48 protein-coding genes, 1 other RNA gene and 1 pseudogene (2 of these 50 only partly in view) are annotated in these 57,671 nt (G+C 48.9%); 38 read left to right on the plus strand and 12 right to left on the minus strand.

Going from position 1 to position 57,671, the window contains the following annotated elements; translation table 11 throughout:
* A protein-coding gene (locus WG68_RS01625) for a DUF3301 domain-containing protein (protein WP_046555886.1) crosses the window boundary here: on the minus strand, window positions 1-121 show its beginning. 176 nt of this gene lie to the left of the window's left edge; only the first 121 of its 297 coding nucleotides appear in the window; the start codon lies at window positions 119-121; its stop codon lies beyond the left edge, outside the window.
* Between the two features lie 109 nt (window positions 122-230).
* On the opposite strand from WG68_RS01625, the gene WG68_RS01630 reads away from it, so the two are divergent.
* From WG68_RS01630 to WG68_RS01645, 4 genes are all read left to right on the plus strand, one after another.
* Window positions 231-551 carry a YqcC family protein gene (locus tag WG68_RS01630; RefSeq protein ID WP_046555982.1) on the plus strand — a complete coding sequence of 107 codons (321 nt, stop codon included), beginning with the start codon at window positions 231-233 and terminating at the stop codon, window positions 549-551.
* Window positions 548-1,360, plus strand: a complete 813-nt coding sequence (truC, locus tag WG68_RS01635; RefSeq protein WP_046555887.1) for a tRNA pseudouridine(65) synthase TruC — start codon at window positions 548-550, stop codon at window positions 1,358-1,360. The genes WG68_RS01630 and truC overlap by 4 nt, the downstream gene beginning before the upstream one ends.
* The gene (locus WG68_RS01640; RefSeq protein ID WP_046555888.1) at window positions 1,342-1,782 is read left to right on the plus strand and encodes a flavodoxin; all 441 of its coding nucleotides are present in this window, start codon (window positions 1,342-1,344) and stop codon (window positions 1,780-1,782) included. The genes truC and WG68_RS01640 overlap by 19 nt, the downstream gene beginning before the upstream one ends.
* Window positions 1,783-1,864: 82 nt before the next feature.
* Complete coding sequence (locus WG68_RS01645) at window positions 1,865-2,065, plus strand: hypothetical protein (RefSeq protein ID WP_046555889.1); 201 nt, start codon at window positions 1,865-1,867, stop codon at window positions 2,063-2,065.
* A gap of 68 nt (window positions 2,066-2,133) precedes the next feature.
* On the opposite strand, the gene dapD is transcribed toward WG68_RS01645, so the two are convergent.
* The 3 genes from dapD to map are packed head-to-tail and all read right to left on the minus strand — an operon-like array spanning window position 2,134 to window position 6,411.
* Entirely contained in the window at window positions 2,134-2,958 is an 825-nt protein-coding gene (dapD, locus tag WG68_RS01650; protein WP_046555890.1) for a 2,3,4,5-tetrahydropyridine-2,6-dicarboxylate N-succinyltransferase, read from the minus strand.
* Window positions 2,959-2,967: 9 nt separating this feature from the next.
* Window positions 2,968-5,592 carry a bifunctional uridylyltransferase/uridylyl-removing protein GlnD gene (gene glnD, locus WG68_RS01655; protein ID WP_046555891.1) on the minus strand — a complete coding sequence of 875 codons (2,625 nt, stop codon included), beginning with the start codon at window positions 5,590-5,592 and terminating at the stop codon, window positions 2,968-2,970.
* A gap of 30 nt (window positions 5,593-5,622) precedes the next feature.
* Window positions 5,623-6,411, minus strand: a complete 789-nt coding sequence (gene map / locus WG68_RS01660; RefSeq protein WP_046555983.1) for a type I methionyl aminopeptidase — start codon at window positions 6,409-6,411, stop codon at window positions 5,623-5,625.
* A 323-nt stretch (window positions 6,412-6,734) separates the two neighbouring features.
* On the opposite strand from map, the gene rpsB reads away from it, so the two are divergent.
* From rpsB to tilS, 18 genes are all read left to right on the plus strand, one after another.
* Window positions 6,735-7,463: a 30S ribosomal protein S2 gene (rpsB, locus tag WG68_RS01665; protein WP_019674885.1), complete on the plus strand. Its 729-nt coding sequence runs from the start codon at window positions 6,735-6,737 to the stop codon at window positions 7,461-7,463.
* A 103-nt stretch (window positions 7,464-7,566) separates the two neighbouring features.
* Window positions 7,567-8,439: a translation elongation factor Ts gene (gene tsf, locus WG68_RS01670; protein ID WP_046555892.1), complete on the plus strand. Its 873-nt coding sequence runs from the start codon at window positions 7,567-7,569 to the stop codon at window positions 8,437-8,439.
* Window positions 8,440-8,543: 104 nt separating this feature from the next.
* A complete protein-coding gene (pyrH, locus tag WG68_RS01675; protein WP_046555893.1) occupies window positions 8,544-9,284 on the plus strand; it encodes a UMP kinase in 741 nt (246 codons plus the stop codon).
* 49 nt (window positions 9,285-9,333) lie between these two features.
* Window positions 9,334-9,891, plus strand: a complete 558-nt coding sequence (frr, locus tag WG68_RS01680; RefSeq protein ID WP_046555894.1) for a ribosome recycling factor — start codon at window positions 9,334-9,336, stop codon at window positions 9,889-9,891.
* A 127-nt stretch (window positions 9,892-10,018) separates the two neighbouring features.
* Complete coding sequence (gene uppS, locus WG68_RS01685; RefSeq protein WP_046555895.1) at window positions 10,019-10,780, plus strand: polyprenyl diphosphate synthase; 762 nt, start codon at window positions 10,019-10,021, stop codon at window positions 10,778-10,780.
* 5 nt (window positions 10,781-10,785) lie between these two features.
* Window positions 10,786-11,643 (plus strand): phosphatidate cytidylyltransferase, encoded by an 858-nt coding sequence (locus WG68_RS01690; RefSeq protein WP_046555896.1) that lies wholly within the window; start codon window positions 10,786-10,788, stop codon window positions 11,641-11,643.
* Window positions 11,643-12,836 (plus strand): 1-deoxy-D-xylulose-5-phosphate reductoisomerase, encoded by a 1,194-nt coding sequence (gene ispC / locus WG68_RS01695; protein ID WP_046555897.1) that lies wholly within the window; start codon window positions 11,643-11,645, stop codon window positions 12,834-12,836. Before WG68_RS01690 ends, ispC begins: the two co-directional genes overlap by 1 nt.
* Window positions 12,836-14,191, plus strand: a complete 1,356-nt coding sequence (gene rseP, locus WG68_RS01700; protein ID WP_046555898.1) for a sigma E protease regulator RseP — start codon at window positions 12,836-12,838, stop codon at window positions 14,189-14,191. The genes ispC and rseP overlap by 1 nt, the downstream gene beginning before the upstream one ends.
* 26 nt (window positions 14,192-14,217) lie before the next feature.
* Window positions 14,218-16,722 (plus strand): outer membrane protein assembly factor BamA, encoded by a 2,505-nt coding sequence (gene bamA / locus WG68_RS01705; RefSeq protein WP_046555899.1) that lies wholly within the window; start codon window positions 14,218-14,220, stop codon window positions 16,720-16,722.
* Window positions 16,723-16,738: 16 nt separating this feature from the next.
* Window positions 16,739-17,260 (plus strand): OmpH family outer membrane protein, encoded by a 522-nt coding sequence (locus WG68_RS01710; protein WP_083981757.1) that lies wholly within the window; start codon window positions 16,739-16,741, stop codon window positions 17,258-17,260.
* A 4-nt stretch (window positions 17,261-17,264) separates the two neighbouring features.
* On the plus strand, window positions 17,265-18,320 hold the full coding sequence (lpxD, locus tag WG68_RS01715; protein ID WP_046555900.1) for a UDP-3-O-(3-hydroxymyristoyl)glucosamine N-acyltransferase: 1,056 nt from the start codon (window positions 17,265-17,267) through the stop codon (window positions 18,318-18,320).
* Between the two features lie 2 nt (window positions 18,321-18,322).
* Window positions 18,323-18,775 (plus strand): 3-hydroxyacyl-ACP dehydratase FabZ, encoded by a 453-nt coding sequence (gene fabZ / locus WG68_RS01720; protein WP_046555901.1) that lies wholly within the window; start codon window positions 18,323-18,325, stop codon window positions 18,773-18,775.
* A 1-nt stretch (window position 18,776) separates the two neighbouring features.
* Window positions 18,777-19,547, plus strand: coding sequence for an acyl-ACP--UDP-N-acetylglucosamine O-acyltransferase (lpxA, locus tag WG68_RS01725; protein ID WP_046555985.1), 771 nt, complete (start codon window positions 18,777-18,779; stop codon window positions 19,545-19,547).
* A gap of 192 nt (window positions 19,548-19,739) precedes the next feature.
* Complete coding sequence (lpxB, locus tag WG68_RS01730) at window positions 19,740-20,900, plus strand: lipid-A-disaccharide synthase (RefSeq protein WP_046555902.1); 1,161 nt, start codon at window positions 19,740-19,742, stop codon at window positions 20,898-20,900.
* A complete protein-coding gene (gene rnhB, locus WG68_RS01735) occupies window positions 20,887-21,480 on the plus strand; it encodes a ribonuclease HII (RefSeq protein ID WP_046555903.1) in 594 nt (197 codons plus the stop codon). The genes lpxB and rnhB overlap by 14 nt, the downstream gene beginning before the upstream one ends.
* Window positions 21,480-24,950, plus strand: coding sequence for a DNA polymerase III subunit alpha (dnaE, locus tag WG68_RS01740; protein WP_046555904.1), 3,471 nt, complete (start codon window positions 21,480-21,482; stop codon window positions 24,948-24,950). The genes rnhB and dnaE overlap by 1 nt, the downstream gene beginning before the upstream one ends.
* A gap of 17 nt (window positions 24,951-24,967) precedes the next feature.
* Entirely contained in the window at window positions 24,968-25,924 is a 957-nt protein-coding gene (gene accA, locus WG68_RS01745) for an acetyl-CoA carboxylase carboxyl transferase subunit alpha (protein WP_046555905.1), read from the plus strand.
* A gap of 77 nt (window positions 25,925-26,001) precedes the next feature.
* Window positions 26,002-27,300 carry a tRNA lysidine(34) synthetase TilS gene (gene tilS / locus WG68_RS01750; protein ID WP_046555906.1) on the plus strand — a complete coding sequence of 433 codons (1,299 nt, stop codon included), beginning with the start codon at window positions 26,002-26,004 and terminating at the stop codon, window positions 27,298-27,300.
* Here the strand turns inward: tilS and WG68_RS01755 are convergent.
* Complete coding sequence (locus WG68_RS01755; protein ID WP_052748909.1) at window positions 27,254-28,231, minus strand: GGDEF domain-containing protein; 978 nt, start codon at window positions 28,229-28,231, stop codon at window positions 27,254-27,256. The genes tilS and WG68_RS01755 overlap by 47 nt on opposite strands.
* Before the next feature lie 122 nt (window positions 28,232-28,353).
* Window positions 28,354-29,502: a patatin-like phospholipase family protein gene (locus tag WG68_RS01760; RefSeq protein WP_046555907.1), complete on the minus strand. Its 1,149-nt coding sequence runs from the start codon at window positions 29,500-29,502 to the stop codon at window positions 28,354-28,356.
* A gap of 81 nt (window positions 29,503-29,583) precedes the next feature.
* Between WG68_RS01760 and WG68_RS01765 the strand changes: the two genes are divergently transcribed.
* Window positions 29,584-30,453 carry a DUF3014 domain-containing protein gene (locus WG68_RS01765; protein WP_046555908.1) on the plus strand — a complete coding sequence of 290 codons (870 nt, stop codon included), beginning with the start codon at window positions 29,584-29,586 and terminating at the stop codon, window positions 30,451-30,453.
* Between the two features lie 123 nt (window positions 30,454-30,576).
* Window positions 30,577-30,673: signal recognition particle sRNA small type (gene ffs / locus WG68_RS19285), an RNA gene on the plus strand.
* 29 nt (window positions 30,674-30,702) lie between these two features.
* Here the strand turns inward: ffs and WG68_RS19910 are convergent.
* Window positions 30,703-30,858, minus strand: a pseudogene (locus WG68_RS19910) (DUF2496 domain-containing protein); the annotation flags it as partial.
* Window positions 30,855-31,139, minus strand: coding sequence for a late competence development ComFB family protein (locus tag WG68_RS01775; RefSeq protein WP_235357621.1), 285 nt, complete (start codon window positions 31,137-31,139; stop codon window positions 30,855-30,857). The pseudogene WG68_RS19910 and the gene WG68_RS01775, both read right to left, overlap by 4 nt.
* 102 nt (window positions 31,140-31,241) lie before the next feature.
* Between WG68_RS01775 and WG68_RS01780 the strand changes: the two genes are divergently transcribed.
* Window positions 31,242-32,339: a tryptophan 2,3-dioxygenase family protein gene (locus tag WG68_RS01780; RefSeq protein WP_046555910.1), complete on the plus strand. Its 1,098-nt coding sequence runs from the start codon at window positions 31,242-31,244 to the stop codon at window positions 32,337-32,339.
* On the opposite strand, the gene WG68_RS01785 is transcribed toward WG68_RS01780, so the two are convergent.
* From WG68_RS01785 to dinG, 4 genes are read right to left on the minus strand one after another with little or no spacing between them, the layout of a single operon-like run.
* The gene (locus tag WG68_RS01785; protein WP_235357623.1) at window positions 32,310-33,293 is read right to left on the minus strand and encodes a histone deacetylase family protein; all 984 of its coding nucleotides are present in this window, start codon (window positions 33,291-33,293) and stop codon (window positions 32,310-32,312) included. The genes WG68_RS01780 and WG68_RS01785 overlap by 30 nt on opposite strands.
* Complete coding sequence (locus WG68_RS01790) at window positions 33,274-33,828, minus strand: primosomal replication protein (RefSeq protein WP_046555911.1); 555 nt, start codon at window positions 33,826-33,828, stop codon at window positions 33,274-33,276. Before WG68_RS01790 ends, WG68_RS01785 begins: the two co-directional genes overlap by 20 nt.
* Window positions 33,825-34,610: a TSUP family transporter gene (locus tag WG68_RS01795; protein WP_083981759.1), complete on the minus strand. Its 786-nt coding sequence runs from the start codon at window positions 34,608-34,610 to the stop codon at window positions 33,825-33,827. Before WG68_RS01795 ends, WG68_RS01790 begins: the two co-directional genes overlap by 4 nt.
* A 30-nt stretch (window positions 34,611-34,640) precedes the next feature.
* Window positions 34,641-36,683 carry an ATP-dependent DNA helicase DinG gene (gene dinG, locus WG68_RS01800; RefSeq protein ID WP_046555912.1) on the minus strand — a complete coding sequence of 681 codons (2,043 nt, stop codon included), beginning with the start codon at window positions 36,681-36,683 and terminating at the stop codon, window positions 34,641-34,643.
* Window positions 36,684-37,209: 526 nt separating this feature from the next.
* On the opposite strand from dinG, the gene WG68_RS01805 reads away from it, so the two are divergent.
* The 13 genes from WG68_RS01805 to adk form a co-directional block, all read left to right on the plus strand.
* Window positions 37,210-39,873, plus strand: a complete 2,664-nt coding sequence (locus WG68_RS01805; RefSeq protein ID WP_046555913.1) for a TonB-dependent receptor plug domain-containing protein — start codon at window positions 37,210-37,212, stop codon at window positions 39,871-39,873.
* Window positions 39,874-39,933: 60 nt separating this feature from the next.
* Complete coding sequence (locus tag WG68_RS01810) at window positions 39,934-40,896, plus strand: class I SAM-dependent methyltransferase (protein WP_052748910.1); 963 nt, start codon at window positions 39,934-39,936, stop codon at window positions 40,894-40,896.
* A 74-nt stretch (window positions 40,897-40,970) separates the two neighbouring features.
* Window positions 40,971-42,908, plus strand: a complete 1,938-nt coding sequence (locus WG68_RS01815) for an alpha/beta hydrolase family protein (RefSeq protein WP_052748911.1) — start codon at window positions 40,971-40,973, stop codon at window positions 42,906-42,908.
* Window positions 42,909-43,012: 104 nt separating this feature from the next.
* Complete coding sequence (locus tag WG68_RS01820) at window positions 43,013-43,303, plus strand: hypothetical protein (protein ID WP_046555914.1); 291 nt, start codon at window positions 43,013-43,015, stop codon at window positions 43,301-43,303.
* Between the two features lie 216 nt (window positions 43,304-43,519).
* A complete protein-coding gene (locus WG68_RS01825; protein WP_152663006.1) occupies window positions 43,520-46,048 on the plus strand; it encodes a B12-binding domain-containing radical SAM protein in 2,529 nt (842 codons plus the stop codon).
* A gap of 228 nt (window positions 46,049-46,276) precedes the next feature.
* Window positions 46,277-49,249, plus strand: a complete 2,973-nt coding sequence (locus tag WG68_RS01830) for a TonB-dependent receptor domain-containing protein (protein ID WP_046555916.1) — start codon at window positions 46,277-46,279, stop codon at window positions 49,247-49,249.
* Window positions 49,250-49,552: 303 nt separating this feature from the next.
* Entirely contained in the window at window positions 49,553-50,101 is a 549-nt protein-coding gene (apt, locus tag WG68_RS01835; protein ID WP_046555917.1) for an adenine phosphoribosyltransferase, read from the plus strand.
* 45 nt (window positions 50,102-50,146) lie between these two features.
* Window positions 50,147-52,120, plus strand: coding sequence for a DNA polymerase III subunit gamma/tau (gene dnaX / locus WG68_RS01840; protein ID WP_046555918.1), 1,974 nt, complete (start codon window positions 50,147-50,149; stop codon window positions 52,118-52,120).
* Between the two features lie 85 nt (window positions 52,121-52,205).
* Entirely contained in the window at window positions 52,206-52,532 is a 327-nt protein-coding gene (locus tag WG68_RS01845; RefSeq protein WP_019674843.1) for a YbaB/EbfC family nucleoid-associated protein, read from the plus strand.
* Between the two features lie 18 nt (window positions 52,533-52,550).
* Window positions 52,551-53,153 carry a recombination mediator RecR gene (recR, locus tag WG68_RS01850; protein ID WP_046555919.1) on the plus strand — a complete coding sequence of 201 codons (603 nt, stop codon included), beginning with the start codon at window positions 52,551-52,553 and terminating at the stop codon, window positions 53,151-53,153.
* Window positions 53,154-53,276: 123 nt separating this feature from the next.
* On the plus strand, window positions 53,277-55,202 hold the full coding sequence (gene htpG, locus WG68_RS01855) for a molecular chaperone HtpG (RefSeq protein ID WP_046555920.1): 1,926 nt from the start codon (window positions 53,277-53,279) through the stop codon (window positions 55,200-55,202).
* Between the two features lie 134 nt (window positions 55,203-55,336).
* Window positions 55,337-57,268: a methyl-accepting chemotaxis protein gene (locus WG68_RS01860; protein ID WP_046555921.1), complete on the plus strand. Its 1,932-nt coding sequence runs from the start codon at window positions 55,337-55,339 to the stop codon at window positions 57,266-57,268.
* A 221-nt stretch (window positions 57,269-57,489) separates the two neighbouring features.
* Window positions 57,490-57,671, plus strand: the 5' end (the start) of a protein-coding gene (adk, locus tag WG68_RS01865) for an adenylate kinase (protein ID WP_046555922.1). 463 nt of this gene lie beyond the right edge of the window; only the first 182 of its 645 coding nucleotides appear in the window; its start codon is at window positions 57,490-57,492; its stop codon lies off the right edge, out of view.

Below are 57,671 nucleotides of genomic sequence, written 5' to 3' on the forward strand. Positions count from 1 at the left end.
GCAGTTGCTGTTGTTGGCAAAGCTGCCGCGCCAACTGCAGTGCCCGCTCATCCTGTTTACGCTGTAGCCAGAACAGATAACAAATGGTGCTGATAAACAGCAGCAATAACACTGAACCCATATTTCACTCCCGATACTATTAGCTGATAATGCTGACTAAACTGCTTTTTTACAAGGGCTGGCTGAGGCTTTTGCTTGTGGTAAACTACCCAGCTTACTTTGAGGTTGCTATGTCTGATGTGCTAAAACGGTTACTGGTTGAACTTGAAGCTGAACTAAAACAACAGCAGCTGTGGAGCGGGAAGCCGCCGGAGCATGCGGCTATGGCCAGTACGCTGCCATTTTGCTGTGACACGATGAGGCTTGAGCAGTGGCTGCAGTTTATTTTTCTGCCGCGGCTGCAGGCGATGCTGAAATGCGGCCAGGCGTTGCCGACAAATATCAGTATCTTGCCGATGGCTGAAGAAGTGTTCAAACCCCATGGCCAGCGCCTGCAGCCGCTGTTACAAAAAATTCAGCTTATTGATCTGACAATGTCGGGGGGGGAATGAGTTCTGCCGATCCCTTTGTACTAACGGCGCCGCTTAAGGTGTTGTATCAGGATCAGTACATCGTAGCAGTTGATAAGCCCAGCGGTATGCTGGTGCATCGCTCGTTTTTAGATAAGCATGAAACGGTGTTCGTGATGCAAACCTTGCGCGATATGCTGGGCCAGCATGTGTTTCCAGTGCACCGGTTGGATCGGCCTACTTCTGGGGTGTTGCTGTTTGCGCTATCCAGTGAGGTGGCCAGATTACTGGGGCAGCAGCACGAGCAGCAATTATGGCGTAAGTTCTATCTTGCCGTGGTGCGCGGCTTTTTGCCTGCAGGTGGTCAGTTAGATTACCCGTTAAAAGAACAACTTGATAAAATTGCCGACAAATTCAGCAGTACCGACAAAGCGCCACAGCAGGCGGTAACCCGCTACCAGCCATTACAACAAATTGAGCTGGCAATACCGGTCAGTAAATACCCTGCCGCGCGTTATTCACTAGTGGCGCTGCAGCCTTTAACCGGCCGCAAGCATCAGCTGCGCCGGCATTTAGCACATTTGCGCTACCCGATAGTTGGTGATACCAGTCATGGTGATGGTAAGCACAATGCGTTGTTTAAACAACATTTTAATTGTCGCCGTTTATTGTTGGTGGCGAAGCAACTGCAATTGCCGCATCCGGTAACAGGCGAAACTTTAACGATCAGCGCCGGTCTGAACGAGCTTGAACCCTTGTTCAGCCAGTTTGGCTGGCCGCTGGCAGAACACTATTATCAGCAGCAATTTGCTGCGCACTTTCTGGAGGAAAAATGGCAAAAATCGCCCTGATTGTTGGTTCGGTGTACGGTGGCGCCCAATATGTGGCTGAGCAAGCCCAACCCCTGTTAGCCAGCTTTGGTCATCAGGTACAGTTGTTTGAAGAGGCAGGGCTGGATGAGGTGCTGGCATATGATGCGAAATGCTGGCTGGTGATCACCTCTACCACCGGCCAGGGCGACATTCCCGATAATCTGCTGCCATTTTATCTCGCGCTCAAAAACCGCTTTCCGCTGTTAACCGGCAAACAGTTTGCCGTTATTGCCCTGGGTGACAGTAGCTACGATACGTTTTGTGGCGCCGGTGAGCAGTTGCACGAGTTGCTGCTGGAGATCCAGGGTACTGAGCTGGCACCCATGTTACGGATTGATGCTGGTGAGACGCTTGAACCTGAAACTATAGCGTTACCCTGGTTAACACAGCAGTTTTCCTAGCCTCTGCGTTTATATGCTAGAATAGGCGCTGTTTTTTCCGCGCTGCGGTGTATCCGTTTTTACAATAAATTAAGGGTGAAATATGGCAATGTTTAGCTCGGCACTGGTATTCGGTATAACCACGTTGTGTTTACTGGCAGGGGTAACCTGTTTATTGTCGGCGTTATTGGTGCCAGCGGCCGTGGGGCCGGAAAAACGTTTTGAAAAGCGCTTGGAGTACAGCATGTTAGGTGTGGCTGGTCTGGTAGTTTTTATGGTGTTGTTTATGTTTGGCCAGGCTTAGTTTCGTGACACCTTATGAAGAATTAAAACGGCAGCATGGCTGCCGTTTTATGTAGTTAAGCTGGCGGTTTATTCCACGCTACGCAGCAGGGCGTTAATCCCCACTTTGGCACGGGTTTGCGCATCGACTTTCTTAACAATAATAGCGGCATACAGGTTGTGGCTGCCATCTTTCGACGGCAGCGTGCCTGGCACGACGACGGCACCCGCGGGTACCCGGCCATAGCTGATTTCGCCGGTTTCCCGGTCATAAATCCGGGTGCTCTGGCTGATGTAGACGCCCATCGATAACACGGCACCTTCTTCCACAATCACGCCTTCTACCACTTCAGAGCGGGCACCGATAAAGCAGTTGTCTTCTATAATAGTCGGGTTAGCTTGCAGTGGCTCCAGCACGCCACCAATGCCAACACCGCCGGATAAATGCACGTTTTTGCCAATCTGGGCGCAGCTACCAACGGTGGCCCAGGTATCAACCATAGTGCCGTCACCAACATAAGCGCCGATATTGACGTAGCTGGGCATCAGTACCACATTTTTACCGATATAACTGCCCTGACGCGCTGCCGCAGGTGGCACTACTCTTACGCCATCGGCGCGAAACTGTGCATCGGTGTAGTTGGCATACTTCATTGGCACTTTGTCAAAAAAGCGGTTTTCAGCGCCATCCATCACTACATTGTCGTTGATCCGGAACGACAACAGTACGGCTTTTTTCAGCCATTGGTGTACCACCCATTCGCCGGCTATTTTTTCAGCAACCCGCGCCTGGCCGCTGTCGAGCAGGGCAATAGCTTGCTGCACAGCCTGTTTAACCTCTGCCGTGACAGTGGAGGGGGTAATATCGGCACGCAGCTCGAACGCATTTTCAATAATGCTTTTTAAATCAGACATGGTGATTGTTTAGCCTTCTGTTTCCTGTGAAAGTTGTGAAATCAGTACCCGTTTAAGCTGGCTTTGTTCGTCGCTGCTTAACGCCTGGTCCTGGGCATTAGATAACATAAAAAAGTCTTCGGCACGCTCGCCGATAGTGGTAATTTTAGCGGCGTGAATATTCACCCCGCAGCGCTGAAATACTTCGCCGATATCAGCCAGTAGCCCCGGGGTATCCAGCGCGGCAATTTCCACCATGGTGCGTTGTTTGGTATTGCCAGGCAAAAACACCACCTTGGGAGGCACATTAAACTGGCGCATCTGGCGCGATAGCCTGGGCTTTTGCCGGGATAAGTCGGGTTTGCCGGCAATATACAACTCCAGCGCCCGTTTAATACTGGACAGGCGCGATGGTGAGCTGACGGCTTCGCCATTTTGTTCGAGAATAACAAAGGTATCCATCGCATAACCATCTTTATTGGTCATGATCTGGGCGTCGAAGATATTCACCTTTTTACTGTCCAGCGCGGCAACTAAACGGGCAAACAGACCGGCTTGGTCCGGGGTATAAATAAATACCTGAGTACCGCCGCGGATCGGCGTTTTGCTAATCAGCACCAAAGGCTCGTTATGGTCTTTATGGCGCAGAATATGTTCGCAGTGCCAGGCAATTTGTTTCGGGCTGTAGCGGGCAAAATAGTCAGCCTTGATCCGGCTCCATAAATGCAAAATTTCGCTGTCACTAAAGGTTTGCTTCAGCAGTAGCGGCATCGCTTCGCTTTGGTTCTCACGAATTAAATCGCGCAAATCCATCGGCTTTTCCAGACCGCGGCGAAAAGCTTTCTGGGTGGCCAGAAAGAGTTCGCGTAGTAACGAGCCTTTCCAGTCATTCCACAAATTGTCGTTGGTGGCCCGGATATCGGCCAGCGTTAAACAATACAGATAGTTAAGCCGGGTTTCATCACGCACTTTTTCAGCAAATTCAGCAACCACCGCCGGGTCGTGAATATCGCGGCGCTGCGCTGTTACTGACATCAGCAGATGGCTTTCCACTAACCAGGCCACCAGCTTACTGTCAAACTCGCTTAGCTTGTGTAATTTGGCAAATTCGCGCACGTCCATTGCACCAAGCTCGGAATGATCACCACCGCGCCCTTTGGCAATATCATGAAAAATACCGGCCAGATACAGCAGTTCGGGCTTTTCCATCCGTTTAACGATATCGCTACACAGCGGAAATTCGCTCTCATGTTCTGGCTGGGTGTATTTATACAGGTTCTTCAACAGCCTGTGGGTATGCTCGTCTACCGTGTAAGCATGAAATAAATCAAACTGCATCTGGCCGACGATATTGCGCCACTGCGGCAAATAGGCCGCTAAAACGCCGTAGCGATGCATCAGGGTAATGGCTTTGTCCATACCTCGGGGGTGGCGCAGCAGCGCCAGAAACAGCTGGCGGCAGGCTTCATAATCCTGCAGATCGCCCATTAAGCGCCGCCGTACCTGGCGCAGCAAGCGCAAGGTGCTGGAATGAATGCCGGTAATGTTGGAGTTATTGGCAATGTGCCAGAACAGCCTTAGCAGGTTGTCGCGCCGGGCAAAAATAGCGTTATCGCGCGCTTTAATTAAATGGCCGCTGAGTTCAAAGTAGTCGTCCAGTTGCTGAACTTTAACCTTATTGCCCTGGTTTAAGATACTGCCTTCAAAATGCTGCAACAGCATTTCGTTTAATTCGCTTACCCGTTGCACGGTACGGAAAAACCGCTTCATCATCCGCTCAACTGAGGCTTTGCCATCAGCGCCGAAGCCTAACCGCTGGGCAGCTGCAGGCTGGTAGTCAAACAGAATGCGATTTTCATTGCGCCCGGCTTCAATATGCAGTGCAAAGCGCATTTGCCACAGGTAAGCTTCGCACTCCATCAGCTCCTGATATTCATCTTCTGTCAGATACTGATAAGCCACCAACTCGCGCATGGTACGGGTATTAAAGTGTTTTTTGGCAACCCAGCCAATGGTTTGAATATCGCGTAATCCGCCCGGGTTGGCTTTCAGATTGGGTTCTAAATTATAGGCGGTACCGTGATACTGAGCGTGGCGTTGTTGTTGCTCGTGTCGCTTTGCCTGGAAAAAGGCCTGGCTGCTCCAGAAATTATCACCGCTAATGGCTTGCTGCAGTTGTTCAAACAAGGGCTTGTTGCCGGTCAGCAGGCGCATTTCCAGCAAGTTGGTGGCGATAGTAATGTCGTCTTTACCCAGCTTAATGGTGTCTTTTAAGGTGCGGACACTGTGGCCGACCTCCAGCCGCAAGTCCCACAAGCTGGTAATAAAGCTGGCAATGGCTTGTTGCTGCTCAGCTGTTAAGCGCCGATCAGATAAAATCAGTAAGTCGATATCGGAGTAGGGGTGTAATTCACCGCGGCCATAGCCGCCCACCGCAATTAAGCTGAGGTTATGCTCTTTGGCCAGATCAAAATGCTGCCACAGATGGCTGAGTATACTGTCAATAAAACGGGCGCGTGCCTTTACCAGGCCATTGATTGGCTGGTGCTCAAAGCTGCGTACCAGCCAGTCGTGAAATTCACTGAAATGCTTTTTATAATTTTCCAGCGAAAAACTGGCGGGCAGTGACCGGGTAAATTGCAATGTTTGGGTCATGCGGCTCCCTGCTGAGCGGTTAGTAAGCGGTTATTCTGCTACCAGGTGTCGTTCCAGTGTTTCATCACCGCGCAGTGTCAGTATTTCGCAACCGTCATCAGTTACCAGCAAGGTGTGCTCGAACTGGGCCGACAAACTGCGATCTTTGGTGACTACTGTCCAGCCATCTTTCAACATTTTACTGTGGCGGCCACCGGCGTTAATCATTGGCTCAATCGTTAAGCACATCCCCGTTTTCAGCACATCGCCGGTGCCGGGCTTGCCGTAATGCAGTACTTGTGGGTCTTCGTGGAACACCGCGCCAATACCATGACCACAATATTCGCGTACCACTGAGTAGCTGTGTTTTTCAGCATGCTGTTGAATCACATAGCCAATATCACCCAGCCGTACGCCATTTTTGACCCGTTTTAATGCCAGATATAAACACTCCTGGGTTATCCGGATTAAGCGTTCGGCCATAATGCTGGGTTTGCCCACTACAAACATCTTTGAGGTGTCGCCGTGGTAGCCATCTTTAATCACGGTAATATCGATATTGATAATATCGCCGTCTTTTAACGCTTTATCGTTTGGAATGCCGTGGCAGATCACCTGATTGACCGAGGTGCAAATAGACTTTGGAAAACCATGGTAATTCAGTGGCGCCGGAATAGCCTGTTGCTCGCTAACGATATAGTCGTGGCACAAGGTATTCAGCTCATCGGTGGTGACACCTGCTTTAACATAAGGCGCTATCATTTCCAGCACGTCAGCGGCCAGGCGGCCTGCCACCCGCATTTTTTCAATCTCGGCGGCGGTTTTAATAATTGCTGTCATCAACACTCTCTCGGTTACTGCAGTTACTGCTATGATCACTGCTGCAAAAATACACATTTCATTGTGTTCGGCAGCTTACTATGGTATAAAGCGCGCCGCAAATTAGCAAATTGCATTGTACTTTTCTTTTCCGGGCACCGAAGCTTATTTTTGATAACTTCTGGTTCTTAGTTATAAAAAGTTGCTGCAATGGTTTGCGAAAACCAAACTTAAATTTTTAAATAACACACATGCATCGACACATATACCGGGGTGCCCGCGCGAAAGCAACGGTCGGGATATGGGATGCATGGAGGCCTAACCCCTAAACAGGAAATATAATCATGGCAAAAGTTTCTATGCGCGACATGCTCCAGGCGGGCGTGCACTTCGGTCACCAAACCCGTTACTGGAACCCAAAAATGAAGCCGTTCATTTTTGGTGCCCGTAATAAAGTTCATATCATTAACCTTGAGCAAACCGTACCCATGATGAATGACGCATTAGCGTTTATTCAGCAGGTATCTGCCAAGAAAGGTAAAATTTTATTCGTTGGTACCAAGCGTGCCGCGTCTGAAGCCATCAAAGAAGCGGCAGCGAAAGTTGACCAATTCTATGTTAACCACCGCTGGTTAGGTGGCATGCTGACCAACTGGAAAACGGTTCGTCAGTCAATCAAACGTTTAAAAGACCTGGAATCGCAAAGCCAGGACGGTACTTTCGACAAGCTGACCAAAAAAGAAGCTTTAGACCGTACCCGTGAAATGGATAAGCTGGAAAAAAGCTTAGGCGGTATCAAGGACATGGGCGGCTTACCAGACGTACTGTTCGTGATCGACGCTGACCATGAGCACATCGCGATCAAAGAAGCCAACAATCTGGGTATCCCGGTAGTATCTGTAGTAGATACTAACTCTGATCCTAAAGGTGTTGACTACGTGATCCCAGGTAACGACGACGCTATCCGCGCCATCCAGTTATATCTGGCAGCGGTAGGTCAGGCTATCCAGGAAGGTCGTGACAAAAACATCGAAGTTCAGGCGGAAGCTGAAAGCTTCGTTGAAGCAGAATAATTTTTCTGTAATTAAGCCTGTCCGGCTTTAGACAGAAGACCTTTGCAACAGGGGCAACATTTGCCCCTGTTTGTCCAACCGGAATTAAGATGAGGAAGCTCCCATGGCTGTAACTGCGGCTTTAGTAAAAGAACTTCGCGAGCGCACTGGCGCTGGCATGATGGATTGTAAGAAAGCATTGGAAGAAACAGCCGGCGATATCGAAGCTGCGATTGATGCGATGCGTAAAAGTGGCTTAGCCAAAGCGGCCAAAAAAGCCGGTCGTATTGCTGCTGAAGGTGTTATTTTAACCCGCGTAGCGGATGGTTACGGTTTAGCAATTGAATTTAACTGTGAAACTGACTTCGTGGCCCGTGACACTAACTTCCTGGCATTTGCTAACAGCGTTGCTGATTTAGCCCATGCCAATAAGTTATTCACAGCTGAAGCGATTTTAGCCGCTGATTTAAACGGTACTTCAGTTGAAGATACCCGCGCTACGCTGGTGGCAAAAATTGGTGAAAACATCAATGTGCGTCGCGCTGCAGTGGTTGAAGGTGCAGTGATTGGCCAATACGTTCACTCTGGCCGTATCGGTGTGTTAGCGGTGCTGGAAGGCGGTAACGAAGATGTAGCAAAAGATGTGGCTATGCACGTTGCGGCAAACAACCCAAGCTATGTTAACCCGGAAGACGTATCTGCTGAAGTGGTTGAGCGTGAGCGCCAAATCCAGATCGACATCGCCATTAACAGCGGCAAGCCAAAAGAAATCGCTGAGAAAATGGTTGCCGGTCGCATGAGCAAATTCACTGGCGAAGTGAGCTTAACTGGCCAGCCTTTTGTAAAAGACCCGTCAATCAGTACTGGCGAATTCTTAAAGCAAAACAGTGCTAAAGCAATCTCTTTTATCCGCTTAGAAGTGGGTGAAGGCATTGAAAAGAAAGAAGAAGATTTTGCAGCTGAAGTAGCCGCACAGATCGCCGCGGCGAAAAAGTAATTTGCGCTTTAGCAAATTGCCAAAACCCGCTAGAATAACCGCGACCTGAGGTCGCGGTTTTTTTATGTCGTTTATTCAGCACGTTTTCAGCACTAGGGGCACCCATGAGTATCAATCCAAAACCAACCTACCGACGCATCCTGTTAAAATTAAGCGGTGAAGCCCTGATGGGTGATGAGGGCTTTGGCATCGACCCGAAAGTACTGGATCGGATGGCGCAGGAAATTAAAGAACTGGTTGAATTAGGGGTGCAGGTTGGCATTGTCATCGGCGGTGGTAATATTTTCCGCGGTGAGGGGCTGGCAAAAGCGGGTATGAACCGGGTGGTTGGTGACCATATGGGCATGCTGGCTACGGTGATGAATGGTCTGGCAATGCGCGATGCGCTGCACAGGGCTTATGTTAACGCCAGAATGATGAGTGCTATTCCACTGAACGGTGTTTGTGATAACTACAGCTGGGCTGAGGCGATCAGTTACCTGAAATCAGGCCGGGTCGTTATTTTCTCAGCCGGTACCGGCAACCCGTTTTTTACCACTGACTCAGCTGCTTGTTTGCGCGGTATTGAAATTGAAGCCGATGCGGTGTTGAAAGCAACTAAAGTGGAAGGTGTATATTCGGCTGATCCGGTAAAGGACCCGGCCGCTACACTGTATGCCCAGTTAACCTATAACGAAGTGCTGGATAAAGAACTAAAAGTGATGGACTTAGCGGCCTTTACCCTGGCGCGGGATCACAATCTGCAAATCCGGGTATTTAATATGAATAAGCCGGGCGCATTAAAGCGGGTGATTATGGGCGAGCAGGAAGGTACCATTATCGACCACGCAGAGAATTTACAGTAAACTAGTGGCCATTCGGGCTGCGGCTACATGAAATATAAGGATAACGATCGTGATAAACGACATTATTAAAGACAGTAAAGTAAGAATGGAAAAAAGCGTAGATGCGCTGAAATCGCAACTGAATAAAGTGCGCACCGGTCGTGCTCACCCAAGCTTACTGGATGGCATTCAGGTTTCTTATTACGGCGCCGATACGCCGCTGCGTCAGGTTGCCAACGTGTCCATTGAAGATTCCCGCACTTTGAGTATCAGCGTGTTTGACAAAAGCCTGGTACAAGCGGTAGAAAAAGCCATAATGGCGTCAGACTTAGGCTTAAACCCTATGTCTGCCGGAACCAGCATTCGGGTGCCATTACCGTCATTAACGGAAGAGCGTCGTCGCGATTTAGTTAAAGTGGTCCGGGCTGAAGCTGAAGGTGGCCGCGTTGCCGTGCGTAATATTCGCCGTGATGCCAACGCAGAACTTAAAGCCTTGTTAAAAGATAAAAGTATCAGTGAAGATGACGAACGTCGGGCGGCAGATGAAGTGCAAAAAGTCACCGATATTTATGTGAAAAAAATTGATGAAGTGCTGGCCGATAAAGAAAAGGAACTGATGGAGGTATAAGTTAGTCTACCTCTATCAGAAAATAGCGCCGTATCGGCTAAGCTGTGCGGCGCTTTTTATTATGATGCCAGGGCAAAAGCCCCCAATCATAACGTGTTACAGTAATACAAAGGACAGGTCTTTTTCTATGACTGCAGAGTCGCAGATCGGGCAGCAGACGTTACCGCGCCATGTCGCCATTATTATGGATGGCAATGGGCGCTGGGCACAACGTCAAGGGAAGCCAAGAGTATGGGGACATAAAAAGGGCGCGGAAGCGGTACGCCGGGCTGTCAGCTTTTGCCGGCAACTGGGTATTCCGTCGTTAACCTTGTTTGCGTTTAGCAGCGAGAACTGGCGGCGACCGCAAACTGAAGTAGATACCCTGATGCAGCTGTTTATGCTGGTGCTAAAAAAAGAAGTTAAAAGCTTGCACAAGCATAACGTTAAGTTGCAAATAGTTGGCGATTTGTCAGCTTTCGATCAAAAGCTCAGGGCCAGTATTACGGCGGCTGAAACCTTGACAGCTGACAACACCGCTATGACATTAAATATTGCAGCAAATTACGGTGGCCGTTGGGATATGCTAAATGCAGCACGGCAGTTGGCGGTTAAAGTGCAAGCCAATGAGCTGACGCCTGAGGCTATCACCGAGCAGCTACTGGCAGAGCATATGCAATTGCACGACCAGCCGGAACTGGACTTACTTATTCGTACCGGTGGCGATTTGCGGATCAGTAATTTTTTATTATGGCAGGCTGCTTATGCAGAACTGTGGTTCACTGAAACCCTGTGGCCTGACTTTGATAAAAGTGTGTTTGCTGACGCCATAGCCGCTTTTGTGAACCGGGAACGACGTTTTGGTTGTACCGGCGAGCAAATTCAGGCGCTGTTGCACAATAAAGGATAACACTATTGTTTAAACAACGAGTACTAACAGCTTTAGTGCTGGCTCCACTGGCTTTGCTGGCGGTGTTTTATTTACCGCTTGCTGGCTTTGCGTTGTTTGTGTCACTGGCCTTTTTACTGGGCGCCTGGGAATGGAGCGGCTTTTGCGGCCTGAACCGCAGTGCCCGTGTAGCTTATACCGCGTTAACTGCAGTGCTGCTGGCCGCACTGTATGTGCTACAACCCATAGCTTTGCAAACGCTTTTTGCTGACACCTTGACCTTTACCATGGTGCTGACCGGGGTGATATGGTGGTTACTGGCTGTGGTGCTGGTGTTAACTTATCCAAGGAGTCAGGCCTGTTGGGCTGGTCGTGACTGGCTAAAGGCGTTAATGGGCTGGTTAACCCTGGTCCCGGCCTGGAGCGCTATTGTCTATGTAAGGGGGCTGGATTATCCAGTGGCTGAATTTACCGGTGCCTGGTTAATATTTGGTTTGCTTGGCCTGGTATGGGCGGCCGATATTGGTGGTTATATTGTGGGTAAACCTTTTGGTAAACACAAATTGTTACCGAAAGTCAGCCCGGGTAAAACGCTGGAAGGGATGCTTGGTGGTATGGCATTAGTCTTACTTTTGGTAAGTGCGGTTGGTTTCTGGAAAGATTGGCCAGCACAAATCGCCTATTGGTATCTGGCCGCTGTAATATTAACCGCGTTATCGGTGTTTGGTGATTTAACCGAGAGTATGTTTAAGCGTGCCGCGGGTAAGAAAGATAGCGGTGCTTTTTTACCTGGTCACGGTGGTATTCTGGATCGGATAGACAGTCTGACGGCGACGGCGCCGCTGTATGCCTTATTGCTGGCATTGTTTGGTGGTTTTAGTTGATGCGACAAGTGGTCATTCTGGGCGCAACGGGCTCTATCGGTTGCAGCACCTTGTCGGTGCTGGCGATGCATCCGGAAAAGTTTAAAGTACTGGCGTTAACGGCGGCAACGCAGACCTGCAAATTGCTGGCGCAATGTCTTGAGTTTCAACCGCGCTATGCTGCGATGTTGTGTCCCAGGGCAGCTGCCGAGTTAAAGACGGCGTTGCAAAGCCAGGGCAGTGCAACGCAAGTGCTGGCAGGGCCTGTTGCATTAAGTGAGTTAGCCTCCCATCCTGATGCGGACATTGTGATGGCAGCCATTGTTGGTGCCGCTGGCTTATTACCGACTCTGGCTGCGGTGGAGCAGGGTAAAACGGTACTGCTGGCCAATAAAGAAGCCTTGGTGATGTCGGGCGAGCTGTTTATGAATAAGGTGCAGCGCCATGGCGCCACCTTATTGCCGATAGACAGCGAACACAACGCTATTTTTCAATGTTTACCCGTGGCATTTCAACAGGCAAAACAGCGCCCGGCACTGGCCGAAATGGGTATTGCGAAGCTGTTGTTAACCGGTAGTGGCGGGCCCTTTTTAACGCGCGATATTAGCAGTCTGCATGCGGTCACTGTAGCGGAAGCCGTCGCCCATCCAAACTGGAGCATGGGGCAGAAAATTTCGGTAGACAGCGCTACCATGATGAATAAAGGCCTGGAGTTTATTGAAGCGCGCTGGTTATTTAATTGTGCTCCGGCTGACATTGAAGTGCTGATTCATCCGCAAAGTATTATTCACTCTATGGTGCAATATACTGATGGTTCGGTGCTGGCTCAGTTAGGGCAACCCGATATGCGCACACCCATTGCCCATGCATTGGCTTTTCCGCAGCGGATTGCCAGCCCGGTACCACCGCTTAATTTCAGCCAGTTAGCCGATTTTAGTTTTAGCCAGCCCGAGCCAGCACGCTATCCAAACCTGTATCTGGCGATTGCCGCCTGTGCGGCGGGACAAGGCGCGACCACAGCGTTAAATGCCGCCAATGAAGTCGCGGTAGCGGCATTTATCAGTAAGCAAATCCGCTTTACTGATATCGCCCGCTTAAATGAAAAATGTCTGGAACATTTCGTTAACTATGCTGCCTGCTCGCTGGATGATATAGTAGCGCTCGATTTGGAAGCCCGCGCCTTCGCGCAGCAGCTGGTAAGGACCTTAAATTGATGTCGGTTTTTCTGTGGAATGCCTTTACCTTTGTGATTGCCCTGGGGTTATTGGTTACCGTGCATGAGTTTGGTCATTTCTGGGTTGCCCGCAAAAACGGTGTGCTGGTAAAGCGGTTTTCCATCGGCTTTGGCAAGGCACTGTTTAGCTGGCGAGATCGCCAGGGTACTGAATTTGTTATCGCTGCTATTCCACTGGGTGGCTATGTACGGATGCTGGATGAGCGCATCGATCCGGTGCTGCCGCAGTTTGCTGATCTGGCGTTTAACCATAAAACCGTCTGGCAGCGCATGGCGATTATTGCAGCGGGTCCTGCTGCCAATTTTATCTTCGCTATTTTTATTCTATGGCTGATGTATTTAATTGGGGTGCCGGAAGCCAAACCGGTGATTGCGTCAGTACAGCCGCAATCAATAGTGGCAGACGCCGGCGTGCGTGCCAATGAGCAAATTGTTACGGTGAATGGTCGTACCGCCAGAGACCTGCGCAGTACCAATTTACTGCTGGTTGAACAACTTGGCCGTTCACAGCTGACACTGGGCTTGCTGGCGACAGATTCAGGCCAGCAACGCGAAGTGCAACTGAATGTGGCAGACTGGCAATTTGACCCTGAGCGGCAAACGGTATTTGCCAGTTTAGGCATTGAGCTACAACAACCCAGAGCAACCACTGAGTTGGCTCTGGTGGTGCCAGAGTCGGCAGCGGCCAGAGCCGGCTTGCAGGTTGGCGATGTAATCAGGCAGATTGATGGTGAGCCAGTTAACGACTGGCCAACCCTGGAGCGGTTAATCCAGCAAAATGCGGAGCAAAACCTGCAACTGGAAATCAGCCGGGCAGGCCAGAGCATGCGCCTGGTTGCAAGGCCTGAGTTAGTTACCAGAGACGATGGCTTTAGCCAGGGCATGCTCGGCATTCACCCCGTGGTGACACCGTGGCCAGAGGGGATTCTGTATACCCAGCGCTATGGCGTCATTGGCGCGATAGGAGAAGGGGTAAGCCAAACCTGGCAGCTCACCCGTTTAAGTTTTGCCATGGTTGCAAAACTGCTTACGGGTGATGTGTCGGTGAAGCATTTAAGTGGGCCCATATCGATTGCCCAGGGCGCGGGTGATACCGCCAGTATGGGATTGATTGCCTTTTTGGCGTTTCTGGCGCTGATTAGCGTCAATCTTGCGGTAATTAATTTATTGCCACTGCCTATTCTGGATGGTGGGCATTTAATGTATCTTGTGGTGGAACTAATACGCGGTAAACCTGTCTCTGAAAAGGCGCAGGAAATAGGTTTTCGCTTTGGAGCTTTAGTCCTGCTGATGTTAATGGGAATTGCGCTGCTCAACGATATTTCTCGTTTGTAATAAACTAATCATAAGTAGTTCAAATAATGACAATTAAACGATTAGTAGCTGCGATGTTACTTGCCACTGGTAGTAACTCGGTGCTCGCTGAAGAATCATTTACCGTTCAGGACATTCAGGTTGAAGGCTTGCAGCGCGTTGCGCTCGGTGCCGCCCTGAATAACCTGCCGTTCACTATTGGTGACACTGTTACTGAATACAGCTTGTCTCGTAGTATCAAAACTTTATATGGTGCTGGCCATTTTGACGATATCAGAGTGTTTCGTGACGGTAATACCGTTATTTATCGTTTAAAAGAACGGCCAACCATTAGCAAAATTGAATTTGATGGTAACAAAGACATTAAAGAAGAGCAGCTGAACGAGAGCCTGGCAGGCAATCGGGTGCAGGTGGGTGAACCTTTAGATAAAACCATTCTGAAAAGCATCGAAAATGGCTTAACCGAGTTTTATCATGGTGTCGGTAAGTACCAGGCTAAAGTTGAGGCCAAGGTTACCTATTTACCGCGTAACCGGGTTAATTTAAAGCTGGAGTTTGATGAAGGCGATGCGGCATCGGTTCGGCAGATTAATATTGTTGGCAATAGCATATTTTCTAATGATGAGCTGCTAAACCAGATTGAATCGAAACAGGATTTACCCTGGTGGCGTTTTTTATCGTCAGATCGCTATCAGAAACAAACATTGCAGGGCGATTTCGAAACCATCAACAGCTATTACCTTGACCGTGGTTACCTGCGTTTTAATATCGACTCATCGCAAGTATCCGTGAGCCCGGATAAAACGGCGGTTTATGTTACGCTTAATGTGACGGAAGGCGAGCAATACAATATTCGTGACGTCAGTTTTGTTGGCGATTTAGTTGGCCAGGATGCGATTATTCAGGCGATTTTACCGCTGCAACAAGGGCAGTTGTATAACGGCGCTTTGGTCACTTATACCGAAGAGAGCATTGCCCGCTTGTTAGCCCGTTTTGGCTATGCGAACTCCAAGATCCGGACTATTCCGAAAATTGATGAAGAGACGAAAGAAGTCGATTTAACCATCAGCGTTGATCCGGGCAAACGGGTTTATGTGCGGCGGATTGATGTCAAAGGTAACAGCAATACCAAGGATGAGGTAATCCGCCGTGAGCTGCGGCAAATGGAGGGGGCCTGGTTATCCAATGATTATCTGGAACTATCGAAAAATCGGGTGCAACGCTTACCTTATATTGAAAGTATTAAATACGAAACCATTCCGGTAACGGGCAGTGATGATCAGGTGGATGTGCTGTTCAGTATGAAAGAGCAACCATCAGGTAGTTTTAATGCCGGCATTTCTTATGGTAGCTATCAGGGGTTGTCGTTCGAAGTGGGCGTGCAGCAAGCTAATTTCTTTGGAACGGGCAACAGCGCTGGTATCAGTTTGAGTACTAACCAGTTCCAGAAAAGTATTAATCTGAGCTACACCGACCCGTATTTTACGCTGGATGGTGTGAGTTTAGGCGGCCAGCTGTTCTACTCTGATATCGATTACAGCCGTGCCTCGTCTAACCTGGAAGCTTACAATCAGCGGCGGTATGGTTTTGGTGCCAATGTCGGTTATCCGATAAATGAATTTAACCGCTTAAATTTTGGTGCTAATTACGTTGTTAATAAAATCAACTCTATTCAGGAATATGATCAGCTGCGCCATTTCAGAGCGGTATTACTGGATGCACAGAACCCTGATGGTGGTTATAATTTTACCAACTATGAACTGAGTACCGGCTGGACGCACAGCACCTTAAACCGTGGTTTATTCCCCACGGCAGGCCGCATGGTTAATCTGGTGCTAAGAGCCACTACACCTAATTCTGACTTACAGTATTATAAAGTGCAGTTTGAAGCGCAGAATTATATCCCGCTGAGCAATGACCATCAGTGGTCGTTCCGCAGTAAGCTGGAGCTGGGGTATGGTAATGGTTATGGTAATAAAAATGGCTACGATTATACCTTACCCTTTACTGAGAACTTCTACGCCGGGGGCGCTAATTTACGCGGTTTTGAAAATCGGATCGTTGGTCCGCATGCTATCTTCCGTTACGCAGATGTGGTGCCGGGCATTCCAGATCCGATAACCGGTGGCATTAGTTTCCCGCAAGACCCAAGCGGTGACAGTTATCAGGTATCGGCGCGTTCAATCGGTGGTAATGCCTTGGCTATCATGACATTAGAGCTGATTACCCCGACACCGTTTATTAGTGACGAAAATCGCAATTCAGTGCGCACCAGTTTGTTTATTGACGCGGGTAACGTTTGGGATACTGAGTTTGATATTAATCGCTACGCTAACCTGGTCCAGGATCGGTCAAATAGTGGTGGCCAAAGGCAGCGTCAGCCATTTTTGATTGATTATGCCGACCCTGGTTTGATTCGGGCATCAGCTGGTGTATCTTTACAGTGGATTTCACCAATGGGCCCGTTGACATTCAGTCTTGCTAAGATTATTAAAAAGCAGGAAGGTGATTTGCAGGAAAACTTCAGTTTTAATATTGGTACAACATTTTAATAAAGGTATAGGGAAAATGATGTTTAAAAATTCAATGGGTAAGACCGTATTAGTTTTAGTTGCAGCCTTCGTTATGGCAGGCACAGCAGTGGCAAAAGAAATGAAAATTGCTTTTGTGGATGTGCAGGCTGTTGCAGCACAAATTCCCCAGTCGGCTACCATTCAGGAGAATATCCGTACTGAATTCGCGGCTAAAATCGATGCTGTGACTAAGTTAGAGCAAGATATTAATTTTAATATCGAAAAATTACGTCGCGATGGCCCGACCATGAGCGAGAAGCAACAACAAGAGCTTGCTGAAAAAGTCCAGCAACAACGTCAGCAATACGACGCTACCGCCCGGCCATTGGATGAGCAAATCCGTGCCCGTCAGAATGAAGAGCGTAATAAAATTTTAGCAATGATCAAAACTGCAATTGATGTTGTTGCTGAACGCGAAAAATTTGATGTCGTGCTTAATGCCGGTGCGGCAGTATATGCTAAGCCGGAATACGATATTTCAGATAAAGTAGCGGCACAGGTTAGTAAAGCGAAGTAAACGAGTGACTTTACTCTCTGAACTTGCTGCGTTAGTAAACGCAACGCTGATAGGAGACGCCGCTTGCGGCGTTTCTGTCGTTGCAACGCTGGAGCATGCTACTCCGGGGGCGATCAGCTTTCTGGCTAATAGTAAATACCGTAAGTTTCTCAGCCAAACTCAGGCCAGTGCGGTGTTAGTTAAGGCTGATGATGTACCCTTTGTTGCGCCAGGTGTGACATCGCTGGTAGTCGCTGATCCTTATGTAGCTTTTGCATTAGTTGCCCAGTTTCTCGACAGCACGCCCGCTGTCGCCACGGCTATTGCGCCCTCTGCTATAATTGACCCGAGTGCAGTGCTGGGTAAAGGCTGTGCTGTAGGTCCAAATGTGGTGATCGCTGCCAACGCAGTGCTGGGTGATAATGTTCAGCTTGGCGCAGGCACAGTGGTTGGGCAGGGTGCGAGAATTGGCGACGGTAGCCGGCTTTGGGCAAACGTCACCTTGTACCACAAGGTGGTCATAGGCAAAGATTGTTTGATTCACAGCGGTGCAGTTATTGGTTCAGACGGGTTTGGCTTTGCAAATAAAGCTGGAACCTGGCTGAAAATACCACAAACCGGTACTGTGTTAATTGGTGATAATTGTGAAATTGGTGCCAATACCACCATAGATCGCGGCGCCATTGACGATACGGTGATTGGTAACAACGTTATTATCGATAATTTGTGTCAGATTGCCCACAATGTGCAAATTGGCGACCATACAGCGATGGCGGGCTCGGCCAGCGTAGCCGGAAGCACCCGGGTTGGGCGCTACTGTGTTATTGGTGGTGGTGTGGGTGTCAATGGCCATATTGAAATAGCCGACGGCGTACAAATTACCGGCATGTCGATGGTAACCCGCTCGCTAACCGAAAAAGGCGTATACTCGTCAGGTATTCCTGCTGCAACCAACGCTGAGTGGCGACGCAACACTGCCCGCTTGCGGCAAGTAGAGCAGCTTTTTGCGCGGGTTAAGCAGCTGGAGCAACAATTACTGCAGTTAAGCAATGATGGACAAGCGCCGTCTACAGAGGATTAATTTTGACTAATCAACTTAATAGCCTGCAAGTGCAGGAAATTATGGCGTTATTACCGCATCGCTATCCATTTTTGTTAATAGATAAAGTGCTGGATTACACCCCCGGGGTGTCGTTAACGGCGTTAAAGAACGTTACCATAAACGAGCCTATTTTTACCGGCCATTTTCCAGGTATGCCAATTTTCCCCGGCGTGCTTATTCTGGAAGCATTGGCTCAGGCGACCGGTATTCTGGGGTTTAAAACGGTAACAGAACGCTCTGAAAATGAGCTGTACTTATTCGCTGCCATTGATGATGCCCGCTTTAAAAAGCCGGTAGTACCAGGTGATACCATGATCCTGGAAGTAAAGTTTTTAAAAGAGCGCCGTAATATGTGGAAATTTTACGGTGAGGCCAAAGTGGATGGCATTATTGTGTGCTCGGCTGAATTAATGTGTGCCAGAAGAGAGTTATAACGTGATCCATCCATCTGCAGTAATAGAGAGCAGCGCTCAGCTTGGCCAGAATGTCAGCATTGGCCCTTTTAGTTATATTGGCCATAATGTCGTACTTGGCGATGACTGTGTGGTTGAGCCTAATGTCGTGATTAAAGGTCCGGCGACGATAGGTAAAGGTAACCATTTCTTTCAGTTCTGCAGTATCGGCGAAGCCTGTCAGGACAAAAAGTATCAGGGCGAAGCAACACAACTGATTATTGGTGACAACAACGTGTTCCGGGAAGGGTGTTCGGTGCATCGCGGCACCATCCAGGATCAGGGGAAAACCATTATTGGTAGCCATAACCTGTTTATGAATACCACCCATATTGCGCACGATTGTGTGATTGGCAGTCATACCATTTTTGCCAGCGGTGCCCAGGCAGCAGGCCATGTTCATGTTGGTGACTGGGCTATTCTGGGGGGCATGACCGGCGTACACCAATTTGTGCATATTGGGGCACACAGCTTTTGTGGTGGTGGTTCTATTGTGCTTAAAGATGTGCCACCTTACGTGATGGTGCATGGTGCGCCTTGTGTGCCTGCTGGTATTAATGTTGAAGGCTTAAAACGTCGCGGTTTTAGCAGTGACGCACTGCTGGAAATTCGCCGCGCTTATAAAGAGGTATACCGTAAAGGCCATACTGTGGCTGAGGCGTTAGCTGCGCTTGAACAAAAAGCAGCACAATACCCGGAGTTAAAAGCTTTTACCGATTTTATTGCCGGCGCCAGCCGGGGTATTGTCCGGTAATAGTGATTTTTTGCTAACAGCGACATTAAAGCACCATCACAAATGGGAGCCTGCGGGCTCCTTTTTTATTGAGCCGCGTTGCGATCCCCGTACTAAATATCAACAACAGGCATTTGAACCGGTTAAAGGCTTGAATTATGTCTTATGCCCTGTGATAGAATCAGAAAATTATAACAACCGACCATGCGATTAATGAACCCAGCTCAGCCTCAACTCAACATTGCCATTATAGCCGGAGAACATTCCGGTGATATCCTTGGTGCCGATTTAATCGAGGCATTACGCCAGCGCCACCCTAACGCCAGGTTCTACGGCATTGGTGGGCCGCGGATGCAGGCGTTAGGTTTTAGCGCCTTGTTTGAGATGGAAGAGCTGGCGGTAATGGGTATTGTCGAAGTGCTTGGCCGGTTGCCGCGTTTACTAAAGGTTAAACGCGAGATTGTTGCAGCCTTGCTTCAAGATAAACCGGATGTGTTTGTCGGTATTGATGCGCCTGACTTTAACTTGCCGGTTGAGCTGGCGTTGAAGCAGGCAGGGATTAAAACCGTGCACTATGTCAGCCCCTCAGTCTGGGCCTGGCGCCATAAGCGTATTTTCAAAATTGCCAAAGCCACTAACATGGTGCTGTCGTTGTTGCCTTTTGAAAAAGCGTTTTACGATAAGTATCAGGTGCCTTGTACTTTTGTTGGTCATACTATGGCAGATAGCATGCCGTTGGTGGTTGATAAAGCGGAGCATAAAACTGTGCTGAAGCTTAATCCAAAGCAGCCGGTACTGGCCATCATGCCGGGCAGTCGCACTAATGAAATTAGCTTGCTGGCGCCTGACTTTCTTGCTGCTGCCAGGTTATTGCAACAACAACAGCCGCATTTGCAACTTATTGCCAATATGGTCACCGAGCAAAAAGCGGCACAGTTTGCTGCAATCAGGCAGCTGCTTGCTCCGGATTTAGACATAACTGTTTTTACCGGCCAGGCGCGGCAGGTGCTGCTGGCCGCCGATGCTACTTTTATTACCTCTGGTACGGCAACCCTGGAAGCCATGTTAGCCAAATGTTTAATGGTAGTAGGGTACCGGGCCAACTGGTTAACCTATCAGATAGGCCGGCGGCTGGTGAAACTGGCCCATTTCAGCCTGCCAAATTTACTGGCAGGCCGTGCCATGGTGCCGGAGCTGCTGCAACATCAGGTGACACCGCAGGCACTGGTCGCGGTTATGGCCCCCTTACTGCAGGCCGACAACAGTAAATTACTGGCTGAGTATCAGGCTATTCATCAGCAAATTAAATGTAACGCCAGCGCCCGTGCTGCTGAGACTATTTTGGAGGTAGCGGCTTCTGATGTTATGGCATAGACCTGATGTGCAATTGCTGTGCGGTGTGGACGAAGTAGGCCGTGGCCCCTTAGTGGGCGCGGTGGTCACAGCTGCGGTGATCCTGGACCCGGCGCGGCCCATAGCCGGGCTGACTGATTCCAAAAAGCTCAGTGCCAGGCGTCGTGAAGCGTTAGCAGCGCAAATTAAAGCGCAGGCACTGTGCTGGGCGCTGGGCCGGGCTGAACCCGCGGAGATAGACGAGCTAAACATTCTACACGCCACCATGCTGGCGATGCAGCGCGCAGTCGCTGCTTTAATAATTCAGCCAGAGTGGGTAATGGTGGATGGCAATCGCTGTCCACCGTTGCCAATGCCGGCTACTGCCGTAATAAAAGGCGATAGCCTGGTAGCAGAAATAAGTGCCGCTTCTATTCTGGCAAAAGTGGCCCGGGATGCAGAAATGATGGAACTAGCGCAGCGCTATCCGCAGTTTGGTTTTGCCGCCCACAAAGGTTACCCCACCGCTCAGCATCTGGCGGCGATAAGCGAGCATGGTATTCTGGCCGAGCACCGTCGCAGCTTTAAACCGGTGCGGTTAATTGCTGAGCAAATGCGCTGATGAATAATCCAGCTTTTGTTCATTTGCGGGTGCATAGCGATTTTTCGATGATCGATGGCGTGGCCAAGGTTAAGCCCATTGTCAAAGCCGCCGCTGCAGCGAAAATGCCGGCGCTGGCGCTAACCGATCAGATGAATTTCTGCGGTTTAGTACGTTTCTATAGTGCGGCGCATGACGTTGGAATTAAACCGCTTATTGGCGTCGATTGCTGGGTGCAACATCCGCTACTGGGTAACGAAAGTGCCCGCTTGCTGTTACTGGCGATGGACAATGTCGGCTATCAGAACCTGACCATGCTGATATCCAAAGCCTATTTACGCGGCCATGTCGCGGGTAAACCGCAGTTGGATCATCATTGGCTGGCAGAGCATAACAGCGGCCTGATTGTGCTGTCGGGTGGCAAAGACGGCCCGCTTGGCAAAGCACTGGTGAAAGAGAATCCGCAGTCGGTGGCCGAGTTAGTCAGTTTTTATCAGCAGTATTTCCCCGAGCGTTTTTACCTGGAGTTGATTCGCACTAACCGGCCGGACGAAGAGCGCTATATTCAAAAAGCGGTGCAATTAGCCGAGCAACATCAACTACCGGTTGTCGCCACCAATGAAGTGGTGTTTTTGCACGCCACTGATTATCCGGCGCACGAAATTCGGGTAGCCATTCATGATGGCTTTACCCTGGATGACAAGCGGCGGCCGAAAAATTATTCAGAGCAGCAGTACCTGCGCACCGAGCAGGAGATGGTCGAATTATTTGCTGATATTCCGGAGGCATTGGAAAACAGTGTCGAAATTGCCCTGCGCTGTAATGTAACCATCCGGCTGGGTGAGTATTTTCTACCGGCATTTCCCACTGGCGGCATGACTGACGGTGATTTCCTGGTATTGAAGTCTCAGGAAGGCCTGGAGCAGCGCTTACTGCAGCTATTTCCCGATGATGCTGAGCGAGCCTTAAAGCGGCCGCCCTACGATGAGCGGTTGCAGATAGAGCTGGACGTGATCAATCAGATGGGGTTTCCAGGCTACTTTCTGGTGGTGATGGAGTTTATTCAGTGGAGCAAAGATAACGACATTCCGGTGGGGCCCGGGCGCGGTTCAGGTGCCGGCTCGCTGGTGGCCTATGCGCTAAAGATTACCGATCTGGATCCACTGGAATTTGACCTGCTGTTTGAGCGGTTTTTAAACCCTGAGCGGGTATCAATGCCCGATTTCGATGTCGACTTTTGTATGGACCGACGCGATGAAGTGATTGACCATGTCGCCGAGATGTACGGCCGCGAAGCCGTGTCGCAAATTATTACCTTTGGTACTATGGCCGCCAAAGCGGTTATCCGCGATGTGGGCCGGGTGCTTGGCCATCCCTATGGCTTTGTTGATCGGATTTCCAAACTGATCCCGCCCACGCCGGGCATGACGCTGGAGCAAGCTTTTAAAGAAGAGCCACGCTTGCCAGAGTTGTATGCGCAGGATCAGGAAGTAAAAGACTTAATTGATATGGCGCGCCAGCTTGAAGGCGTGACTCGTAACGCCGGGAAGCATGCCGGTGGTGTGGTTATCGCACCGACCAAAATCACCGACTTCTCACCGTTGTATTGCGATGACGAGGGCAATAACCCGGTTACTCAGTTTGATAAAAACGACGTTGAGTATGCCGGTTTAGTCAAATTTGACTTTCTGGGCTTACGCACTCTGACCATTTTGCAATGGGCGGTGAATATGGCCAATAGCCGGTTGCAAAAAGAGGGGCGCAAACCGGTTGATATCAACAGTATTCCGCTGGTTGATAAACGCAGCTTTGATTTGCTGCAACGGGCCGACACTACTGCAGTGTTCCAGCTTGAATCGCGCGGCATGAAAGATTTAATCCGCCGGCTGCAGCCCGACTGTTTCGAAGACATGATTGCACTGGTTGCCTTGTTCCGGCCGGGGCCGCTGCAATCGGGCATGGTAGATAACTTTATTGACCGTAAACGTGGCCGTGAGGAAATTTCCTACCCGGATGCCACCTGGCAACATGACTCTCTTAAGCCAATTTTAGAGCCGACCTACGGCATTATCCTGTACCAGGAACAGGTAATGCAAATTGCGCAGGTGTTATCAGGCTACTCGCTGGGCGGTGCTGATTTGTTACGCCGGGCCATGGGTAAGAAGAAGCCGGAAGAAATGGCCAAGCAGCGCGATACTTTTCAGGAAGGTGCTGCAAAAAATGGTATTGACCCTGAATTGGCGATTAAAATATTTGACCTGGTAGAGAAATTTGCCGGTTACGGTTTTAATAAATCGCACTCTGCCGCTTATGCGCTGGTGTCGTATCAAACCCTGTGGATGAAAGCGCATTTTCCGGCTGAGTTTATGGCGGCGGTAATGTCGGCTGATATGGATAACACCGATAAGATTGTTACTCTGGTCGATGAATGCGAGCGGATGAAGCTGACGCTTATCCCGCCGGATGTTAACACCGGCCAGTACAAGTTTACCGTGAACGAGCAAGGCCATATTGTCTATGGTATTGGAGCCATTAAAGGGGTGGGAGAAAGCCCGATAGAGGCGATAATTGAAGCGCGCCTTCAACATGGCTGCTTTAATGACTTGTTCGATTTTTGTGCCAAGGTGGATTTAAAACGCTTAAACCGCAGGGTCATGGAAAAACTGATTTTATCTGGCGCCATGGACCAGTTAGGACCACACCGGGCGGCCTTGATGGCCAGCCTGGAAGAGGCGATGAAAAAAGCTGAGCAGCATGCTAAGGCGCAGGCGGTGGGGCAGGATGACTTATTTGGCTTATTAAGCCCTGAGCCAGAGCTAGCGGCATCAGCTTTTAAACAAGTGCCAGAGTGGCCGGATGAAGTCTGGCTGGATGGTGAGCGGGAAACCCTGGGGCTGTATTTAACCGGTCACCCGATTAACCGTTACGCTGATGAAATTCGTCATTATGTCTCGTGCCGCTTAGTCGAGCTGCAACCGACCAAAAAGGATCAAAGTGTCCAGGTGGCGGGTTTGGTGGTGTCGGTGCGGGTAATGATTAACAAAAAAGGCCGGCGCTGGGCTATTGTTACTCTGGATGATAAATCGGCCAGGCTGGACGTGCGCTTTTTCCCGGAACAGCTGGAAACCTTTGAGGACTTGCTGCAAAAAGACCGTATTCTGGTAATAACCGGACAGGTCAGCTTTGATGATTTTAATGGTGGCCTTACAATGTCCGGCCGCGATGTCAGTGAAATAACAGCGGTGCGGGAAAAATCGCTGAAATCTTTGAATATTTCTGTACAATCACAGCAGATAGACCACAATTACCTGCAAAGATTGCAGCAGGTACTGGACGAATTTAAAGCGGGTACGGTACCTGTAACCATTCGGTACCAACGACAGGAAGGGCAGGTAACACTGCAGTTAGGGACAGCCTGGTGGGTAACGCCCGCTGACGCTTTGTTGCATCAGTTAAAACAATTAGCAACAATAGAACTGGAATTTAATTAATTAGGTAGTGATAGTCGATGATGCTGAATTATTTAGAGTTTGAGCAACCGATTGCTGAACTTGAAGCAAAAATAGACGAATTGCGTAACGTCAGTCGTAATGGCGACTACGATCTTGGCTTAGAAGAAGAAATCAACAAACTAAAAGAAAAAAGTCTGGGGTTAACCAAGAAGATATTTTCTGAACTGGGGGCCTGGCAGGTAGCGCAAATGGCTCGTCATCCGCGCCGGCCTTATACCCTGGATTATTTAAAACTTATTTTTACAGATTTTGATGAACTGGCTGGCGATCGCACCTACGCCAATGATAACGCCATTGTGGCCGGTACTGCCCGCCTGGGCGAGCAGGCTGTGATGGTGATTGGCCATCAGAAAGGCCGCGATACCCGTGAGAAAATCCGGCGTAATTTTGGCATGCCAAGGCCGGAAGGTTATCGTAAAGCACTGCGCCTGATGGAAATGGCTGAACGTTTCAAAATGCCTATCATCACCTTTATTGATACCCCTGGTGCTTATCCGGGTATCGGTGCAGAAGAGCGCGGCCAGTCAGAGGCGATTGCCCGCAACCTGAAAGTGATGGCGGGTTTAAAAGTGCCGGTGATTTGTACTGTTATCGGTGAGGGCGGTTCAGGTGGTGCCTTGGCCATCGGCGTGGGCGACCGGGTGAATATGCTGCAATTCAGTACTTACTCAGTGATTTCACCAGAAGGCTGCGCGTCTATTTTGTGGAAAAGTGCTGAAAAAGCACCGTTGGCTGCTGATGCGATGGGCATTACTGCCGAGCGCTTAAAAGAGTTGGATTTAATTGATTCAGTTATTCCAGAGCCGCTGGGTGGCGCGCATCGCGCCCCGGAACAAATGGCGCAAACCCTGAAAAAAGCCTTGTTAAAAGATTTGGAAAACCTGCAGCAGCTGGACACCAAAACCCTGCTTGATAACCGTTACAAAAGACTAATGTCCTTTGGTTATTGCTAAGTTTTTTATAAGCACTGAGAAGCCAGCGCCTGTCGCTGGTTTTTTTATCTGATAAACGCCAGGTTGAGCGAATAAAAATGGCCGTGATAAGCGCAACAGAGCTGACCGCACAACTTAATGCTTGCGGTGTCACTAAGGTGGTACTGGCGTTAAGTGGTGGCCTGGATTCGATGGTGTTGCTGGAGCTGCTGCATCAGGCCAGGCAAGTTGCCGGGTTTGCGCTGCAGGCCGTTTATGTCAACCATGGCCTGAACCCTGACGCTGACCGCTGGGCTGGGCACTGTGCCAGTGCTTGTGCCCTGCGTAACATTGAGTTTTTCAGTCTGCAAATTAATATTGCAGGCTCCGGCAATCTGGAAGCGGCCGCCCGCGAAGGCAGATACCAGGCACTGGCGCCTTTTATTGACACTGCCACTACCGCACTGCTCACCGGGCACCACGCCGATGATCAGCTGGAAACCTTATTCCTGGCGTTAAAGCGGGGCGCGGGAGCGTCAGGTTTAAGCGGTATGGCCCGGCAACGGCCTTTTGCCAATGGCTACTTACTGCGCCCGTTACTAGATTGCAGCCGCCAGCATATTCTGGCGTTTGCCCGCCAGTATCAGCTGAGCTGGGTGGATGATAGCAGCAACCAGAATAACCACTTTGACCGCAATTATATTCGCAACGTCATAGCGCCATTATTAACCGGGCGCTGGCCAGCTTTTACTGAGACAACACGCCGTAGCATGCAGCATCTGGCCCAGCAGCAACAGCTACTGGATCACTATACTGAGCAGGCAATGATACGTTGTGTTGAGGGCAGGCGCTTGCATCTGGCCGCACTGCAGCAATACCTGCCACTGCAACAGGATTTAGTGATCCGCCGCTGGCTGGCGCAATTTCAGTTAAACCCCTCCAGCCAATGGCTGCAAACGGCAAAGCAACAGGTGATTGCCGCCAGCCCCGACGCACAGCCGTTGCTGGTGTTAGGACAGTACCAGTTAAGGCGGTATCAGCAATGGCTGTATCTGGAACAACTGCGCGAGTTTCCGGCAACTTGTTGCCGCTTGTTATGGGATATGCAAGGGTGTATGGCTTTGCCTGCAGGCCTGGGGGCGCTGGCGGTTTACAACACGGCCGGCCCCGGCCGCTTGGCTATGGTTCGCTCTGAGGTTGTGGTGGTGTTTGGCCAGCTTAGCCTGCCCTTTAAACCGGCTGGGCAGGCGCAGCATAAGCCACTGAAACAGTGGTTTAAACTATGGCAGCTGCCGCCCTGGCAACGTGGCCAGGTGCCACTGCTGCTAGCTGACGACAGGCTGGTGGTAGTAGCAGGCTACGCCACTGCGTTTAGCACGACACAGGCGGACTGCTGGCTAGGCTGGTCGCAAAGTTAACCGTACCTGCTGCCATGCCTGGTGTATCGCGTCCGACCTGGCGCAAATTGGCCTTACCGGCAGCTTTGGCTTCATACAAAGCCTTGTCAGCGGCAGCAAAAAATTGCGCGGCCAGTTGTAGCGGTTGCAAAAAGGCCAGCCCAGCGCTGGCGCTGATTTGATACTGCACGCATTTATGGTGTTGATTAATGGCTTTAAGCAAGCGCCTGGCCACTAAATCAGCACTGTCGGCATCATCATCATTCAGGATCACGGCAAACTCATCACCACCAAAACGAAACAGGCTGTCGGTCTGGCGCAGCGCATCGCGCATACAATCTGCCACCACTATTAGCAGCTCATCCCCCATGGCATGGCCAAAGTTGTCGTTCAGCTGCTTAAAATTATCTAAATCCAGCAATAATAATGCACAGGGCTGCTGACGACGGCGAGCTAACTGAATGGCTTTAGCAAAGCTATCGTCAAAAAATCGCCGGTTACCAAGTGCGGTAAGGGGGTCTTTTAAGGCCATTTGTTGTAAACGTGCTACCACCAGGGCATTACGCAGCGCAAACAGCCACTCGCTTTCCAGTAACAATAAATCACGCTGTTGCATTGGGCTAAAGGCTTGATCGCTCTGATAGTGTACCTCCGCCAGACACTGCTGATTTAACACCAGCAGACTTTTGTAGGTATAGGCACCATTGCTTGAACCGGCTGCGCTATGTTCACCAAAGGCGGTATTTAGCCGGATACCGCTAATACTGAGCAAACGACCAACATACATTGAAAAAATATCCAGTTGTTGCTGAATATCCAGGCTGGTTTGTAGCTGGCTGGTCAGCGTTTGCTCGGTGCAGTCTGGCAGGCTGTCTGCCTGCTGGCAACGATTCAGTGCAGCATAGCTGGGTGCTACATCCAGCGCCAGCTCCCGGTTCATCATATTGTCCATCACCAGTCCTTCTAAAAAAGATACTGGTTGGCTAAAGCAAAATTCAGGCCAAATGTTAAATGCACTATATTTCAAATGCTTAAGTTGGGCATTCTAGTCGGAGTCAAGCAATTGACGACAGCTTAGCCGTCGTCGTCGGCAAGAAACTGCATAATGTGGTCTATTTGTTTACAACCATCGTCAAACCCTAATTCAATTAAGCGACGGGTATATTTTTGTTCGAATAATAAGTAACTGGCCAGACTGGAATCAGAATGTTGCCGGATGCCCAGCCCGCGTAATAAGGTGCGCACGGCAAGTGGTAAGCACAGGTAATACTCGCTGGCCAGCTGGTTAAAGTTCTGACTGGGGTTAATCAGCAGGCTTTGCACCGGTTTAAGTTCCGTGTCAATCTTGTTAGCACGCAGGGTTTCAACTGTTTTGTTGATGCGCTGCATCCGTTCCAGATCAGAGTTTAAGGTATCAGTGAAAACGGTGTCCAGCAAATGGCCGGCGACTGTGGCTAAATCTGGGTGATGCAGATTGCGAGGGCTGCTTTCTTCCTTTCGCGGGTCTTCCACGCCGATGATCAGGATCTTATCGGCGCCCAAATGAATAGGGGCACTTAATGGCGCCAGCTGATTAACGGAACCATCACCAAAATATTGCTGGTGGATCCTGACCGACGGAAAAATAATCGGAATGGCGGCAGAAGCCATCAGATGATGCACGCCCAGCAAGGTGCGCTGGCCACAACGTTTTGCCCGGCGCCACTCTTGTGCATGGTCTGACTGGAAAAAGGTGATGGAATCACCGTTATTATAACAGGACGTGGTTACTGAGAAGCTGGACAGATAACCGCCCATGATATTACGGTCAATCCGTTGTAAATCAAGAATTCGGCCAAGCAGTTGTTTCAGCGGTTTATTATCAAAGACACTGACCGGCTTTTTATTGGCGTAGTCTGCCTGAAAGGCGCCAAAGATATTTCGCATTAAATGCCAGAATACCCTGGGGTAGTCCGAGTAATACACCTGATTGGTATGAAAATGACGCCATACCGATTCAATTTTTTTCACACCTAAATGAAAGCAGGAAGCATAGCAGGCAATGCCGGCGCCATTAATAGCGCCAGCAGAGGTGCCATTGATAATATCAAAAGGTATCGGGCTGGCTCTGGGGTAGCGCTGAGCAATTGCTTTTAACACACCAACCTGATAAGCGGCGCGGGCGCCACCACCAGTTAGTAATAGTGCGGTTTTTTTTCTGTTCGCTGTTGCTTGTCTAACCATAGTTATAATGAACTTTTCTGCTAATTCATGCTCTCTGTTGGTATATTGCAGTATATCAGGGCGACTAACAAGGAGACACTCATGACGGCGCAACCTTCTGGTAGCGGGCAACAACTTTATTATGCAGGTATAGCGGCAGTGATACTGGTTATTTTACTGGCATTGTGGTTATTGCTAAAGCCCGCAGGCGTGCCTGAAAGCAGCGCGCCAGTGCCGGTCGCAGAACCTGTACCGAGGCTGGTGGTAGCGCCAGAGCCCATCGCAGTGCCTGAGCCGGATAGTGAGCAAGAGCCTGTTGTGTCTGCTGAACCAGAGCTTATCGTGCCCGAGCCGGCAGCTGAGCCAGAACCCGAGCCTCTGCCTGAGCTGGAGCAATCTGATCCGCTGTTAAAACGGGAATTACTGCAGCTAGACTGGCCACCCGGTTTGGCCGGTTTAATTAATACTGAGCAGATGGTACGCAATCTGGTAGTGACAATTGATAACCTGGCGCAGCAGCAACTGGTGACCAATCATCCGGTGGTGGCACCATTGGATCGGCCGTTTCAGGCGCTAGCTGAGCCTGATGGTGAGCGCTACCAGCTTGACCCTGCCGGCTATCAGCGTTATGAGCCTTATCTGCGATTGTTAGAAACGGCAGAGCCGGAAAAAATGCTAAAAGTGTTGCAGCGTTATCAACCGCTGTTTGAGCAGGCTTTTGCCGAACTGGGTTACCCGGATCTGAGTTTTCAGCAACGCTTACAGCAAGCATTACAGCAATTTTTAGCGATAGAACCGATAATGGTTGACACTACCTTGCTGCGGCCATCAGTAGCTTATACCTATGCCGATCCGGCAGTAGAAAGCCGTAGCGCCCTGCAGAAGCAGATTATCCGGATGGGGCCGGCTAACCACCAACGCTTGCGGGTAGTAGCGTTGCGATATCAGGCGCTACTGGCGCGCGCTGATTAAACATTAAGCAATAACGCTTAGTCAGGGTTAAATCACTTGAAACCTGACAGCCCATTGCGCATAATGCCCGCCTGCTGAGGTTGGACATGTTATTTTCCAAACCTTTGTAGTCAATGGTAACTCCATTGGTCCTCTCGCAATGCTAGTAGGTTAACCTGGTCAGGTCCGGAAGGAAGCAGCCACAGCTTATGATGCAGGTGCCGGGATGTGGCTGGTGGAGTTGCCACCCACTTTAAGCTTGTTCCGGTAATCATTTACGACAATTTCTAATGCCGCCATAATATCGGCATCGGCTATTTGCTGCTGTTCCAGCAACATAATTAAGTCAACAGCCAGTTTTACATGCTGTGGCGCCTGTGCCAAACCCGCCGGCGCCTCTGGCGCAAACCCAGGCACTGAGTTCACTTATTTTCATCCAGGAACTGGCGTGCCCGGCTAACCGCTTCTTTTACCTTCATCTGCATTTCAAAGCGTTCACTTTGTGGCAGATAAAACGACATATCAACTTCATAACGAATATAGCGCGGTGGTAACAGGTTTAGTGAGATACAACACAAATCTGCCAGGTATTCAGGGTCTTTACTGCCATCAAGTTGCAGTTCAACGATATGGTCAAGTAACAGTTTTTCATAGTAATTATGAATGTCGTCGTCCAGTTTCATTAGTGCCTCGTCAGTTATGGCCATTAATGGTTAGCATAATCAGCTTAGTGCGAAAACGCCACACAAAGATTGAGTTAAGCAGCTTGACTGTTACAATGCCAGCGTCAAGTTTAGTGGATAACTATAATGCAAAAGAATACCACCCCCTGTTACTACGGTGACTACCTGCAATTAGATAAAATACTTACTGCCCAGGCGCCGGAAAGTGCCAAATATGCCAACGAAGCGCACGATGAAACCTTGTTTATTGTGGTGCATCAGGTGTATGAGCTGTGGTTTAAACAAATTCTGCATGAATTAAAAGCGGTAATGGCAGTATTTGCCGCAGCAGAAGTTAAAGATCAGCAATTAACCGGTATTGTGCACAAACTGAAACGGGTGATCAGTATTCAGCAATTGCTGAACCAGCAAATTGCCGTGATGGAAACCATGACGCCGCAAGATTTTATGTCTTTTCGGGATTATCTGGTACCGGCTTCTGGCTTTCAGAGTGTTCAGTTTAAGATGCTGGAAATTGGCCTGGGGTTGAAAAGCGAATACCGGATTGATTTTGATAAAAACTCGTTTTACAGCCGTTTAAATGAGCAGGACCGCAACTTTTTACAGGCACTTGAAACCGAGCCAAGTTTATTTGAGCGGATTGAAAAGTGGCTGGAGCGGATGCCTTTTTTACAACTGGACGATTTCAGCTTCTGGCAAATGTACCACAATGCGACCAAGCAAATGCTGGACGAAGATGCCAGTACGGTGGCCGGAATTGCCCAGATAGCCGAGCAGGAACGTGACTTACAGCTGGCCGAAATTGAGCGGACCCGCGCAAAATTTGCGGCCTTGCTTGACCAGCAAAAATACCAGGAATTACAACAGCAAGGCAGTTTCCGCTTAAGTCAGCGTGCTATGTTGTCAGCGTTATTTATTAGCCTGTATCAGGAAGAGCCAGTATTTAATTTGCCGTTTCAATTACTGACCTGTTTAACTGAAATTGACGAAAACCTGACGATCTGGCGCTACAAGCATGCCATGATGGTGCAGCGGATGCTGGGCACTAAAATTGGCACTGGTGGTTCATCAGGCCATGATTACCTGAAGCGCACCACGGAAAAAAACCGGATTTTTACCGATTTATTTAATATGGCCACTTTTTTACTGCCCAAATCGGGTTTACCTGTGTTGCCACCGCAGGTAAAACAAAAATTAGGTTTTTATTTTGGCCCCGAGCGTTAAACCGTTAACGGCAAACGCCGCCTTAAACAGCTGCAAATGCAGCTGGGTCAGGGCGGTAACGTTGCGCTGATAACCGCCACCGATAACAGCCGCGACCGGAATATTGCGGCTGCGACAGGCGCTAAGTACTAGTAAATCACGCTGATATAAAGCATCAGTTGAAATATCCAGCAGCCCCAACTCATCGTTGCTGTGAATATCTACGCCCGCGTCAAAAAGCACCAACTCGGGTTGGTGCCAGTTGAGTAAAGTTTCCAGGCTTTGGCTTACCGTTTCTAAATACTCAGTATCGCTGCAATGCTGCGCCAGGCCGATATCCCAGTCTGAGCTGATTTTGCGGGCCGGGAAATTTTTTTCACAATGAATGGACGCGGTAATAATGGCCGGGTTATCGGCGAAAATTGCAGCGGTGCCATCGCCCTGATGCACATCCAAATCAAAAATCAGGATCTTACACAGGCCTTTGGCCAGCATACTGCTGGCGGCGAAGGCTAAATCATTAAAAACGCAAAAGCCGGCGCCTTCAGCAGGTCTGGCATGGTGATAGCCACCACTCAGATGTAAACCAATACCCCGGCTTAGCGCCAGTTCGGCGCAAAGCCGGGTACCTGCTACTGACACTAACGAGCGGTCAACCAGCTGTTGTGACCACGGAAAACCTATCCGGCGCATGGCCTGAGGTAAAATAGTACCGCTACAAACACTGGCGACGTAAGCCTTATGATGAATGGAGTGCAGCTGCTGGGCAGAGATGGCTGCAGGGGTATTGAATAACTCTGGTGTTAAACCCGCCGCCAGCAGTGCCTGATACAACGTCTGATATTTGGTAATAGGGTAGCGATGGCGTTCAGGCAGGTTAAGCGCGCTGTAACAAGGATGATACACCAACCCCGGCATTGTTACTGGCATGCTGCCCTCGGTGCTTGTAATGTCATCAGGGGATGTTTCGCTCATGCTGCAAAATGGCCTGCTCTGTGTCACTGATAGCCTTACGGCACCTGCCAAGCCTGGCATGCAGCGCCAACACATGGTTAGCGTTACTGTTGCCGCCATAGCGCTCAGCCTGCTCTATCATATCCAGTAAGCGGCGCTCGAACTGCTGATAATCGGTTAGCTGCTGATACAAACCGGCGCTGCTTTTTTTACTGACTGCGGGTTTTACCGGTTCACGACTGATTTTTGCACTGCGTTGAAATTTACTGCGGGTTTGCTGATTACTAAATGCCCTGGTCAGGGCATTGACTTGCGCCGCCAAATGTTCTGCTAAACGCTGCCGGCTGGCATCGGACAGCGGCGGTTGGTTATTGCTCAGCCGCTGCAGGTTACGCTTGGCATCGGCAACATAGTCGGCTAAATCGGGCGAGTGGCAACTGAATAAGCCACTTTCAAACCAGTCCTGGGGTTTACCCGGTTGGCGCGCACTGTCGATGACACTGGCGCGCTGGTATAGCTCGTTTAATTGGCTGGCCAGCACTTGCAGCGCATTCATGCGTTGCTCCAGGCCTGCCAGGCTAAGCGCAGCGCAATAGCAATCACCACGCTGATAAACACTGGCCGGATAAATTTACTGCCAAAGCGAATTGCACTATGGGCGCCTAGAAAAGCGCCAAGCATCAGACAAAGGCCCATAGCAATACCAAGCAGATAGTTAACATGACCCAGTGCCATAAACGCCACCAGCGAAAAACCGTTACTGATAAAATTCATGGTGCGCGCTACGCCGCTGGTCAGCAACAGGTTAATTTTATACAGCGCCATACTCGATACCATCCAGAACGCGCCTGCGCCCGGGCCAGCCACACCGTCATAAAACCCCAGCGTTAACCCTTGTAATCGTTGCTGCCAGTGTAATTTGCGGTTTTCAATGGGCAACTGCAGCCGGTCATCCGGTTGAATGCGGTTAAATAGGGTGTAAACAGCGGCCAGCAGGATCAGTACGGGGAGCAGCTTTTCCAGCAGGGCGGTACTTAGCTGGTCTACCACCAGGGTGCCAAGCAAGGCGCCAATTGCAGTATACAGCAGGCTGCGTCGCCAGTAGCGGGGATTAAATAACCGCTTGCGGTAGTAGGTGACAGACGCTGTCAGTGAACCAAAGGTGGCAGCCAGTTTATTGGTACCCAGCACCAGATGCGGTGGCAAGCCGGCCGTTAATAATGCCGGCACAGTTAACAAGCCGCCGCCGCCGGCAATGGCATCAATATAGCCGGCAATAAACGCTACAGCGCAGAGGATCAGCAGTAAGTTGGTTGCTGGTAGCAGTTCAGTTAACACCTGGTTGTATCCTGTCCATACTCAGTTAGGTTAGTACTCAATCTGGCGCCGAAACGGCGGCAGGGTGTCAAGCATGGCTTTGCCGTAGGACTTGGTCACCAGGCGCCGGTCCAGAATCACGATCTGCCCCTGGTCTTGTTCCTGACGCAGCAGTCTACCACAAGCTTGCACCAGTTTCTTCGCGGTTGCCGGTATCGCCAGCTGTACAAACGGATTGCCGCCTTTACGGGTTACCGCTTCACTCATGGCGGCTTCTAGCGGCGAGGTCGGTACCGCAAACGGCAGTTTGGTGATCACCAGATTAGTGAGCAGTTTACCTGGCAAATCCAGCCCCTCGGAAAAGCTTTGGGTACCAAACAGAATACTGGTTTTATTGTGATCGCATTGTTGCTGATGCAGGCTAAGTAACGCCTGGCGTGACGCTTCGCCCTGCACCAGCAACGAAAAACCTTTGTTGCGCAGCGCTTCTGCTACTTGCTGCATTTGCCAGTAAGAAGCAAACAACACCAGGCTGGCTTGCTGCTGAGGCAAATAGTCAGGCAATATGCTGATCAGCTCATCGGTATAGCCACTGGCGGTTGGTTCATGTCGCATTTTCGGCAGGATGATTACCCCATTTTGCTGATAGGCAAATGGGGAGTCAACGCGCAGTGTCTGTAAACCAGGGTGAGCACTAAGCCCCAGCTCATATTTTATATGGTCAAACGAGTTTAGTACTGTCAGGGTGGCTGAGCATAAAATACAGGCATAGGCCTGCGAAAATAATAACTGCTCCAGAGTGTTAGCGACGCTGAGCGGGCAGGCATGGGCCGTCAATTGCTGTTGTTCGTCCTGCGCTACCCAGCGCGCCTGAAAAGCCGGCTCTGCCTGCGGCTGGGAAAACAGCTGCCACAGCGTGTGTTGCTGTTCCAGCTTTTGCGCCAGTTGGCTAATCTCTTGAAGCAATTTACTTTGGTTTTTGCGTTTGGCTGGCGTTAACGCTACATCGCCCACTGCAGTGCTTATTTTTTCCAGTACCGTCAGGGCTTTCTGAGCACAACTGGCAATAGCTTCAGCTTGTTGCTGCCACAGTTTTGGCAGTGCTGCGTGCTCAAAGCGGTATTCCGTTTGCTTTGATTCCGTAAACCAGCGTTTTTGCCATTCGCTCAGGCTGCGCTCTACCGGCTTTAGCAGGCTGAGTAGTTCGTTGCGTAAATCGTCCAGTTTTAATAAGTCTTTTAAACTGGTTTCTGGCAGGCTCTGGATCAACTGCTGACTAAGCTGGCCCAGTTTATCCAGCCACAGCTGCGGCTGGCTAAGCCCGGCAAAAGCCGCAAAATAATCGCGGCCGCAGGCTGGCAGGTGGTGCGCCTCGTCTATGACATAGATACAGTCTTCTGGCGGCGGCAGTATGGCATTGCCGGCCGCAAGATCGGCCAGTAGTAAGCTGTGATTTACGACTAATACCTCTGCTTCGCTGATCTCAGCCCGTGCCAGATGAAACGGGCACTGCTGATGGCGTTTGTCGTGCTTACTGCAATGGTAAGGATCGGCACTGATGCTGTGCCACAGCGCTTCATCTACTGTGATGGGCAGGGTGTCTTTATCACCCAGCCAGCGACGTTGTTGCCAGGCCTGGGCAAGCGTCTCAAGTATCGAGGACTGATTACGCTCAGCGCTGGTCAGCAAGTCAGGTTGCACTAACTGCTGTTTTAAGCGCTCAATGCAGGCATAGCGTGAGCGGCCTTTGACCAGATTGTAGTCAAACTCAATGGCACTGTGCTGACGAAAAAACGGGATATCTTTGTTAATCAGCTGCTCTTGCAGCGCCACGGTTGCGGTGGCAATCACCACCGTTTTGCTTTGTGCCAGGGCATAGGGAATAACCGCTAACAGATAAGCCAGTGATTTACCGGTGCCGGTACCGGCTTCAATTAAGCCTATCCGATCATGCCGGTGATACTGGCCGGCTACAATATTGGCCATTTCGGCAATCAGCTTATTTTGTCCTGGCCGGTTATGGTAATTCGGCAGGGCCAGTTTCAGATTTTGCTGGGCATCGCGAATTTGCTGCTTTATTTTTTCAGATAACATCAGTGGCGTATTTTGCCTGTATAGACGTACAGTTTTGCAATTCTAACCAGCAAATGGCCTTTTAGCAAAGCTACGCCAAGCTGAAATTTGCCTGTGATCGAGTTGATAGGGTGATTTAGTTTCCTGCTGCCGTGAAATGCCTTCTGCTCACAAACTAAACTTTGTAAAATTTTGTATACGGCGTGCGGCAGTAAGCCGGATTGAAATATGGCTGAAAATAAATATTTTATTTAAATAAGGCCTGCTTAATATATTTAAATCAATTGATTATGATAGTTTCACTCGGCTTTGTACCGGAATTTGTTGGTTTTGGGGGCTGGGTGAAAATTGTGCAAGTGCTCGTTTTGACAAGCGTAGACCGAAATTGTTCAGTAAAAGCTGTTGACCCTATGGAAAAATACCGTTTATTATCAGTACGCGAGAAATCGGAGTAAATCCGAGATGAATGGAGTGCCAATCGCCGTTAAAAGATTGGTAACTGTTAAAAATAGAATCACTAGCGAGATAGTGGTCCAGGGAGAAATACATGTATACAAATAATAAATTAAGCAAAGCTGTGCGCTTAGCTATCGCTTTCGGTGCGGCTTCAGCTACCGCTTTCACTGCCTCAGTAACAGCAGCGGAAGAAGATGTAACAGCTAAAGTTGAGCGTATTGAAGTTACCGGTTCGCGTATCAAGCGGACTGATTTAGAAGGTGCTCTGCCTGTAACCGTTATTGACCGCGAGGCAATTGAGTTATCAGGTGAAATTTCTGTAGCTGACCTGATCCGCAATACTACTTTCAACAGCGCCGGTTCTTTCCGCCCGCAATCAGGTAGTTCTGCACAAGGCGTGAGCCAGGTGAACATGCGCGGTCTGGGTGCCAGTCGTACGCTGGTACTGGTAGATGGCCGTCGTTTAACTATGTCGCCTTCAACTGGTTCATCGCAGGATTTAAACTCAATCCCGATGGCAGCGGTTGAGCGTATTGAAATTCTGTCTGATGGTGCATCAGCAGTATATGGTTCTGATGCAATTGGTGGTGTAATTAACGTTATCACCCGTCGTGATTTTAACGGCGTAGAGCTGACTTTAGGTGCTGGCCGGGTTAGCGTACCTTCAGACGGTGGCGATCGTGAAAACGGTTCAGTAGTATTTGGTTCTTCTAATGATACTACCCGGGTAATCGGTGGTGTCTCGTGGAACAAGCGCGAAATTATTTTCGAAAACGCGTTTCCTTGGGTTCAGCCAGGCAGTTCAATCTATGGTAACAACTGGCGCCCAGCCAGTGCAGCAGTATTCAGCGCTGTGCCAGGTGGATGTACCGAAGCGAACTTTATCCCTGGCCCAATAGGCGGCAGAGAGCGTTGTCAGTTTAACTTCAACGCCACTAACGCTAACGAAGCGTCAATTGGTAACGAGTCATTGTTTGTTAAAGTTGATCACCAGATTAATGATGACTGGTCAGTTTATGCCAACGCCAGCGTGGCTAAAACAAGCTCTTTTGGTCGTTATGCACCGGCTCCGGATTCAAACATCTTTTATTCTGGTTTAGCCACACCAGCAGACGGTTATAACAACCCGACTAACCCAAATGCCTGGATGTATGACGCAAACAACCCAAATCGCGTAGCTTACGACCCGGCCTTTGTTGGTGCTAATGAAGAAGTGTTTTTCTACCATCGTTTTGCTGCCATGGGTAACCGTGACAACACTATCGATAATGAGAACGTAGACTTCCTGGTTGGTGCTAGCGGTCGTATTGCTGAAATCGATGTTGATTTCGGTGCGCGTCGCGTGCGTAACCAAACTATAGGTTTAGGTGATGGTTACCTGGCTGCATCTACGGCCTGGGGTAATGTAAATAACTTTAACCCTGGCTACTGTGCTGATGGTTCATTTAACCCAGCGGCTTGCCGGTTTGGTTATGATATCCAAAACCCAGGTTCAAACCCGTCAGACGTACTGCAGGCGGGTGTTGTAACTACCGCTCGTAAATCAAACTTCGACATCAATGAATACTATGCATCTGCTGCTTTCGATTTATTCGAAATGGCTGGCGGTGTTGCCCAGGCTTCAGTAGGTGTTGAGCGTCGTGAAGAAGTCTACGCAGACAAATATGACTCACAGTCTGCTGCTGGTTTAGTAGGTGGCTCTTCAGGTAGCTCAGCTGGTGGTGACCGTTCAGTAAATGCAGCTTACTTTGAAGCATTGCTGCCTGCTACAGATGATTTAGAAATATCACTGGCAGGTCGTTTCGATAACTATTCAGATTATGGTTCAGATTTCTCACCAAAAATCGGTTTACGTTACGAAGCCGCTGAAGGCTTATTGTTACGGGCGTCTTATGGTTTAGGTTTCCGCGCGCCTACGCTTGATATCCTGACCCAAGCAACGTCTTTCTCTGCTGATTCAGTTGCTGATGCCGTTACTTGTGAAATTTTAACGGGTAGCCCAACTCAGCCTTGTCAGATTAACGCGTTCTATATCGCTAACCCTGATTTAAGCTCTGAATCATCTACTCAGTATGCCTTTGGTGCAGCTTACCAGCCAACTAACTGGTTAAACCTGACAGTTGACTACTACAATATTGAAATTGATGACCGGATCCGTTCTTTTACTTCTCAAAATTTAATTGATTTTGAAACAGAAGGTAAAACACCACCTGCTGGCTTAGGTGTTACCCGTGATGCTCAGGGTGTAATTACCCGCATTGACGCAGGTTTCGGTAACGAAGGTACCCTGGAAACTTCAGGTATAGATTTAAATGTTCGTACCAACTTTGATTTTGGTAATGCCGGTCGTTTAATCAATAACATTTATTTGTCACATATTATTGATTATTCGGTTGATGGTGGCCGTAACGAAATTAAAGACCCAGGTAGACCGCAACAGCGTATTAACCTGAACAACCAATATGTGTTTGGTGATTTCGACTTTGCGTGGAACATCAATATCATTGGTTCTCAGTACAACACCAATACGGGCGGCGTACAGGCAGGCCATATTGCTACCTGGACTACCCATGATCTGCAAGTAACTTACAATGCACCATGGAACGCTAAAATCTCTATCGGCGCTCAGAATGCATTTGAAAAGTTACCACAGTTCGGTACTTCAGCTGCAGCACGTGGTTCACGTGACTATAACTTCAACTTGTACAACGCCTTTGGCCGTGTATCTTACGTTCGGTACACTCAAAGCTTCTAATAAGTTAGTGAGTTAAAAATAAAGGCAGGCTAACCCCTGCCTTTTTCTTTGGAAAAAAACATGAATTCAACATTACATTGGGATAGTTACTGGCAGGGCAGCATTAGCCTGAATAGTTTTGGTGAGGGTGAGGCCGCCCAAGGCTATACCGGCGAGTTGTTAACATTCTGGAATAGCTGCTTTATGCAGTTGCCAAAAAATGCCACTGTAGTTGATGTCGGAACGGGCAATGGTGCTATTGCGGTTGCAGCCAGAAAATATTCAGATAACCAGCAGCTTAATTACACTATTCATGGTACAGATGCGGCTAAAATAAGCCCATTGCAAGTGTTTGCGGCAAACCCGCAATTAACCGCAATACTTAAGACGATTGAGTTTTATCCGGAATGTAGAACTGAAAAACTACCATTTGCAGATGCCACTGCAGATTTAGTCACCAGTCAGTTTGCTTTTGAATATGCTGAGCGCGAAACCGCGCTGGCTGAGTGTATCAGGATCCTGAAACCTGCCGGGTATTTCACGGCCATAATGCATCATGCTGATTCCGAAATTGCCCGAGACAGTGCTGCAGGTCTGGCGGTACTAACGGCCTTTTTGAAAGACACCTCTTTTTTCCAACATGCCCGTACCTTGCTAACTTCTATGGCGGAGCAAGCTCGCAGGCCTGATAAGCCCGCGCTTGCGCAACAAACACAGCGGGCTAATCAAACGCTGTTGAGCCTGAGTCAGCAAATTAAGCTGCAAGTGCCAGCAGAGAGCTTACATTGGTATAACGATGTGATGGCCAGAGTGGCTAAACTTATTCTTCATTTCTCAGCGGCTGGTCTTGTGCAGCTGGATGCCGAGCAGCAGGGTTTAAGCTTGTTCTGGCAGCGCTTAAGTGATCAGAAGCAGGCTTCACTGTCCGCTGCCGGAGCCGAGCAGTTCAGGCAGAGTCTGACGGCGGCTGGATATGCTTTTGAGCTAACTGAAATTAAAATAGAAAATCAATTATTTGGTTGGTTATTACAAATTCAGAAATAATTTGTAATAGTTTATTTGTTATAGCCACTTTAAGTCTGTAGTACTATGCCGTGAATTATGTACAGAGGTGTAACGTGAAAAAAGTATTGGCTATCTATTTAACTTTGTTGCTGACTGGTTGGTCGGTGTTTGCGGCAGAATCAGTCCCGGTTCGGGACTTTTTTGAGCATGCGAAATTTAACAACATGAAAGTGTCGCCAGATGGTAAGCATATTGCGTTTACCTATCAGGAAGAAACTGAAGTAAAACTGGCGGTGATGCAACTGCGTAATATGGCTGTCACGGCCAGCTTTGGCTTTGGCGACAATATGCATGTTGTTAACTTTCACTGGGGCAACCCTGGCCGTGTGTTAATGGAAGTTGCCGAAAGAACAGGCAATTTAGTTAGTATGACGGGTACAACTGTCAATTTATATGCGGCGAATATCGATGGCAGCAGACGCACAGAGCTATTCAGAACCGGTACGTCTGGCTACACTATTTTGCATTTGCTGCCTGACCAGCCAGACCGTATTTTAATTGGCAAACGCCATTATGCAGAGCGGAATGGGATGCGTGCTTTTACCCTGGATATTAATCGGGCCAGAGAGCGCTACCTTGATGATCAGCCTCAAGGGGTGATAACCGGATTAATCGCTGATAACAGTGGCACTGTTCGGATTGGGCTGGAGTACATTGAAGGAAAAAGTATTGATGAGCACCGCACCGTTATTCATTATAAAAAAAATGATAGTTGGCTAAAGCTCGATTTGGGGGCAAAACGCACCAACCCGGATGTCAGGCCATTGGGTTTTTCGGCCGATAACAGCCGTGCTTATTTTTCGTCAAACCATGATATGGCCGAAGACGATGTTGCCGGTGTGTTCGTCTATGACTTTAATACCTCAGAAGTCAGCCTGGTTGCCCGGCATGGCTATTCTGATGTAGGCCAGGCTTTCAGAAGCCATCAGGGTGATATTCTGGCGGTTAGCTACACTGCCACCAATAATGAAGTTGAGTTTATAAACCGAGAGCATCGTGACGCAAAATTATTATCGGGTTTGCAAGCTGCATTCCCAGGGCAGGCGGTTTCTATTACCTCGTTTGACCGTTTGGGCAAGATAGCATTGTTTCAGGTTAGCAGCGATCGCAATCCAGGTGAGTTCTATTTATATGATACCGAGCAGGGACAGGCACGTTATCTGGCGTCGGCTATGGGAAAACTGAGCAAAGACAGTTTGCAGCCGATGCAGCAAATTAGCTTTACTGCCCGTGATGGCAAGCTTATTCGGGGATTATTAACCCTTCCTGCAGACGCTAAGGACAACTTGCCGCTGATTGTTAATGTGCATGGGGGGCCTTTTGGTCCTTACGACAGCTGGGGGTTTAATTCTGAAGTGCAATATCTGGCCAGTCGGGGTTATGCTGTGTTGCAAGTGAACTTTCGTGGTTCAGGTGGTTATGGAGATGATTTTCAGCGTGCCGGGCGTTTGCAGTGGGGCCATGCTATGCAAGATGATGTTACTGATGGTACTTTGTGGGCCATAGAGCAAGGGATTGCAGATAAAGCGCGTATCTGCATTTATGGCGGAAGTTATGGTGGTTATGCTGCGTTGTGGGGCGTAATAAAAGAACCTGATCTGTATAAATGTAGTGTGGGGTATGTTGGTGTTTACGATATGCCTATTTTCTTCAATGGTGATGGTTCTGATGCCAGCCGTAACCGGACTATTGATCAGTATTTAAGTTCGCATGTGGGAGTTGGTAATGATTACCTTCGATCTATTTCACCTGTGCATCATGTTGATAAAATTAAGGCTGAGTTATTTATTGTGCATGGCTCTAAAGATGTTCGGGTGCCCATTATTCATGCTAATAATTTAAAGAAAGCGCTTGATGATATAGGAAAGCCATACGAATGGCTGGTTAAAGATGATGGCCATGGCTTTTTCAAAGTGGATAACAGAGTTGAGCTCTATAGCAAGATGACAGCGTTTTTTGATAAGCATATTGGTAAAGAAGAAAAGCACTGATTAGGTAGTATTAAATTTACATATATTAACAATTTGCGTTTGCAGTTTGTGTTATGTTCCGATAATGTTGTAATGGAACATCAAAATAACAGGGAGAGATATCAGTGAAATTAATATTATTGGCTATTGGGCTTACCAGTTTAATGCTTGTTGGATGTGCCAGCACCGACACTAGCGCCGCCGCAGAAAACCGGGCGTCGCGAAACTTTGATTTTGAAGTGGTGGACGATAACAACCAGGTCACCCACGTTTGCCGCACTGAGCGCTCAACGGGCAGTAATATCGGGCGGCGAAACTGTCGAACGGTAGAGCAGGTTGAAGCTGACCGCGCACAAGCCAGAGCAGATCTTGAGCGTGCGCAAGCGCCTTTAGTTTCACCGCCGCCAGGTGGTTAAGCAGCCATAAAAAAACCACTTTTAAAGTGGTTTTTTTATGGCTGCTCAAAAGCAAGTGACTGTTGTTAACCGCTTATAAGAGCGATTAAAAGTTACTTGGGTAAGGGAATAGTGCTGAAACCTCTTAAGTTAAGTGTTAAATTGCTGAAAAAGGCTAAACAGTCCGCTTATATTTTGGAGCTCTCAGCTTTGTATCTAAATCAGCAAATTATAATTATGCAACGTAATGGCCAAGCCATGCTCAGCCAGATATCCGGGGTTACAAAGCCCTTTTTGGTCCATGATATGGATCTGTTGTTGCTTTCTTTATTTATCGGCCAACATGACAAAATGCTTAATTGTCAGTCGTTCGTGGCAAATCCATTGGTGCAGCAAGTTGCGCCCCAGATTAAAGTTGAGGCTGTTTTAAACCGGGTTATACAATTACAGCAGGCTGGTGTGCTATGCGAAGAGCCGGTTGTATCTGCGGATAAAATAAGTGAGCAGCACGTTTTAATAACGCGTACCACAGCCGATGAGGCGATAACATATTCTCAACTAACAGGCGCGACACCGAGCCTGAAAGCATTAGTTCCGGACAATTTAAGTGTCAGTATTCATTTCGCGGCTATCATTACGCCGCAGGGGTTTGCCGCCTGGTCTGCCCGGCAACAACGCTATATTGCTTTGCCTGTTACCTGGCTGGTTGTGCTGCTGGCGTTTGCTGATGGTAATAATCAACAGCAAGTGGTAGCGGACAAAGTGGACTACTTTGACAATGACACCGAGGCGTCTCAGGTTATCGCTGAGCTTTATGCCAATGGATTACTGATTAAACAAAAAAAGGTGCAAAGTGCCAGCATCCAGGATATTCCGGTATTTACGCCCGCGGCGCCTAAGGCTGATGTTGCGCTAAGCTGGCAGCATATTAAGGTCGATGGCCGGATCCCGGTGTACTTTGTGCCGCATATGGAAAACCACTTTCCGCTGGCATTAGGTGTACTGTTTAGTGCGTTACAGCACTATCAGGACGGTATGTTGTTAGCACGCTTTGTGCTTATCCCCATTAACTTTTTAGAGCCGAAAGACTTGCTGAATGGTCCATATCGCAAATTTGGGCCTGGGGTATGGCTATTTTCAAATTACATGTGGTCGGTTGACTTAAACCTGCAAATCAGCCAGATGGTTAAACAACACAATAATACCAACCTGACTATTCATGGTGGCCCCAGTACGCCTGATTACCCGCAAGCCTGCAAAGATTTTATGCAAAGTAACCGCTCCGTTGATATTGCGGTGCATGGCGAGGGGGAGGTGGCCATTTCAGAAATTTTTGAAACCATTATTAAAAATAGCCAGGACAAGCTTGGCTTTGACGAATACGCGCTGACCGAAGTAATGGGTATTAGTTTTCGCAATGCGCTAAGCCAGACTGTGGTGCATACGCCAGGTCGCACCCGTATGAAAGAGGTGGATGTAATACCGTCACCGTATTTATCGGGTTTTTTTGATGGTTATGGTGGGCGTGTTGAAGCGGCCATTATTGAAACCAATCGCGGTTGCCCTTACGGTTGTACTTTTTGTGACTGGGGCTCTGCTACCAACCAAAAAGTGCGTAAGTTCGACTATGAACGGGTAAAGCAGGAAATTGACTGGATTGGCCAGAACAAGATAAAAGTAATGTGGATTGCCGATGCCAACTTTGGCATGTATGAGCGTGATATTGATATTGCCAGGCATATTGTGGCTGTTAAGCAACAGTTTGGTTATCCACATGAAGTCGTGGTGAATTACACAAAGAATTCAACCTTAAAGCTGGTGGAAATTATCAAGATTTTCACCGAGGGCAATATTATCAGCCAGGGTATTATCTCTATCCAAACGACCGATGAGGGTACGCTGGATGTGATAAACCGCAAAAACATCCGTACTGAGCGCTATGATGAGCTGACGGAGATTTTCTCTGATTTAAAGTTGCCGCTATCAACCGACTTAATGATAGGGCTGCCGGGCATTACCGTCGCAGCATTTAAAGAAGATTTGCAGCGCTATATAGATATGGATGTATCGGTTAAAGCCTACCCAACCCAATTGTTACCAAACAGCCCGATGGCAGATCCGGCCTATATCGAGAAATATCAGATTAAAGTTGATGCCCATAATTTTCTGATCTCCAGTTTTAGCTATTCTGAACAAGACCTGGTGCAGATGAAAGCGATGTATCAGTTATACGTGATGGCAGACGGATACTCGTTGCTGCGCTATGTGATGCGCTATTTGCAATGGGAGCATAATATTGCCGCTATGCAGTTTTTGCAGGATCTGCTGCAACAGGTAACAGAGCAACCAGGCCAGTATCCACATATCAGCTGGGCAGTGCGATTTTTCAATCAGGATAAAACGATGCCGGGTGGCTTTGCCACATTTTATCAGCAGATAGCGCAGTTTATTCAACAGCACTACCAGATAACGGCAGACCCGGGCTTAGCGACCGTGCTGCAGGTGAATTTGCTGTGTATGCCGGATGATACCTGCAGTTATCCGCTTACCACTGAATTGCAGCATGATTTTAATCGTTATTTCAAAGAGTTTAAGCAGTTAAACAAGCCATTAGCTGATTATCCGCCGGCGTTATTTCAGGTGACTGATCCTAATTCTATGGTCAGTGTTGATATGAATTATCTGCAGTACGATACCCATCAGTTTTTCTGGGAGCTGCATTCAGACGTATCGCGACCCAAATCAATTTCAGATTTTACTGCCTGAACGTGGCGATTTGCTAAGGCGCTGGCTGACTAATAATCGCGTATGAGATGACTTTCCTGTTTTTGCGATGAACCGCGGAACTTTTTATTGACCCTGGCTGAATCGCTATGCATATTAGGGGTGGTTGTTGCTAAGCTTCTTAGCAATAACCATAAATTCGGGCTGGCAAAGCACCGGAACAAATAAAATAAGAATCGCTTTTAGAAAAAGTGATCCAGGGAGATAAAAATGTTCACAAATAGCAAACTAAGCAAAGCCGTGCGCCTGGCTTTTGCTTTCGGTGCCGCATCCAGTATGTTGGCAGCGGGAGCCGTTTCAGCCCAAACTGAAACAGAAGAAGAAGAAGCTAAAGCTGAGAAAACCGAACGGATTCAGGTGTTAGGTTCACGTATTCGTACCGATGGTTTAGATAGCGCCACGCCAGTTACCATTATCAGTGCTGAGATAGCAAAAGACCAGGGCCTTAGCACCTTAGGTGAATTACTGCGTACCTCAACCATCGCGGCCGGTTCAAGCCAGTTAATTTCTGCCTTGTCAGTCGGTTTTGTTACCGCTGGTGGTGCTGGTAACGAGTCAATTTCAATGCGTGGTTTAGGCGCAAACCGCACTCTGGTATTGTTAAACGGTCGTCGTGCCGGGCCTGCCGGTACCCGTGGTCAGGTTGCAGCTTTTGACCTTAACTCTATTCCTTTATCAGCGGTAGAGCGAGTTGAAGTATTAAAAGATGGTGCATCTTCGTTGTATGGCTCTGATGCGGTAGCGGGGGTAATCAATATTATTACCAAAAAAGGCGATGGTTCGAATGTTACTGTTAGCTTAGACCAACCTTTTGAAAGCGGCGGTGAAAATTACCGGATCAATGCCACTTACGGTAAGACCTTTGACCGGGGCTCATTCCGGGTGGTCGGTGATTATAATATGCAGACTGAGTTAGCGCGTGGCGATCGTGATTTCTTCGCCTGTAACCAGCGGATGTTCTATAGCCAAACCACAGGTGAGCGGACTGATCCTATCGATCCACGTACCGGTGATTACCACTGTAGCGCTGCACAGTATGGTGTTTGGATTTTTAACTATGCTCCAGGGGCCTCTAATTTCCGGCCTGCAATCAAGGCGCAGTATGACTATGATGGCTTTTTCCAGCAGGCTAACCGGCCAACCTTCGATAGCCTGATTACTGCCCCAGGCCCGAACAATATTAGCGTACCGAATGGCTGGTACCCGGTATCTTATGACAAAGACTCGGATGGCTGGGCAGATGCTGACCATCCTTTCCAGGACCGCCAGTCTATGATCCCTGAAAGCAAAGTTGCTTCAGTGTTTATGATGGGCGATTACGATTTAACCGACAATATTTCTGCTTACTCTGAATTGACGCTAAGCCAGCGTAAGACATCAGTAAACAGCTTCCGTCAGTTCTGGACTGCTCAGCTAGCTGCTAATGGTTACATCTTTGGCGGTACAGTTGATGGCTGGGATGGTTCAGTAGGTTATATGCCGGTAGCCATGACGGACCACACTGGTACCGAAACAACAGTTAATTACAGCCGTTACGTATTGGGGCTTGAAGGCTCGCTGGGCGACTGGAACTGGGATATTTCTTACCAGAACAGTTATAACAAAGGTGAGTACGATACTAAAGTTATACTTTTTGATGCCATGTTGATGGCGCAGAATGCCGTTTATGGCGGCCCATGCGCGGGTGCAGTATCGCCTGTTTCAGGTAAAAACTGCGTTACTGTAGACTGGCTAAGCCCTGACCATATAAATGGCAATCAGCCACAGCAAGTAAAAGACTTTTTGTTTGACACCGATTACGGCCGAACCAGCTATCGTCAGCAGACGTTTGATGCCTATATTACCGGTGACTTATTTGAATTGCCGGCAGGTATGGTGGGTGTAGCGGTAGGTGGTTCGTTACAGCAAGACAAACTGAATGATATTCCGGGTGAAGCAACCTTAGCCGGTAACTTATGGGGCTCAACCGGTGCAGGTATTACCCGCGGTAAAGCCGATACCACAGCGTTTTACAGCGAATTCTATATTCCATTGTTACGCGACATGTTCCTGGCGGAGCAGTTCGATATTACTGCGTCTGGCCGTTGGACTGACGTGTCAACCTATGGTGCAGATACCACTTATAAAGTTTCGGCGAACTGGGTAATTGGCAGTGGTTTCCAGGTGCGTGCTTCACGCGGCAGTTCATTCCGGGCGCCAGCGTTGTTTGAATTGTTCTTAGAGGGCCAAACCGGTTTCTTAAACCAAACGGGTAACGATCCTTGTCTGAACTGGGCTGGTCGTTTAGCGGAAGGTACTATTGACCCACGGGTTGCTCAGAATTGTCAGGCAGATGGTGTACCTGAAAGTTATGTCGCGCCAGGCAGCTCAATGACATCTATTACCGGTGGTGGTGCTGGCGTACTGGAAGCAGAAACCTCGGTATCAAAAGGCATTGGTATTGTCTGGAAGAGCCCGGAAGATACCTTTGGTTTTTCAGCAGATTACTATGACGTAGTGATCAGCGGTCAGGTATCGAACTTAGGTGGTGGTACGGTGATTGGCTTGTGCTACCGCTCAGAGAACTTCCCAACAGATCCACTGTGTAACCAGTTTACCCGTCGTAACGGTACCGCAGGCGATTATGGTATTGATACCGTACGGGGTGGTTATGTGAACATCGCTCAGCAAAAAGTACGTGGTACTGATTTTATGCTGACCTATCAGGATGATTTCGATTTTGGTTCGTTACGCGTTCGTTGGGATCATACGGTGCAGTTTGAGCGTTCCTTTAAACAGTTCCCTGACAGCACGCCGTCACAGTATGTTGGTGATGTTGGCGATCCTAAGCATGTTGGTGGTATCAGCACTACGCTGACCCGTGATGACTGGCGCTATACCTGGAACATGCGTTATGTGTCAGGTACAGACGATTATAAGTACTTTGCTAACGAAAACAGAACTACCTACCGTGGTCAGCCTTCTACTTTTGTAGCAGAAACCCCAACTTACATTCTGCACTCAGCGTCAGCGCAAACTGAGCTATATGGCATTGATGTAACAGTAGGTATTGCTAACCTGTTTGATAAGAAACCACCACAGGGTTCACCAGCTGGTGTACGTACTGCGGGTAACTCAGTACTGTATTCTCAGTATGAGTTTATTGGCCGCCGTGCGTTCTTGAACTTATCTTACGATTTCTAAGCTGAATAACCGTTAAGTTACGAATAAAACCCCGCTAAATGCGGGGTTTTTCTTTTGGGTTATTCGCCAGCAGTGCTTTTCAAACCGGGCTAAATTCATTACCATTAGCGCCCTTAAAAAACTGTTTATTAATAGCAAAGAGTGGTGAAGATGGCCGACGAGAATTTTAAAGATTCATTTAATTTTTGGCAGTTTCTGGCTTTGGTTGCCTTTTTTGTTGTGTTGCTTTGTCTGGTGCCAATAGTGCGCTGGATCCAAATCCTGTTCTGAGCTAGAAAAGTCAGTTAACTACAAGGTACAGCTATGAGTTTGCTACAACTTGCCACCGATTTAAAGCAGGTAATTAAAACCGTTCCTGACTATCCAAAGCCGGGTATTACTTTTCGCGATGTCACCAGCCTGATGCAGGATGGGCCTGCCTTTAAAAAGGTGATCGACGCTTTCGCCGGTTATTATGCTGATAAGGGTATTGGAAAAATAATCGGTACTGAGTCACGCGGTTTTATTTTTGGCGCACCGTTATCTTACGCTTTGGGGATCCCCTTTGTGCCAGTACGTAAGCCGGGCAAGTTACCGCGTGAACGTATTTCGCAGCGCTACACCCTGGAATATGGTGAAGACGCGCTGGAACTGCATGCCGATGCCATCGAAGTGGGCGACCAGGTGTTGCTGGTGGATGATTTACTGGCTACCGGCGGCACCATTGATGCAACCGTGCAGTTGGTGCGGCGCTTAGGCGGCACCGTTAACCACGCTGCTTTTGTCATTGCTTTACCAGAACTTGGTGGGGTCAGCCGCTTGCAGGCATTGGGTTTAAATATTCTGAGTCTGGTTGAGTATAACGGCGAATAAGTTTAGGCTAGTGCCACACCTTATTTATTGGCATCAGGCTGTAACATGAGTTATCAGGTTTTAGCGCGCAAGTGGCGGCCAAAGCAGTTCGCTGAACTGGTTGGCCAGGGCCATGTTAAAACGGCCCTTAGCAATGCTTTGACTAGCAGCCGTTTGCATCATGCCTATTTGTTTACCGGCACCCGCGGGGTAGGCAAAACGACTATCGCCCGTATTTTTGCCAAAAGTTTAAATTGTGAAACCGGCGTCACCGCAACGCCTTGTGGTGTATGCAGTGCTTGCCTGGAGATTGACGCCGGTAACTTTGTTGATTTGCTGGAGATAGATGCCGCGTCGCGAACCAAGGTAGAAGATACCCGCGATTTGCTGGATAACGTGCAATATGCACCCAGCCGCGGTCGCTTTAAAGTGTACCTGATAGACGAAGTGCACATGCTGTCGCGTCATAGTTTTAATGCTTTACTTAAAACCCTGGAAGAGCCCCCGCCGCATGTGAAATTTCTGCTGGCGACCACCGATCCGCAAAAATTACCGGTAACGGTATTGTCACGCTGCCTGCAATTCAGTTTAAAAGCGTTAAGTCCGGATCAGATCGCCGGTCATCTGGCGCAGGTGTTAACTGCCGAGCAGATCTCTTTTGACACAGCGGCTTTGGCCTTGCTGGCTAAGGCTGCCAATGGCAGTGTGCGCGATTCCCTTAGTTTAACTGATCAGGCGATAGCACAGAGTAACAGCCAGCTGACGAAGGAAGCGGTGCGCGATATGCTGGGGTTTTTAGATCAGCAATTTGCCAGTGCTATTCTCAGCGCCATTTTAAGGCACGATTACCCGGCCATGCAGGCCGAATTACAAGCCCTTATTAGTCAGCACAGCGATTACAGCCGGGTGTTAGACGACATGCTAAGCCTACTACATCAGGGAGCGTTAACCCAGCTAGAGCCAGCTGCGGCGCAATTGTCAGAGCAGCCTGAATTTGTCGCTGAACTGGCTGCCAGCCAAAGCCCGGAAGCTTTACAGTTATATTATCAATTGTTGATTAGTGGTAAGCGAGAATTGAACTTTGCTCCGGATCAGCGCACCGGCCTGGAGATGGCGTTATTAAGAGCGCTGGCATTTGTACCGGCTCCTGCTGCAATACAAGCGACAACCAATGTTGCAACACCCCAGCCAGAGGCCGCAAGAGTGGCTGGCGCTGCTAAGGTGGTAGCGGCGGCACCTGCCGCTGTTGAACCACCGCCTGAGCGCTTAGTCAGTGGTACCGTGTCGTCTGTTGCCATGGCGCCAGCGCCGCCCGCAGACCTTGCTGAAACGGCCTCATCAGATACAACGCGTTCGCTGCCAGGCAGTATCGATGCATTAACTGCCAGTATTATTAAACGCCGCGGCTTAACGTCGGATGCTGAGGCGCCACCGCCAAAAAAGTCTGAGCACCGGCCAGTACCGGTGCCTGCCGAGCCAGCAAAGGGGGTAGCAGTATCTTACCCGGATGAGGCTGAAGCTGAACCTGAACAGCTGTATCCGGAAGACCCGGCGAATATAGCGATGTTAAATTCGTTGTGGCAGCAAAGCCACCAGCAAGCTGAACCGGCAAAAGAATTTAGCGGCGAAATTAACGAGCAGAACTTTTCGATTCGCTATGCTGCAGAGGTAGATAGCTGGGCAGCGTTAATTGAGAAGATGCCGGTGGGGGGGTTGATGCGGCTGTTTTTACTGAACAGCGCTATGCAGTTACAACAGCAACAACTGACATTGCTGGTACACCAGAGCCAACAACATCTGGATAAAGCCGATTTCCGGCAGGAATTGCTGAGGCTGCTAAGCGATGCAATTGGTGAGCCACTGCAATTGCAAGTAAGTTATAGTCATGAGGTATTGCAATGTCCACTGGCCATTCAACAGCGGATTGAGCAGGAACGGATAAGCTATGTCAGTCGCTTAATGCAGGACGACCCTAAGATACAGCAATTGCAGCAGCAGTTTGCTGCCAGCTTGCTGTTAGATACCCTGCAGGTTAATTAGCGCAGGTTGGCATCAGTTGCTTAACTTGTAATTTATGGCGGAACTGATTATCTTGCGCCAACAATTTTAAAAGAGAGATAAAGCTATGTTTAAAGGTGGTATGGGTAACATTATGAAGCAGGCGCAAGCCATGCAGGAAAAGATGCAAAAGGTGCAAGCTGAGATTGCCAATATGGAAGTCACTGGCGAGTCGGGCGCGGGTCTGGTTAAAATTACCATGACAGGTAGCCACAATGTGCGCCGGGTGGAAATTGACGACAGCTTACTGGCTGATGACAAAGAGATGCTGGAAGATTTGGTAGCCGCAGCCTTAAATGATGCGGTGCGCCGGGTGGAAGATAACAACAAAGAACAAATGGCCAAAGTGACCGGTGGTATGCAATTACCGCCTGGTATGAAACTTCCGTTTTAGTAAAGGCAGTACAGCAGTATGAGCAAACTGGCACCCCTGGTTCAGCAGTTGATCGAAGCGTTGCGGGTTTTGCCCGGTGTTGGGCCTAAATCAGCGCAGCGCATGGCGTTTCAGTTGCTGGAACGCAACCGTGAAGGCGGTGCGCGGCTGGGGGCGGCATTAAGTAAAGCCATGCAGCAGGTTGGACATTGCCAGTGTTGCCGGACGTTTTGTGAAACTGAGATTTGCGCGCTGTGTGCCGATCCCGTGCGCCAGCAAGCTGGCACTTTATGTATTGTCGGTTCAGCATCTGATCAGCTGGCAATAGAACATACTGGCCAGTTTAACGGCTTGTATTTTGTACTAATGGGTTATATTTCGCCGTTAGACGGCATCGGGCCTGCTGAGCTGGGGTTGCAACAACTTGATAAACAACTGGCTAAAGGCCAGATCAGTGAAGTGATCCTGGCAACGAATCCCACTGTGGAAGGTGATGCCACCGCTTTTTATCTGGCTGAGCTGTGCCATAAACACCAGATTGCAGTCACCCGCCTGGCCCAGGGTGTGCCAGTAGGCGGAGAACTGGAATATATCGACGGTACCACCCTATCGCATGCCTTTAGTGGCCGGAAAACCTTTTAAACAATTTCTCCTGATAATGTTTTTTGGCTTGAATTCGGTTGGCTGTTACCCCATATAACAGGCAACTGAGCGGCGCAGTTGCGCCTTATTATTTCGTGAAAACTACGTTCGAGGACCCCAATAATGAGTGATAATACTGCCACTAATCCTGGTCAGAAGCAGACTCATGGCTTTCAGGCTGAAGTAAAACAACTGCTGAACCTGATGATCCATTCACTGTATTCCAATAAAGAAATCTTCCTGCGTGAATTGGTATCTAATGCTTCTGATGCTGCAGACAAGCTACGTTTTCTGGCCTTGTCTGACTCGAGCCTGTATGGCAACGATGGCGAACTAAGAGTACGGATCAGTTTGGATGAAGCGAACCGCACCCTGACCGTCAGCGATAACGGTATTGGTATGACTGAAGAAGAAGTCATTTCCCATCTGGGTACTATTGCCAAGTCGGGTACCAAGGAGTTTTTCTCGCAGTTATCGGGTGATCAAACTAAAGATTCCAAGTTAATCGGTCAGTTTGGGGTGGGGTTTTATTCAGCGTTTATTGTTGCGGATAAAGTCACTGTGCGCACCCGCAAAGCTGGCGCTGCGCAAGCGGTAGAGTGGGAGTCGGCTGGTGAAGGGGAGTATACATTAGCACCTGTGACTAAAGAGGGGCGCGGTACCGATATTATTTTGCACCTGCGCGAAGGCGAAGATGAATTCTTAAGCCGTTGGAAGGTTGAAAGCATTATTACCAAATACTCTGATCATATTAGTATTCCGGTAGAGATGTGGCAGGAAGGTAGTCCGGAGCGTGAGGAAGACGGCGAGACGATAGCGGCCATAGCAGGCAATTGGCATGCGGTGAATAAAGCCACTGCGCTGTGGACCCGGGACAAATCTGAGCTGACTGAGGCCGAGTATCAGGAGTTTTACAAACATATTTCACACGACTGGAGTGAGCCCCTTAGCTGGAGTCATAACAAAGTGGAAGGCAGTAGCAATTACACCAGTTTACTGTATGTGCCAAAAAAGGCGCCATTTGATATGTGGAACCGCGAGGCGAAGCATGGCCTGAAACTGTATGTGCAGCGCGTTTTTATTATGGATGATGCTGAACAGTTTATGCCAAGTTACCTGCGCTTTATTAAAGGCGTGCTGGATTCCAGTGATTTACCGTTAAACGTATCCCGGGAAATTCTGCAAGACACTAAAGTGACGCAGAGCCTGCGTAAAGGCTGCACCAGCCGTACTTTGAAAATGCTGGAAAAGCTGGCGAAAGACCCTGAGCAGTACCAATTGTTCTGGGACGAGTTTGGCCAGGTGCTAAAAGAAGGCCCGGCTGAAGATATGGTGAATAAGGAGCAAATTGCCGGCTTGCTGCGCTTTGCCTCTACCCACAACGACGACGCTAGCCAGAACGTGGCGCTGGCAGATTATATCGGTCGAATGAAAGAAGGCCAGGATGACATTTACTATGTGGTTGCCGACAGCTATCAGGCAGCCAAGCATAGCCCGCATTTAGAAGTGTTCCGTAAAAAAGGTATTGAAGTCTTGCTGCTGTCGGATCGGATAGACGAGTGGTTAATTCAGCACCTGCCAGAGTTTGACGGCAAAAAACTGCGCTCAGTAGCCAAAGGTGGTTTAGATTTATCGAATCTGGATGATGAAGAAACCAAAAAAGCCCAGCAGGAAACCGCAGAAGCCTTTGCCAGTGTGTTGACGCGCTTTAAAACGGCACTGGGTGACGAGGTTAAAGATGTCAAGGTGAGCCATCGCTTAACCGATAGCCCGGCGTGTATTGTGACTGACGAGCACGATATGAGTACCCAGATGTTAAAACTGATGGAGTCGGTTGGCCAGAAAGTGCCGGATGTGAAGCCGATATTCGAGTTAAACCCCGAGCATCTGCTGGTAAAACATATTGCCGATGAAACTGATGATGCCCGCTTTAACGAATGGGCGCAGGTATTGTTTGAGCAAGCTTTACTGGCTGAGCGTGGTAGCCTGAAAAACCCGGCCGGTTATGTCACCAGGTTAAATAACTTACTGTTAGCTTTAGCAAAGTAACCGACCAGTTATAGTGACTCAGCCCGCCGGTTGTACCAACGCCGGCGGGCTTTTTATTTATAAGTGCTAACTCGCATCTTGCTGATTTATAACTATACTCAGACCCATATCGATATCAGGATTAGGGGAACGTAATGTTAGCAAGCTGGAGGCGTTTAAGTCTGGGCGTGCGGCTGACGGTCAGTATGGTAGGCCTTATTTTAGTCGCTATTATTGTGCTGACCAGTCTGGTTTTTATTGAGTATAAGAATTCACGCACCGAAGCGGTGCTCAGTAGTTTACAGGAAGGCGGTGGTGCTAATGCCAAAGCTTTTAGCAATTGGTTGCTGGTACGCCAGGAAGAAATGCGATATCTGGCCAGCTTACCTCAGGTGCAACAAGGTGATTTAGGGCTCAGTGCCAGTTTGATGCAGGTGTTGGCGCAAAGTCAGGGGTATTACGATACCATTTTTGTGGTGGGGCCAGATGGCAGGGGGCAAACGGGGGTCAGTTATGCTAATGGCCAGGCAAGAGTGCTCAGTGCTGGTGAAGCGCAGGATTTTAATGTGGCAGACCGTGCCTGGTTTCGTCAGGCGATTGCCGGCCAGGATAGCTTTTCCCAACCGATAGTGTCCAGAGCGACCGGTGCCAGGGTTAGTACGGTTGCTATTCCTATCAGGCATAATGGTCAGGTTGTCGGTGTTATGCGTGGTGCGGTGCAACTAAGTACCATTTTTGACATGGTTAATGCACTTAGTCACGACAGCTATACTGAAATATATCTACTGGATAATGAAGGTGCCGCCATTACCGACGCGCTGTCATTACGCAATGCCAGCGGCCCACTTACGACTATTGCTGCAGATGCTACCCGCGCTAAGCGTAGCGGTATTGGTCATTACTCCAATGCAGCTAATGTTAAGGTTATTGGCAGTTATAATTATATCCCGATGTTGGGTTGGTCGCTGGTATTGGAAAGCCGCGAAGCCGAAGCGTTAGCAGCGGTAAGTAGTATGCTCAGAACCTTGATCCTGATTTCAGTCGTGGTGCTAATTGTAGCGGCGCTGATATGCATTTTACTGGTGCGCAGTGTGACTAAATTGCTTGGTGGTGAACCTGAATATGCCGCTGCCGCGGTGCATCAGGTGGCTGAAGGTGATTTGACAGCTGACATTGTCTTAAAAGCCGGTGACACTCATAGCTTACTGGCGTCTATTGCCAGTATGCAGCAAAACTTGCGTAAAATGATTGGACAGGTAGGTAACTACTCTGATCAGGTTGCGTCTGCGGCTACCGAATTGGCACAAATTAATGAGCAGACACGCTATGGAATTGAGCAGCAAAATAGTGAAATTAATAACTCTGCAGTAGCGATGAACCAGATGACTACCTCTTTGGAAGAAGTCTCGCGCAATACGCAACAAGCCGCACAGGCAGCATCGGCGGCAGAGCGTGACACGGCACATGGCCAGCAAATAGTCAGTACAACTTTGCAGGATTTGGATAAGTTATCCGCTGAAGTTAGTAAAGCCTCTGAAATTATTAATTTACTCAAACAAGATAGCGATCATATTGGTAGCATTTTGCAGGTTATTGAAAGCATAGCCGAGCAAACTAATTTACTGGCATTGAACGCGGCTATTGAAGCGGCGAGAGCCGGAGAAAGTGGCCGCGGTTTTGCGGTAGTGGCCGATGAAGTCCGGACCCTGGCCAGCCGCACCAAAGATTCCACTACTGAAATAAAACAAATGATTGAAAAGCTGCAAACCGGTACTGAGCGTGCTGTAAAAGCTAATCAAAGCAGTGAAAGCTCAGCTAAAGCAACTGCAGAACGAGCTGGGAGTGCAAGTCAGGCACTGCTGGCGATTAGTGAGGCGGTGGAGCTTATCAGCAGTACTGCGCATCAGATAGCCAGTGCCACTGAGCAGCAAACTACCGTATCGCGTGACATTAACCAGAATATTCACCGGATTAGTGACGTTGCTGTGCAAAATAGTGAAAATGTGGTGCAATCGGCCAGTGCCAGTGATGCCTTGTCAGCATTGGCTGAACAGTTGCAGGAGCTGGTTCGCCGCTTCAGACTTTAGTCGATATTAGCTCTGGTAACAGATAGAAAAGCTGTGGTTTTCACAGCTTTAGTCGCAAAAATGTGTCAGAGCCTGCAGTTTGCAAGGCTATCGACTAAAGGCTAATGAATACGCGACCTCAGGTAGCACCAGTAGACAAATTTCTTGTCTCAGCAAGCACATTGTGTAAAGATTCGGTTATTGTAAATAATTGAATAATCCGAGAACACGAGGCTGTTGTTATGCGTATCATTTTGTTGGGGGCCCCGGGGGCCGGGAAAGGCACTCAGGCACAATTTTTAATGAACAAATATGGGATCCCGCAAATCTCAACCGGTGATATGCTGCGCTCAGCCATCAAAGAAGGTACCGAACTTGGCTTGGCTGCAAAGCAGGTAATGGACGCCGGACAGTTAGTGTCCGA

This window comes from Arsukibacterium ikkense, assembly GCF_000987775.1.
Classification (GTDB): Bacteria; Pseudomonadota; Gammaproteobacteria; order Enterobacterales; family Alteromonadaceae; genus Alishewanella; species Alishewanella ikkense.

Excerpts from the sequence above, each read along its gene's own strand:
- WG68_RS01630 (WP_046555982.1), top strand. The coding sequence starts at position 231 with ATGTCTGATGTGCTAAAACGGTTACTGGTTGAACTTGAAGCTGAACTA.
- truC (WP_046555887.1), top strand. The coding sequence starts at position 548 with ATGAGTTCTGCCGATCCCTTTGTACTAACGGCGCCGCTTAAGGTGTTG.
- WG68_RS01640 (WP_046555888.1), top strand. The coding sequence starts at position 1,342 with ATGGCAAAAATCGCCCTGATTGTTGGTTCGGTGTACGGTGGCGCCCAA.
- WG68_RS01645 (WP_046555889.1), top strand. The coding sequence starts at position 1,865 with ATGGCAATGTTTAGCTCGGCACTGGTATTCGGTATAACCACGTTGTGT.
- dapD (WP_046555890.1), bottom strand. The coding sequence starts at position 2,958 with ATGTCTGATTTAAAAAGCATTATTGAAAATGCGTTCGAGCTGCGTGCC.
- glnD (WP_046555891.1), bottom strand. The coding sequence starts at position 5,592 with ATGACCCAAACATTGCAATTTACCCGGTCACTGCCCGCCAGTTTTTCG.
- map (WP_046555983.1), bottom strand. The coding sequence starts at position 6,411 with ATGACAGCAATTATTAAAACCGCCGCCGAGATTGAAAAAATGCGGGTG.
- rpsB (WP_019674885.1), top strand. The coding sequence starts at position 6,735 with ATGGCAAAAGTTTCTATGCGCGACATGCTCCAGGCGGGCGTGCACTTC.
- tsf (WP_046555892.1), top strand. The coding sequence starts at position 7,567 with ATGGCTGTAACTGCGGCTTTAGTAAAAGAACTTCGCGAGCGCACTGGC.
- pyrH (WP_046555893.1), top strand. The coding sequence starts at position 8,544 with ATGAGTATCAATCCAAAACCAACCTACCGACGCATCCTGTTAAAATTA.
- uppS (WP_046555895.1), top strand. The coding sequence starts at position 10,019 with ATGACTGCAGAGTCGCAGATCGGGCAGCAGACGTTACCGCGCCATGTC.
- ispC (WP_046555897.1), top strand. The coding sequence starts at position 11,643 with ATGCGACAAGTGGTCATTCTGGGCGCAACGGGCTCTATCGGTTGCAGC.
- rseP (WP_046555898.1), top strand. The coding sequence starts at position 12,836 with ATGTCGGTTTTTCTGTGGAATGCCTTTACCTTTGTGATTGCCCTGGGG.
- bamA (WP_046555899.1), top strand. The coding sequence starts at position 14,218 with ATGACAATTAAACGATTAGTAGCTGCGATGTTACTTGCCACTGGTAGT.
- WG68_RS01710 (WP_083981757.1), top strand. The coding sequence starts at position 16,739 with ATGATGTTTAAAAATTCAATGGGTAAGACCGTATTAGTTTTAGTTGCA.
- lpxB (WP_046555902.1), top strand. The coding sequence starts at position 19,740 with ATGAACCCAGCTCAGCCTCAACTCAACATTGCCATTATAGCCGGAGAA.
- rnhB (WP_046555903.1), top strand. The coding sequence starts at position 20,887 with ATGTTATGGCATAGACCTGATGTGCAATTGCTGTGCGGTGTGGACGAA.
- dnaE (WP_046555904.1), top strand. The coding sequence starts at position 21,480 with ATGAATAATCCAGCTTTTGTTCATTTGCGGGTGCATAGCGATTTTTCG.
- accA (WP_046555905.1), top strand. The coding sequence starts at position 24,968 with ATGATGCTGAATTATTTAGAGTTTGAGCAACCGATTGCTGAACTTGAA.
- tilS (WP_046555906.1), top strand. The coding sequence starts at position 26,002 with ATGGCCGTGATAAGCGCAACAGAGCTGACCGCACAACTTAATGCTTGC.
- WG68_RS01755 (WP_052748909.1), bottom strand. The coding sequence starts at position 28,231 with ATGGACAATATGATGAACCGGGAGCTGGCGCTGGATGTAGCACCCAGC.
- WG68_RS01760 (WP_046555907.1), bottom strand. The coding sequence starts at position 29,502 with ATGGTTAGACAAGCAACAGCGAACAGAAAAAAAACCGCACTATTACTA.
- WG68_RS01765 (WP_046555908.1), top strand. The coding sequence starts at position 29,584 with ATGACGGCGCAACCTTCTGGTAGCGGGCAACAACTTTATTATGCAGGT.
- WG68_RS01775 (WP_235357621.1), bottom strand. The coding sequence starts at position 31,139 with ATGGCCATAACTGACGAGGCACTAATGAAACTGGACGACGACATTCAT.
- WG68_RS01780 (WP_046555910.1), top strand. The coding sequence starts at position 31,242 with ATGCAAAAGAATACCACCCCCTGTTACTACGGTGACTACCTGCAATTA.
- WG68_RS01785 (WP_235357623.1), bottom strand. The coding sequence starts at position 33,293 with ATGAGCGAAACATCCCCTGATGACATTACAAGCACCGAGGGCAGCATG.
- WG68_RS01790 (WP_046555911.1), bottom strand. The coding sequence starts at position 33,828 with ATGAATGCGCTGCAAGTGCTGGCCAGCCAATTAAACGAGCTATACCAG.
- dinG (WP_046555912.1), bottom strand. The coding sequence starts at position 36,683 with ATGTTATCTGAAAAAATAAAGCAGCAAATTCGCGATGCCCAGCAAAAT.
- WG68_RS01805 (WP_046555913.1), top strand. The coding sequence starts at position 37,210 with ATGTATACAAATAATAAATTAAGCAAAGCTGTGCGCTTAGCTATCGCT.
- WG68_RS01810 (WP_052748910.1), top strand. The coding sequence starts at position 39,934 with ATGAATTCAACATTACATTGGGATAGTTACTGGCAGGGCAGCATTAGC.
- WG68_RS01825 (WP_152663006.1), top strand. The coding sequence starts at position 43,520 with ATGCAACGTAATGGCCAAGCCATGCTCAGCCAGATATCCGGGGTTACA.
- WG68_RS01830 (WP_046555916.1), top strand. The coding sequence starts at position 46,277 with ATGTTCACAAATAGCAAACTAAGCAAAGCCGTGCGCCTGGCTTTTGCT.
- apt (WP_046555917.1), top strand. The coding sequence starts at position 49,553 with ATGAGTTTGCTACAACTTGCCACCGATTTAAAGCAGGTAATTAAAACC.
- dnaX (WP_046555918.1), top strand. The coding sequence starts at position 50,147 with ATGAGTTATCAGGTTTTAGCGCGCAAGTGGCGGCCAAAGCAGTTCGCT.
- WG68_RS01845 (WP_019674843.1), top strand. The coding sequence starts at position 52,206 with ATGTTTAAAGGTGGTATGGGTAACATTATGAAGCAGGCGCAAGCCATG.
- recR (WP_046555919.1), top strand. The coding sequence starts at position 52,551 with ATGAGCAAACTGGCACCCCTGGTTCAGCAGTTGATCGAAGCGTTGCGG.
- htpG (WP_046555920.1), top strand. The coding sequence starts at position 53,277 with ATGAGTGATAATACTGCCACTAATCCTGGTCAGAAGCAGACTCATGGC.
- WG68_RS01860 (WP_046555921.1), top strand. The coding sequence starts at position 55,337 with ATGTTAGCAAGCTGGAGGCGTTTAAGTCTGGGCGTGCGGCTGACGGTC.